Source organism: Bacillus sp. MMSF_3328 (assembly GCF_030733525.1).
GTDB lineage: Bacteria > Bacillota > Bacilli > Bacillales > Cytobacillaceae > Bacillus_AB > Bacillus_AB infantis.
Genome location: NZ_JASHIV010000011.1, coordinates 114,317 through 157,400 on the forward strand (window position 1 = coordinate 114,317; position 43,084 = coordinate 157,400).

42 protein-coding genes and 1 pseudogene (1 of these 43 only partly in view) are annotated in these 43,084 nt (G+C 47.8%); 20 read left to right on the top strand and 23 right to left on the bottom strand.

Annotation, left to right across the window (positions count from 1 at the left end):
- From mglB to RBB45_RS17435, 4 genes are all read right to left on the bottom strand, one after another.
- Positions 1 to 953, bottom strand: partial view of a galactose/glucose ABC transporter substrate-binding protein MglB gene (gene mglB / locus RBB45_RS17420; protein ID WP_009794400.1) — the 5' portion only. Its footprint begins 109 nt before the window's first position; only the first 953 of its 1,062 coding nucleotides appear in the window; it begins with the start codon at positions 951 to 953; its stop codon lies off the left edge, out of view.
- Positions 954 to 1,899: 946 nt separating this feature from the next.
- Positions 1,900 to 3,477 (bottom strand): response regulator, encoded by a 1,578-nt coding sequence (locus tag RBB45_RS17425; protein ID WP_248138194.1) that lies wholly within the window; start codon positions 3,475 to 3,477, stop codon positions 1,900 to 1,902.
- Complete coding sequence (locus RBB45_RS17430) at positions 3,455 to 4,927, bottom strand: sensor histidine kinase (protein ID WP_101548806.1); 1,473 nt, start codon at positions 4,925 to 4,927, stop codon at positions 3,455 to 3,457. The genes RBB45_RS17425 and RBB45_RS17430 overlap by 23 nt, the downstream gene beginning before the upstream one ends.
- Before the next feature lies 1 nt (position 4,928).
- Positions 4,929 to 5,927, bottom strand: a complete 999-nt coding sequence (locus RBB45_RS17435; RefSeq protein WP_009794404.1) for a sugar-binding protein — start codon at positions 5,925 to 5,927, stop codon at positions 4,929 to 4,931.
- 218 nt (positions 5,928 to 6,145) lie between these two features.
- Here RBB45_RS17435 and RBB45_RS17440 point away from each other — a divergent pair, with 218 nt between their 5' ends.
- Positions 6,146 to 7,042, top strand: coding sequence for an AraC family transcriptional regulator (locus RBB45_RS17440; RefSeq protein WP_129613205.1), 897 nt, complete (start codon positions 6,146 to 6,148; stop codon positions 7,040 to 7,042).
- A gap of 12 nt (positions 7,043 to 7,054) precedes the next feature.
- The gene (locus tag RBB45_RS17445; protein ID WP_101548804.1) at positions 7,055 to 7,432 is read left to right on the top strand and encodes a VOC family protein; all 378 of its coding nucleotides are present in this window, start codon (positions 7,055 to 7,057) and stop codon (positions 7,430 to 7,432) included.
- A gap of 30 nt (positions 7,433 to 7,462) precedes the next feature.
- On the opposite strand, the gene RBB45_RS17450 is transcribed toward RBB45_RS17445, so the two are convergent.
- A complete protein-coding gene (locus tag RBB45_RS17450; protein ID WP_306010023.1) occupies positions 7,463 to 8,458 on the bottom strand; it encodes an HAAS signaling domain-containing protein in 996 nt (331 codons plus the stop codon).
- Positions 8,445 to 8,792 carry a PadR family transcriptional regulator gene (locus tag RBB45_RS17455; RefSeq protein ID WP_022544538.1) on the bottom strand — a complete coding sequence of 116 codons (348 nt, stop codon included), beginning with the start codon at positions 8,790 to 8,792 and terminating at the stop codon, positions 8,445 to 8,447. The genes RBB45_RS17450 and RBB45_RS17455 overlap by 14 nt, the downstream gene beginning before the upstream one ends.
- A gap of 461 nt (positions 8,793 to 9,253) precedes the next feature.
- On the opposite strand from RBB45_RS17455, the gene RBB45_RS17460 reads away from it, so the two are divergent.
- Together RBB45_RS17460 and RBB45_RS17465 are read left to right on the top strand one after the other, a co-directional pair.
- The gene (locus RBB45_RS17460) at positions 9,254 to 10,162 is read left to right on the top strand and encodes a Gfo/Idh/MocA family protein (RefSeq protein ID WP_306010025.1); all 909 of its coding nucleotides are present in this window, start codon (positions 9,254 to 9,256) and stop codon (positions 10,160 to 10,162) included.
- Positions 10,163 to 10,348: 186 nt separating this feature from the next.
- Positions 10,349 to 10,801: a DUF305 domain-containing protein gene (locus RBB45_RS17465; RefSeq protein ID WP_009794410.1), complete on the top strand. Its 453-nt coding sequence runs from the start codon at positions 10,349 to 10,351 to the stop codon at positions 10,799 to 10,801.
- Positions 10,802 to 10,890: 89 nt separating this feature from the next.
- On the opposite strand, the gene RBB45_RS17470 is transcribed toward RBB45_RS17465, so the two are convergent.
- From RBB45_RS17470 to RBB45_RS17480, 3 genes are all read right to left on the bottom strand, one after another.
- Positions 10,891 to 12,246, bottom strand: coding sequence for a 6-phospho-alpha-glucosidase (locus RBB45_RS17470; protein WP_009794411.1), 1,356 nt, complete (start codon positions 12,244 to 12,246; stop codon positions 10,891 to 10,893).
- A 2-nt stretch (positions 12,247 to 12,248) separates the two neighbouring features.
- Positions 12,249 to 13,805, bottom strand: a complete 1,557-nt coding sequence (locus RBB45_RS17475) for a PTS transporter subunit EIIC (protein WP_306010026.1) — start codon at positions 13,803 to 13,805, stop codon at positions 12,249 to 12,251.
- A gap of 316 nt (positions 13,806 to 14,121) precedes the next feature.
- A complete protein-coding gene (locus tag RBB45_RS17480) occupies positions 14,122 to 14,922 on the bottom strand; it encodes a MurR/RpiR family transcriptional regulator (protein ID WP_094767969.1) in 801 nt (266 codons plus the stop codon).
- Positions 14,923 to 15,221: 299 nt separating this feature from the next.
- Here RBB45_RS17480 and RBB45_RS17485 point away from each other — a divergent pair, with 299 nt between their 5' ends.
- The 6 genes from RBB45_RS17485 (at position 15,222) to RBB45_RS17510 (ending at position 22,214) form a co-directional block, all read left to right on the top strand.
- Positions 15,222 to 16,547: an MFS transporter gene (locus RBB45_RS17485; protein ID WP_263625351.1), complete on the top strand. Its 1,326-nt coding sequence runs from the start codon at positions 15,222 to 15,224 to the stop codon at positions 16,545 to 16,547.
- Positions 16,548 to 16,605: 58 nt separating this feature from the next.
- Positions 16,606 to 17,595: an ornithine cyclodeaminase family protein gene (locus RBB45_RS17490; protein ID WP_306010027.1), complete on the top strand. Its 990-nt coding sequence runs from the start codon at positions 16,606 to 16,608 to the stop codon at positions 17,593 to 17,595.
- 129 nt (positions 17,596 to 17,724) lie between these two features.
- On the top strand, positions 17,725 to 18,414 hold the full coding sequence (locus RBB45_RS17495) for a response regulator transcription factor (RefSeq protein ID WP_148974947.1): 690 nt from the start codon (positions 17,725 to 17,727) through the stop codon (positions 18,412 to 18,414).
- Positions 18,411 to 19,415: a sensor histidine kinase gene (locus RBB45_RS17500; RefSeq protein ID WP_129613200.1), complete on the top strand. Its 1,005-nt coding sequence runs from the start codon at positions 18,411 to 18,413 to the stop codon at positions 19,413 to 19,415. The genes RBB45_RS17495 and RBB45_RS17500 overlap by 4 nt, the downstream gene beginning before the upstream one ends.
- Positions 19,416 to 19,516: 101 nt before the next feature.
- The gene (locus tag RBB45_RS17505) at positions 19,517 to 20,278 is read left to right on the top strand and encodes an ABC transporter ATP-binding protein (RefSeq protein WP_009794423.1); all 762 of its coding nucleotides are present in this window, start codon (positions 19,517 to 19,519) and stop codon (positions 20,276 to 20,278) included.
- Entirely contained in the window at positions 20,268 to 22,214 is a 1,947-nt protein-coding gene (locus RBB45_RS17510; RefSeq protein WP_306010028.1) for an FtsX-like permease family protein, read from the top strand. Before RBB45_RS17505 ends, RBB45_RS17510 begins: the two co-directional genes overlap by 11 nt.
- Positions 22,215 to 22,274: 60 nt before the next feature.
- Here RBB45_RS17510 and RBB45_RS17515 read toward each other — a convergent pair whose 3' ends face one another.
- Entirely contained in the window at positions 22,275 to 22,883 is a 609-nt protein-coding gene (locus RBB45_RS17515) for a LysE/ArgO family amino acid transporter (RefSeq protein ID WP_101548782.1), read from the bottom strand.
- 387 nt (positions 22,884 to 23,270) lie between these two features.
- Here RBB45_RS17515 and ahpC point away from each other — a divergent pair, with 387 nt between their 5' ends.
- On the top strand, positions 23,271 to 23,834 hold the full coding sequence (gene ahpC / locus RBB45_RS17520; protein ID WP_009794427.1) for an alkyl hydroperoxide reductase subunit C: 564 nt from the start codon (positions 23,271 to 23,273) through the stop codon (positions 23,832 to 23,834).
- Positions 23,835 to 23,848: 14 nt separating this feature from the next.
- Positions 23,849 to 25,378, top strand: a complete 1,530-nt coding sequence (gene ahpF, locus RBB45_RS17525) for an alkyl hydroperoxide reductase subunit F (protein ID WP_101548780.1) — start codon at positions 23,849 to 23,851, stop codon at positions 25,376 to 25,378.
- Between the two features lie 110 nt (positions 25,379 to 25,488).
- Here ahpF and RBB45_RS17530 read toward each other — a convergent pair whose 3' ends face one another.
- The 5 genes from RBB45_RS17530 to RBB45_RS17550 form a co-directional block, all read right to left on the bottom strand.
- On the bottom strand, positions 25,489 to 26,688 hold the full coding sequence (locus RBB45_RS17530) for an MFS transporter (RefSeq protein WP_306010029.1): 1,200 nt from the start codon (positions 26,686 to 26,688) through the stop codon (positions 25,489 to 25,491).
- A 20-nt stretch (positions 26,689 to 26,708) separates the two neighbouring features.
- On the bottom strand, positions 26,709 to 27,314 hold the full coding sequence (locus RBB45_RS17535; RefSeq protein WP_253618821.1) for a TetR/AcrR family transcriptional regulator: 606 nt from the start codon (positions 27,312 to 27,314) through the stop codon (positions 26,709 to 26,711).
- A 141-nt stretch (positions 27,315 to 27,455) separates the two neighbouring features.
- Complete coding sequence (locus tag RBB45_RS17540) at positions 27,456 to 27,770, bottom strand: putative quinol monooxygenase (protein WP_094767955.1); 315 nt, start codon at positions 27,768 to 27,770, stop codon at positions 27,456 to 27,458.
- Between the two features lie 47 nt (positions 27,771 to 27,817).
- A complete protein-coding gene (locus tag RBB45_RS17545) occupies positions 27,818 to 28,930 on the bottom strand; it encodes a metallophosphoesterase (protein WP_306010030.1) in 1,113 nt (370 codons plus the stop codon).
- Positions 28,931 to 29,680: 750 nt separating this feature from the next.
- Positions 29,681 to 29,932 carry a hypothetical protein gene (locus RBB45_RS17550; RefSeq protein ID WP_306010031.1) on the bottom strand — a complete coding sequence of 84 codons (252 nt, stop codon included), beginning with the start codon at positions 29,930 to 29,932 and terminating at the stop codon, positions 29,681 to 29,683.
- A gap of 197 nt (positions 29,933 to 30,129) precedes the next feature.
- Here RBB45_RS17550 and RBB45_RS17555 point away from each other — a divergent pair, with 197 nt between their 5' ends.
- The 4 genes from RBB45_RS17555 to hpaB all read left to right on the top strand — a co-directional run bounded on the left by RBB45_RS17555 (position 30,130) and on the right by hpaB (position 34,083).
- Positions 30,130 to 30,897 (top strand): SDR family NAD(P)-dependent oxidoreductase, encoded by a 768-nt coding sequence (locus RBB45_RS17555; RefSeq protein WP_022544543.1) that lies wholly within the window; start codon positions 30,130 to 30,132, stop codon positions 30,895 to 30,897.
- A gap of 44 nt (positions 30,898 to 30,941) precedes the next feature.
- Entirely contained in the window at positions 30,942 to 31,244 is a 303-nt protein-coding gene (locus RBB45_RS17560) for an ArsR/SmtB family transcription factor (RefSeq protein ID WP_094767952.1), read from the top strand.
- 218 nt (positions 31,245 to 31,462) lie between these two features.
- Positions 31,463 to 32,362 carry a phosphotransferase enzyme family protein gene (locus RBB45_RS17565; protein WP_306010032.1) on the top strand — a complete coding sequence of 300 codons (900 nt, stop codon included), beginning with the start codon at positions 31,463 to 31,465 and terminating at the stop codon, positions 32,360 to 32,362.
- A gap of 275 nt (positions 32,363 to 32,637) precedes the next feature.
- Entirely contained in the window at positions 32,638 to 34,083 is a 1,446-nt protein-coding gene (gene hpaB, locus RBB45_RS17570) for a 4-hydroxyphenylacetate 3-monooxygenase, oxygenase component (protein ID WP_148949929.1), read from the top strand.
- 49 nt (positions 34,084 to 34,132) lie between these two features.
- Here the strand turns inward: hpaB and RBB45_RS17575 are convergent, their stop codons facing one another.
- The 3 genes from RBB45_RS17575 to RBB45_RS17585 all read right to left on the bottom strand — a co-directional run bounded on the left by RBB45_RS17575 (position 34,133) and on the right by RBB45_RS17585 (position 35,703).
- Entirely contained in the window at positions 34,133 to 34,906 is a 774-nt protein-coding gene (locus RBB45_RS17575) for a DUF817 domain-containing protein (protein ID WP_101549646.1), read from the bottom strand.
- A gap of 83 nt (positions 34,907 to 34,989) precedes the next feature.
- On the bottom strand, positions 34,990 to 35,214 hold the full coding sequence (locus tag RBB45_RS17580) for a helix-turn-helix domain-containing protein (RefSeq protein WP_009794440.1): 225 nt from the start codon (positions 35,212 to 35,214) through the stop codon (positions 34,990 to 34,992).
- A 9-nt stretch (positions 35,215 to 35,223) separates the two neighbouring features.
- Complete coding sequence (locus RBB45_RS17585; protein WP_094767949.1) at positions 35,224 to 35,703, bottom strand: DUF2975 domain-containing protein; 480 nt, start codon at positions 35,701 to 35,703, stop codon at positions 35,224 to 35,226.
- Between the two features lie 265 nt (positions 35,704 to 35,968).
- Here RBB45_RS17585 and RBB45_RS17590 point away from each other — a divergent pair, with 265 nt between their 5' ends.
- A complete protein-coding gene (locus tag RBB45_RS17590; protein WP_148949931.1) occupies positions 35,969 to 36,838 on the top strand; it encodes an SDR family oxidoreductase in 870 nt (289 codons plus the stop codon).
- An 81-nt stretch (positions 36,839 to 36,919) separates the two neighbouring features.
- On the opposite strand, the gene RBB45_RS17595 is transcribed toward RBB45_RS17590, so the two are convergent.
- Both RBB45_RS17595 and RBB45_RS17600 read right to left on the bottom strand, forming a co-directional pair.
- Entirely contained in the window at positions 36,920 to 37,120 is a 201-nt protein-coding gene (locus RBB45_RS17595) for a hypothetical protein (protein WP_148949932.1), read from the bottom strand.
- Positions 37,121 to 37,223: 103 nt separating this feature from the next.
- Positions 37,224 to 37,823: a cupin domain-containing protein gene (locus RBB45_RS17600; protein ID WP_148949933.1), complete on the bottom strand. Its 600-nt coding sequence runs from the start codon at positions 37,821 to 37,823 to the stop codon at positions 37,224 to 37,226.
- Positions 37,824 to 38,031: 208 nt separating this feature from the next.
- On the opposite strand from RBB45_RS17600, the gene RBB45_RS17605 reads away from it, so the two are divergent.
- Positions 38,032 to 38,568 (top strand): MEDS domain-containing protein, encoded by a 537-nt coding sequence (locus RBB45_RS17605; protein WP_094767947.1) that lies wholly within the window; start codon positions 38,032 to 38,034, stop codon positions 38,566 to 38,568.
- Between the two features lie 411 nt (positions 38,569 to 38,979).
- On the opposite strand, the gene RBB45_RS17610 is transcribed toward RBB45_RS17605, so the two are convergent.
- Positions 38,980 to 40,605 carry a catalase gene (locus tag RBB45_RS17610; protein ID WP_141195021.1) on the bottom strand — a complete coding sequence of 542 codons (1,626 nt, stop codon included), beginning with the start codon at positions 40,603 to 40,605 and terminating at the stop codon, positions 38,980 to 38,982.
- 330 nt (positions 40,606 to 40,935) lie between these two features.
- Here RBB45_RS17610 and RBB45_RS17615 point away from each other — a divergent pair, with 330 nt between their 5' ends.
- Both RBB45_RS17615 and RBB45_RS17620 read left to right on the top strand, forming a co-directional pair.
- A complete protein-coding gene (locus tag RBB45_RS17615) occupies positions 40,936 to 41,367 on the top strand; it encodes a DUF4395 domain-containing protein (RefSeq protein ID WP_101548763.1) in 432 nt (143 codons plus the stop codon).
- Between the two features lie 137 nt (positions 41,368 to 41,504).
- Positions 41,505 to 41,831 (top strand): hypothetical protein, encoded by a 327-nt coding sequence (locus RBB45_RS17620; protein ID WP_129613175.1) that lies wholly within the window; start codon positions 41,505 to 41,507, stop codon positions 41,829 to 41,831.
- 228 nt (positions 41,832 to 42,059) lie between these two features.
- Here the strand turns inward: RBB45_RS17620 and RBB45_RS17625 are convergent, their stop codons facing one another.
- The gene (locus RBB45_RS17625) at positions 42,060 to 42,518 is read right to left on the bottom strand and encodes a hypothetical protein (RefSeq protein WP_148949934.1); all 459 of its coding nucleotides are present in this window, start codon (positions 42,516 to 42,518) and stop codon (positions 42,060 to 42,062) included.
- A 3-nt stretch (positions 42,519 to 42,521) separates the two neighbouring features.
- Positions 42,522 to 43,007: pseudogene (locus RBB45_RS17630) on the bottom strand (hypothetical protein); the annotation flags it as partial.
- Positions 43,008 to 43,084: the final 77 nt, after the last annotated feature.

Genomic DNA, 43,084 nt, shown 5'->3' on the forward strand with positions numbered 1-43,084 from the left:
TCTTTGCCATTTGCAGCGTTGACCGCAAGCTGGACGGTCGCTTTCCCTTGGTTCTGTGCATCATTCAGGACTGTTCCGACCATTTTGCCGTTTTCGATCATATCCAATGCTTCCGGAATAGCGTCGACGCCTACGACAGGCATGAATTTATCTCCGGAGAAATAGCCTGCTTTTTCAAGAGAAGCAATTGCCCCGAGTGCCATGCCGTCATTGTTGGCGATGACGAATTCAATCTGGTCGCTGTATTTTGCCAGCCAGGCATCCATTTTTTCGGTTGCCTTCGTTGCATCCCACATACCTGTATCCATTGCCAGTTCTTCTGTTTCAATGCCGATGCCCTTGACTGTGTCAATTGCATATTTGGTGCGGGCTTCAGCATCCGGGTGGCCCGGCTCGCCTTTGAGGAGCACATATTGGATTTTGCCGTCTCCATTTTTATCCCATGCCGCTTCATTCGCTTCCCACTGCTTGGCAATCAGTTCACCCTGGATTACACCTGATTCGGAAGAAGTCGTCCCGACATAGTAAGCTTTGTCATAACCATTCATGACCGCTGCATCCGGCTCTTTATTGAAGAAGATAACCGGCAGGTCCTTTGCTTTTGCTTTATCAATAACGGTCTGTGCCGCTTTTGGATCAACCAGGTTGATGGCCAGAGACTTAGCTCCTTTGGCAATCAGTGTATCGACTTGCTCGATCTGCTTTGCCTGGTCGTTTTGGGAGTCATTGAGCATCAGGTTAGCCTGGTCCTTTGCTGAATCCTCCATTGCGCGGCGGACATAGGACATGAAGTTATCATCAAATTTGTAGATTGTTGCCCCGACCGCCGGAAGTCCATCTGCCTTTCCTGAATCCCCTGAACCGCCAGTCGAATCGCTGCTGCAGCCAGCAGCCAGCATGATGCTTGATGCAACCGTAAGTGATAAAAGCAAACCCTTTTTCTTTTTCGCCATTTTCCCAATCCCCTTTTGGTTTTAGTTTGTAAGCCCTTACAAACATAGTAGCAGGAGAGTAGGAGATTTATATTTGGAATAACTAGCATTAATTTGTGATTTTCTAGATTATTTTGTGAAAGCGCGTTCATGAGCGTGGGTTAGGATATTTCTGTTGAAGGTGCTATTTGGAAAAAAGAAAGGCGTATGAATAGGCACAATACAAGGAGCCTTCCAGTTTGTAAGGAAAAGGTGTTATGGTAAGAACTCTCTCTTTACTTGAAGGCTCTTTTCGTAAAGATTAGCTTTTAATTATAACAATTAAAAATTTACATTTTTCGGAAACAGAACCTAATTTGAGTAGCCACCAAGCCTTAAAATAAGCGGAGAATTTCCGGTTAAGCTGCTGAATATGGCATGGATGGGTGTAAATAAGCGGAGGAATTCCGGTTAAGAGGAACGAAGTTGCCCATTTTCCTGTTTTTTGAATCAATAGACGGAATTTCTCCGCCTATTTGAGCTATTATTAAAGTTTTTTTGAAATTAGAGGGAATTCCTCCGCTTATTTTTCAACCTCAATGATTCTCTCATTCAGGTGCGAAAAGAGGCTGCTCTTTTATGACTGGACGGGGAAGAAACTGTTTTCTGAAAGAGTATCTTATCACATCTTATAAGGATGGCAAGATAGCAACAATCTATGCGAAAAGAGTCTACTTGTATGACCTAATTAGGAGGGTAATTGCCCAACTAATTTTAAAAACCTGGTGATTGGAGTGCAAGGCACGTAGACTCCTGCGGGATTGCAGCGGCAGAGCTGAGACCCCGCAGGAGGGACGACGAGGAGGCTCAGCGCCGCCCCGCGGAAAGCGAAGTGCCTGGAACGGAAATCACCAGCCCCATTTAAAAAATAGAACTAGTACTAAACTCACTTTTTCCAGCAGAAAAGGACCCCTCATATGGAGATCCTTCAGCTTTCCTTGCGGTATTCGGTTGGCGATAGGCCGGTGTGCTTTTTGAAGACGCGGCTGAAGTAGTTGGGATCTTTGTAGCCGATGCTGTAGCAGATTTCCTTCAGGCTGAGGGAGCCTTCCTTGAGGAAATGCTTTGCCTTCCTGATCCGGACGTCGGTGACGAAATCGATGAAGGTCATCCCAAAGCGGTCTTTGAACAGCTTGGAAAAGTAGAACGGGCTCAAGTCTACATATTCAGCTGCCGACTCAAGGGTAAGCGCCTCGGCATAGTGGGCTTCGATATATTCCTTTGCTTTATAGAGCATATCTTTGGCATGGCTGTTCCGCCATGCCTGTACATGCCGGACTATGCGGAGGAGATGATTCTTGCCCTGCTCAAACAGGACCGCGCTGTCATGATAATCGCTGAGCTCGGGCACCTGCCTGTAATCAATGCCGAGTTCATAGAGCATTCTTGATACCAGCACAAACAGCTCTTGAAGAGACCTGCGGATGTCTGCCGTTTCCTGCGCTTCCTCAGCATGGCTGCCCATAAAGCCGTCAAAGGCGGACAGGACATGGTTCACATCCGCCTGGCGCACTGCTTCCAGCAGCTCTTTTTCTGCGTTATAGCCAGGCGGCGGGCTTCCTGCAGCTGTTTTCCCCTGCTTTTCCCCGAATAAATAAGACCGGCCGGGCAGCTGCTTGATCTTTTGAAGGGCCAAAGCGCTTTCGTGGTAGGATTTAGTCAGTTCCTGCGCGTCCTCGTACGGATGGCCGATTCCTGCTTTTAATTCCGCTTCTCCGAATTTCTTGGAGAATCTGGCAAGGAGGGCATCCAGTACGGTTTGGGACTTGGATTTGAAATGCAGTTTTTCAGCCGGTTTTTGACAAAGGAATAATACAGGGACCTGATCTTCAACGAGAGGCCCGACCATTGCCTCCTGATGCTCAGGCAGGCTGGCGAGTGTTTCTTTCAGCCAGCTGTACCACTCTTTTTTCCGGTCCTCTGAAGCTTCCCTGCCAGGCTTCGGCTGGTAGCTGAACAGCATGATATAGCCTGAGAGGATCTCCTTGCCCAATAGCCTGCCCCAGCTTTCAAAGGTGATATCCTGCACCTGGTTCATCATCAGGGAAGCGACCCATTCTTTTTGGGCAATGGACACCGCTTTTTCAAGGTTTTCCTTCAGGCTCCGTTCTTCTTCCATTTTCCGGCGCTCTTCCATGATTTCACCGGCCGCGCTTTCAAAGGCTGCGGTAATGTCCGCCTTTGAGCTCGGCTTCAGGATATATTGCTTTACCCCCTGCTGCATCACCTTCTTGGCATATTCGAAGGTATCAAAAGCCGAAACCATGATGAATCTCGTTTCCGGCCTGATTTTCCGGATTTCCCGGACAGCCTCGATTCCGTCCACGCCCGGCATCTTAATGTCCATAAATATAATATCCGGCTCATGCTTTACTGCCATTTCAATCGCAATCCGTCCATTGGCTGCTTCCCCTACCACTTCGGCATGATTGAATGAGCTGCGGATCATTTTGGCTACGGCCTTTCTCTCCAATACCTCATCATCAACGACCAGTACTTTGAGCAAGCTTTTCTCCCCCTTTTGCCATGGCTGGGATCACCAGCCTGAAAGTTGTTCCCTTCCCCGGCCGTGATTCGATCTCCACGACATTCCTTTTCTGATAAAACAACTGCAGCCTCTTCATGACATTCCTGACTCCGATGCCTGTCGAATGCCCGCTTGGCTGCTCCTTGGGCACAGTCTCTTCCAGCCCCTCTGCATAGGCCAGCAGCCTTCTTTTTGCTTTCGGGTCCATCCCGGGGCCGTTATCGCTGACTTCTACATGAATCTCCTCACCTTTGCGAATGATGTCCAGGCGGATAATGCCATTTTCTTCGTACTCTTCCACCCCGTGTATGAAGGCATTTTCAATTAAAGGCTGGAGGGTCAGTCCCGGTATTTCAATGTCCAGGCAGTCTTCCTCAATGTCAGTGACAAAGCGGATGCGGTCTCCAAAGCGCGTCTGCTGGATATAAAAATACTCCTTGACCACCCTGACCTCTTCCCGGAGAGTCGAAGCTTTGTCCAGATCCCCCAGGTTGTAGCGGAGGAGGGCCCCGACGGATTCAATGAGGCGCGAGGTTTCTTCGGCATCTTCCAGATATGCCATTTTAGATATCGTATTCAGTGTATTGAATAGAAAATGCGGATTGATCTGATTCTGGAGACTCCTAAGCTCCAGCTCCTTCAGCAGTTTGTCCAATTCTGACTTCTGCTTGATTTCGATGACCAGTGTCCTGAGGTTTTTCCTCATCTGATTAAAGGTATCTGTCAGCAGCTTGAGTTCATCCTTGGCCGCCACTTTGATTTCTTCGCCTTCGAGATTCCCTTTTGCAATCTGCCTCGCCGCCTCTGAAAGCTTGGAGATTGGCTTGGTGATCCCTCCTGATATCCAGAAGGCCAGCAGCGTGCTTAAAAAGAAGGCTGCGGCAAAGAGGGACAGGGAAAGCATTTTATAATAGTGATTCTGCTGCTCCATCTGTCTGTAGAAGGAGCGGTAGTCGGTCAATTTATTGTTTAGCAGGGCAAGCGTATTTTCCTGGAGAAAACCGCCGATCTTGAGCACCTCATTCAGATGGCCCGAATAGGTGTTGATTTCATCCCGCTGGAAGGCTTCGAGTGAGGCATCTGTTTCCTCCAGAAAGCTGTCGATCATGTTTTTATAGTTAACGAGCGTCATATCGCTGGTATCCATAATCTCATAGAGCCTTTTCTGGTCATCTACAAGCTTCGTCTTTTCCTGCTCATATTGGAGCAGATAGGTATGGTCCTTATCTGTGATATAGGCCTTCAGCTTCTCTGTCACCAAATCGGTACGCTGTGAGATATCATTAAGAAGCAGAAATCTCTCAAAGCTGTTGTCATATTCGGTGACCAGTTTTTCGCTGGCTTTATAGAAAAACAGGCCGACAGAAGTCAGGAGGGCGACGAGGACAATAAAATATAAGAGCAGCTTTGACCTTATCCGGAACAGCATATTAGTGGACCTCCCTGATTTGTTCCTGGCTGCTGATCGGCAGGTCTGCTTTTCTCAGAATCTTTGTATCCGTATGGACAAGAGGCGGAACCTCCCTGCCTTCAAGCAGGTCAATCATCATCCTGACAGACTTATAGCCCATCTCGAACGGCTCCTGAACGACCGTTCCCTGGATGGTGCCATTCTTCATATAGTCAAGGGTTTCAGGAAGCGTGTCGAAGCCCATGACGTAAATATCCCCCTGCCTCTGCATCATTTCCACCACCTGGGCGATCCCGATGGCATCAAGAGCACTGGTTCCGTAGAAAGCGGTTACATTCGGATGCTCTTTTAAGATTTGATACGCCTTTTCTGCCGCCTTTACTCTGCTGATCTCGGATTCTTCCACATCAATGATGCGGATGTTCTTTTCGCTTCCGACTGCAGCCTTAAAGCCGTTTACCCGCTGGATCTGGTGGTTTGCATAGAAATTGCCGGTGATGATGGCGACTTCAGCCTTTCCGTTCAGATCTTTCACAAGCGCCCTTCCGGCCAGATAGCCGGCATAATAATTATCAGTGCCGATATAGGCAACGCGCTCACTGTTGGCTGCATCTGTATCAATGGTGATAACAGGGGTTTTCCCGACCACTTTATTAATGAGGGGCGTGAACTGCTCATCACTCAGACCCTGTGTGATGATGCCATCAACCTTAGAAGCAGCTGCCTTTTCAATGGTTTCCAGATGTTCGTCAATGCTGGCCTGATTCGGACCGGCATATTCAAGGACAACACCTGCTTCCTCCGCAGCCTTCCTGGCCCCTTTTTCAACAAGCCTCCAGTACTCATTATCCAATTCCTCCGGCACAAGCACAAAGTGATAGCGGTAATCCTCAAGCTTGCCGGGTTCCTGGGGAACATGATGGGCAATTACTTTATATCCATAGAAAACTGCCATCGTACAGCTGATGACAAAAAAGAAGCTTAGAGATGTATAGGCAAACACTGACCATTTGCTCATGGCAGACAACCCTCTTTTTTAAATGGTAGATTGATAGGAACAATGACCGAAGCCAAAGCCATGCTTTAGCGAATAGGAATATTATAACGCCTCTTTTCAAAAGGTGGTATAATTTTCAGAATTCAAGACAGGATTTCTATGAATAAAAGATCTTCTGGAGGAAGTCTGCGCTATAATAGAATTATTCAAATTCTGGGAAAAACGTACAGGTGAGAAGAATGAATAAGCATCCTGCATCAAATTATGTGCTCCAAGCCAGGAGCAATGAATTTTACTGGGAAGGAGGCGGCCAGCTGTCGGTCAAAACCTTTCGGAACGGCCGTGCCCGGTATAAAAAAGGTCCCGGAACTTATGCTGTGGAGGAAGGACGCTATCTGCTTTTGAATGAAGGGGATTATGCCCTTTCGATTGAGGAGGCACACCCGGTCGAGTCATTTTGTGTATTTTTCCGGGACGGGTTCGCAGGGGAGGTGCTGCAGTCGCTCACAGCTGATCCTGACAGGCTTCTCAGCGACCCCTTCCGCCCTGCCTCTGATGAGGGATTCTTTGAGAGGACATACCAGCCCGGAGCGGGTTTGAGCGGCCGGCTTGCGGGATTGCAGGAGGCACATCTGCTTTCGGAAGATCCGGCTGCCTATGAAGAGCTGTTTTACCCGCTTATGCAGGAGATTCTCCTTGAACAGTCATATGCAAGAAGGGAAGCCTCAGCTATCGGAGCCGAGAAGCGTTCAACACGAGAGGAACTCTATAAGCGCCTGATGACAGCCAATGAATATATAAGGGCCTGCTATGCAAGCCCGGTTACATTAGATGAGCTTTCAAGAATCGCCTGCCTTTCGCCTAATCATCTGCTCAGGTCTTATACAGGATTCTTCGGCAGGACGCCTCATCAGCATCTGGCAGAGTTCCGCATCAGAAAGGCGAAGGATATGCTGGAAAAAGAGGAGTGGAATATGACGGATATCAGCTTTGCAGTGGGCTTTCAGACCCCCTCCTCTTTCAGCAAAATGTTCAGGAAGCATACAGGGTTATCCCCCCTCCAGCACCGGAAAAAGGTGAGATTGGACAAGAATGAGACTGGTTTTTCGACTATGCTGGAGAAGAAGAAAAGTTAAGGAGTGATAGACATGCAGGAAATCCAGAAAATCAGCCAGATCGGCATCCCGGTCAAAAATATGGAAAGAGCAGTCCCATTTTACCGGGATGTACTGGGGCTTCCCCTCTTATTCAGCATGGAGACAATGGCATTCTTTGAATGCGGCGGGCAGCGCCTGATGCTGAGCCTGCCGGAAAAGGAAGAGTTTGCCCATCCAAGCTCAGTCCTTTATTTCCAGGTGGAGGATATCCGCAAATCCTGCAGGGAGCTTGCTGAAAAAGGAGCAGGCTTCACAGGCGATCCGCACATGGTCGCCAAAATGGGGGATACCGAGACATGGATGGCGTTTTTCCAGGATACTGAAGGAAATACACATGCCTTGATGAGCGACATTCCGGCCCAGCAATAAACCCGCCTTTTATGGCGGGCTTTTCTTTTTTTAGCGGATCCGGGATTTTCTGAAGGCGTGGTACACCTCTATAGCACCAAAGACAATGATAGAGACAATGCCGCCCCAGAGAACCCAGTGTTCAAGGCGGAGCGAAGCACGGAAGAGTTCATCCATATAACCGGTAAAGTCCTTGTTCCAAACCGCGGAATTGCTGAAGATGAGGATAAAAGCTGCTAAGGATATGGCCTGTGAGGCAGCTGTCAGGGTCGCCAGCCCCTTCGTCCACTGTCCCTTCATCCATTTAAACAAAATCAATACGAGCTCCAGAAAGACGGCAGCCATTACAATTGGCCAATAGGAATTCAGGATGTCCTGCTGGAATACCGGTATCCTGAATTCCAATCCGGCGCCGCCTTGTTCATACAGTCCGATGATCCTATCGGCATTGAAATACAGGGCGGCGAAAATAATGGTCATGATTAGGCCAGCGATTGGCTCATGCTTCGGAATCCTTTTTTCCCTGCTGATCTGCGGGACATTTTTCAGGTCGTCCGGGGTCCATTTTTGCAGGCTGTCTGTTACAGGCTCCTGATTGTTTCCTTTGTCAGTCCGTTCGATGACGGCAAACACCAGTGTCAGCCAGAATAGCGTTTGGATGCCGGCGCCGAGCATCCCCCAAATGCCCGTTCCAAAAACGGCGAGAATAATATCAAGCGCAGATTCTCCGGTGTTCCGGGCCATGATTTCGACAGCTGCATTTGCTAGGAATGCGATCACTGCCGCGATGGGCAGAATCAGCTTGATGAGATGCACGTATACATCGAAATACCGCGGGCCGATCAGGTGCATTGGCCGGTCCATGTAATTTGCCGCCAGCCGTGCAGGGCTGCCAAGCTTTGCGAGCACCTCCTTTACATCTTTTTCTCCATAATCATCCGGAAGCATATCCTCGATTGTCGAACGAAGCTCCAGTCCGATATCCTCCCGCTTCCCTTCTGGAAGGCGGCGAGCAACCTCTTGAATGTAAAGCTCAATCAGGTTCATCCTTTCCATCTCCTTTCAGCAGGCCGCGAAGGTCCTGTGTGCTCCGCTCCCACTCTTTTTTCAGCTCTTTGTAAACCTCTGTCCCGTAATCGCTCAGCACATAGTAGCGCCGCGGCCTGCTTTCGCTCGTATCCCAGCTGCTTGTGACAAGCTCCTGCTTTTCCAGTCTTCTCAGGAGCGGGTACAGAGTGCTCTGCTCGATCGCAATGCCGCCCTCCTCCAGCCTCTGCACCAGCGAATAGCCGTATTGAGGCGTATCCAGCTGGCTGAGCACCGCAAGCGTCAATGTCCCCCTCCGCAATTCCGTCATTAAACTGTTCAGCAATGAATCCATCAGCTTCACCTCATTGATCTCATGTATTTCTGGGTTGTTTGCTATATGTCATACAGTATACTACATACTATGCGATATACACTATTGTTGATCACATAATATTTGTTTTTTTAAAACTGAAGCACCTGCCCATACCTTTTTTGGCGGAATTGCTATAATCAGGGAGACAGCGGCAAATCATATAACCAGCATAAAGGTATTGAAATGCTGGAAATGGTCCGCGGCACTAAGCGGTTTTCCAATGGCCTTTTGACCTTATCGGAGAGAGTCCGGCCGATTTTTCCAATACAGTCTTCGCTATTTCCCATACAGGGAATATAAAAGATGCAGAGTATTTAAGATCCAGGATTGAGAGCCGGTACCATCGTCAACTATATGTGGGCGCGGTGAAGGGCACCTATGCCGGCAAGGGCGGGATCACCAATTCATTTGTATAAAAATTTTTGGGACGGAGTGAGCATATGAAAATTGGCATCATCGGCCTTGGAGACATTGCTAAAAAGGCATATCTGCCTGTATTGTCGGAACAGGAAAAGATTGAACTTGTGCTTTGTACAAGAAATGCGGAGACGCTCAATCAGCTTGCAGACAAATACAGAATCAGGGAAACGGCAGACACTGTTGAGGAGCTGATTGCTGCAGGGGCTGAGGCAGCCATTATCAGCACCGCGACCGAGGCACATTTTGAAATTGCCCAAAAACTGCTTTTGCATGACATCCATGTATACATAGACAAACCGGTTTCCATGAACTTGGAAGAAACCAAAAGGATTGTCAGTCTGGCAAAAGAAAAAGGCAAAATTGCCATGACAGGCTTTAACCGCCGCTTCATTCCAAGGGTAAGGGAGCTGAAGGGGCATGGCCGGGCAAACCTTATTCTGATGCAGAAGAACCGCTTTTCCTCCCCTGACGCTGTAAGGAGATTCGTGGTGGAAGACTTCATCCATGTTGTTGACACACTGCGCTTCCTCATGGATGAGCCGGTCAAGGATGTTACTGTCCAGTCAAAAGGATCAGGCGGAAAGCTGGACCACCTCATCGTTCAGCTGATCGGGGAAAGCAGCACGGCGGTCGGCATCATGAACCGCAATGGAGGGGTTACTGAGGAAATCATCGAGTACAGCACCGGCCAGGATAAGTTTGTGGTCAATGCCCTTGTCGAAACGGTCCACTATCATGACAAAAGCATTCAGGTGACCAAATTCGGCGACTGGGAGCCCACCCTCTACAAACGCGGCTTCTACCAACTGATCGGCCATTTCCTCGACTCGGTCCGGCAGAATAAAACTCCGGATCCCTCCATCGAAGACTCGCTCATCACCCATCAGATCTGCGAGGAGATTGTCAGGCAGATTGATCCGGAGGCTTGAGCAGGATGAAGGGACAGGTTTCTTGTCCCCATATTTGAATGACAATGAATAAAAGGAAAGCCGGAGACATCAGTTTCCGGCTTTTTGTGCCGGCCACGATATAAGCCGCCTGGAGAATTTCTGGTTTGTTCCGGGTGCAGCAAGGGAACGAGCAGTATAGAAACTATAGAGAAAGAGGGGTTTGCAATGAAGCATTACGCAAGATTTGGCCTGATGATCGCCGTTTCAACGATCATTATGTTCGGACTTATGTATTTGAATGTTTTTCAGCTCGATCATATTTTTTACAGCGAGACACGGGTGTATATGGCGCTGATCATGGGATCGGCCATGGCCATTGTCATGCTGCTGTTCATGTGGAAAATGTACAAAAATAAGCAGCTGAATTATATGATTTTAGCGGGAAGCGCCCTCGTATTCGCGGTTTCCCTCTGGCTCGTCCGCAGCCAGGCTACCATCGATGACACCGCATGGATGAAAGCGATGATCCCCCACCACTCCATCGCCATCCTGACGAGTGAACGCGCCGGCATTTCCGATCCGAGGGTCAAGAAGCTCTCTGAGGATATCATTGAAGCGCAGCGCAGGGAAATTGAGGAGATGAAGAAGCTGATTGAGGATTTGGAGGAGAAGGAATAAATGGCAGGCAATTTGCCGCCCGGCCATTGAAACTCTCCCCGGTACAAAAAACTGGCTCCTTCCGCCATGGAAGGAGCCTTTTTGTGTGCTTATGCCAGTACGCCTTCTTTATATTTCTTTTCAAGGGTTGGCCAGTATTCTTTATTGGCTTCAATAAGGTCATCCAGCACTTTTTTCGCCACGAAAGCGGATGGGATGGTTTTATTCAGAGTGAAGGCCTGCAATGCTTTTTCATATGAGCCTTCTGTGATGGCTTCTACCAGAATCTTCTCGGAAGCAAGCTGCTGCTCGATCATCGCTTTGTGGAAGTATGGGATCTCTCCCACATATTCAGCGACCGGTCCTTTATTGGTGATCAGTGCAGGCACTTCGATCATGGCGTCTGCCGGAAGATTTGGGATGGTGCCGTTGTTTTCCACCATAACCAGATAGCGATTAGCGAGGTTTTTCGCGATTGAAACGGTTACGTCGACGATAAAGATGCCATGTACGCCAACGTGGAAGGCATCTTCAAGCACACCGGTTTCCTCAAACTTGCGCACTGTTTCGAACAGTGATTTTTCCCGGCCTTCCATGACCTCATTGGCACGTGTATGCTCCTTGTTGGAGTTCTCAACGATATAGTCAGGCAGCAGATAGTACTGCAGATAAGGATTTGGCAGGTAATCAGGGAACATATCCATGATTGGCTTGATATTCTTGAACGTCTTGATCCATGATGAATCAGCATGTCGGTAGTCAATCTTGGAGATGTCCTCAGTCAGCAGTCCGTACTTGCTGACATGCTCGCGAAGCTCCGGCAGACGGTCAACACCGTCAACTTCTACCTTCGTGAACCACCCGAAATGATTGAGCCCAAAATAATCTACATTCAAGTCTTCCCTGCCGACTCCAAGGATCCCTGCCATATTGCGCATGGTTGCAACAGGCATATCGCAAATATTGACGACCTTTGCATTCGGGCGCAGCTTGCGCACTCCCTCAGCAACGATGGAAGCAGGGTTGGAGTAGTTGACAATCCAGCATGAATCTTTTGCGTATTTTTCAACATAATCAATGAGTTCGACCATCGGGAAAATTGTCCTTAAGCCATATGCCAGTCCGCCTGGCCCGCATGTTTCCTGGCCAACAACGTTATGGGATAATGGAATTTTTTCGTCCAGCTCCCTCATTGCATATTTGCCGACCCTCATTTGGGCAAAAACAAAGTCTGCATCTTCAAAGGCTGTTTCCGGATCGGTTGTATCAATCACCTTAATTTGATCTGTATATTCAGCAATAACCGCTTTGGCTGCCACAACAACCTTTGATTGCCTCTCTCCATCAATATCATAGAAGCGAATTTCCGACAATGGCAGATCTTCCAAGCGATCCATCAGGCTTCTGACAATTCCCGGTGTATACGTGCTTCCTCCGCCTGCAATAGCCAATTTATAAGTAGTCATGGTTAAATTCCCCCTAAGTTTTGATCAACAGATTCTCGGACCGTTTTTACATTTAATCCGTACACAACCTGAACGTTATTCCCTGACTTTATGACACCTTTTGAACCTGTTTCCTTCAGCAGGCCTTCATCCACCTTGCCGGGGTCCTTCAGGACAAGTCTTAGACGTGTATAGCAGTTATCAACATTTTCAATATTTTCTGTGCCGCCCAAAGCCGCGATGATCGTTTCACCCATCGCAACTGCATTTCCAGCTGCTGCTTCTCTTTTAGCCTGCACAGGCTGTCCTTCTGCTGCAGTGTCTTCCTCGCGTCCCGGTGTCTTCAGATCCAGCTTTACAATCAGGAAGCGGAAGATGACAAAGTAAGCAGCAAACATGATCAGTCCGACCAGGATAAACATCGGCCAGTTGGATTTTTCTGTGCCAAGAGGCAGGTTGTAAAGCAGGAAGTCAATAACGCCATTGGCACCGATTGCATGGACATCAAATATATGCAAGAGCATGATCCCTACTCCAGCCAGGACGGCATGGATGGCAAACAGGATCGGAGCCGTAAATAAGAATGCAAATTCAATCGGTTCGGTAACACCCAAAAGGAAGGAAGTGAATGCAGCCGGCACAAGGATTGCCTTCGCAACCGCTCTCTTCTTCTTGTCGGCAGCCATGTACATGGCCAGGGCAGCCCCCATCAGGCCGAACATTTTGCTCAAGCCGCGGGCATCCCAGTTAACGGTATCGCTAAGCACCTTTACAGATGAATCAGCCATTTCAGCAAAGTAGATATTCCTTGCACCATGGACAATTTCCCCGGCAATTGACTGTGTGCCGCCAAGCTCTGTATACAGGAATGGAGTGTAGACGAGGTGGTGGAGTCCAGTCGGAATTAGAATCCTTTCCAGGAAGCCGTAGATCAGGAAGCCGAATGCCCCCATGCTCTTGATGCCGTTGGCCAAATTGGTGATTCCATTCTGGACAATCGGCCAGAATTCTGCTGCAAAGGCACCAAGGAGCATCGCAGTCGGGATGGCCAGTATGGCCACAAAGCGGTGTCCGGAATAGATGGACATCACACCCTTGAATTCTGTGCTGGAATATTTATTATGCAGGACACCTACCAGGGCTCCGATGAGGATTCCTGAGAATACCCCCATCTCCAGCACCTGAACGTTCAGCACCATCCCTTGTCCGGCCATTTGCATTTCCTCAGCCGGCACCAGGCGGTCAGATAGCTTCAGCACCTGATTCATAGCGTTGATGAATATAACGAAAGTGACAAGACCGGTTAAGGCCGCATAGCCTTTATCCTTTTTTGCCAGCCCGATTGGAATCCCGACCGCAAAAATCAGCGCCAGGTTCTGCAGGATCGAAACAGCGGAAGAAGAAATGAACTTTCCGATGTTCTGGATCACCGGGTGGTCGAGGAACGGAATATATTGTGCGAGATTTCCGTTTCCAAACACGTTCCCGAACGCAATATATAGGCCAATGATTGGCAGTATTAAAATAGGAGCAAACATGGATTTACCAAAAAGCTGAAGACCATTTACAACCTTTTTCATATGCAACTTCCTTTCCATCGATCAAAAGCTGTCGTTTACAATTCAAAGTATAAGCATGGGCCAAATTTATGAAAAGGCTTTCTCGGGATTCTGTACTATGTGAACAAAAAACGTAACATGTTACATGTTGCGTTCAGGGGATGTTCGGGGTGAAGGCCTGGTCTTGTAAGGGGAAATAGGGAAGTCCGTTTCTTATCAGGCGCGGTCTTTACGATACTTGAAATTGGCATATTATCTCGTATTCCAATGTGGACTTCCCTGTAAAAGAATCTATCAGCATTTGCAGTTCATTCGGTGCCCCCTGCTTCGCTTTTCCTCAATACTCCTTGATGATTCCCTTTTTAATCGCCAGAATGAGGATAATATCAATCATCATGAACATATTGGATTCATAGGAGGTTACCTGAAACTCCTGCTGGGATTCGATCGTCGGGTCAAGGACGGAAAAGACGATATCTGCAAGATTTGCCGTTGTGCTGCGGCTGTTGCCTGTAAAAAGGACGGTCCTGATTCCTTTATCCTTGGCAATCTTCATTTTTTCTATGACCTTGCCAGTCTCGCCTGAACGGGAAAAGACAATCATGACGTCATACTTTTGGATATTGTTGAAAAAGATGGCCCGGCTGTCGCTTGTGGAGGCATTGGATACATAATAGCCAAACAGCTCCAGCTTTTTTGAAAGATAATTGGAAAACAGGGTAGAAAAGCCCGCCCCATAAAAATAAATCTTGCTGCTTTTCTCTATTTCAGCCAGGAATGCCTGGATGCTTTTCTCATCAAGAGCTTCAAAGCTGGAATTAAAATTGCGGACGAATTCCTGCCTTGATTCCTCCAGGGGCGAATGGATCTCAACAACCGACCCGTGGTCGGAATCATGCGCATTCTTGATCTTAAGCCCTAAATTAAAAATAAACTCGCTATAGCCGCTGAAGCCAAGCTTCTTGCAGAGCCTCATGATGGAGGTGGTTGAAACATACAGTTCATCAGCCGCGTTTCGGATGCTCAAAGGCTTGTCCTCAAATTTCCTTTTTATCAGAAAGGAAAGGATGTCCATCTCCGACTGGCTCAAATCACGGTCACTGGCATAATCGAAAAAGATCTTCTCTGATTTCTCCATTTTCACTCTTCCCTCTTGTTGGTTTTCGCACTGTATCTTTGCTTTTATTATCTCACAAAAACAGTTCAGTTATGGCAGTCAGAGTCTGTATTGCTGATATCTGAGTCATCGGCCTTGATAATAACTTTTCAGAAAATTTATAATTAATTATCTTTGGCTCTTGTTTCCGGGAGGCTTAGATTATATCCTAGTCTGTATAGCATTTTGCCATGGCTGGTTTTTGTCCTTTTTTCCCTATACATATTGCAGGGCCGGATTCAGGGGAAGTGCTTGAAGTGAAAATCCATTTAGAAGGAGAGATGCCCGTGGATAAGAAAGTGGCGAATAAGGTATTGATTGCAAGTTTGATAGGCAGTTCGATTGAGTGGTTTGATTATTTCCTGTACGGGACGGTGGCGGCGCTTGTTTTTAATCAGGTGATCTTCCACAGTGAAGATCCGGCGGTCGGCCTGCTGCTGGCGTATGCTTCATTTGCGCTGGCATTCTTCATTCGTCCGCTGGGCGGTGTGATTTTTGCCCATATCGGCGACAGGATCGGCAGGAAGAAAACGCTTGTCCTGACATTGTCGCTGATGGGGGGATCAACCGTTTTAATGGGGCTTTTGCCTACTTATGCTTCCATCGGGGTGGCAGCGCCAATCCTTTTGATTATCCTTCGCCTGATCCAGGGCATCGGGCTTGGCGGCGAGTGGGGCGGAGCGCTCCTGCTTGCAGTGGAGTATGCGCCTAAAGAGAAGCGCGGCCTGTTCGGCAGCGTCCCGCAGATGGGCGTGACGATTGGAATGCTGCTCGGCACACTGGCTTTATCCATCATGTCGCTGCTCCCGGAAGCGGCCTTCATGTCATGGGGCTGGCGCGTCCCTTTCATCCTTAGCGCCCTGCTCGTTATTTTCGGGCTGTGGATCCGCAAAGGGATCGATGAGACACCTTCTTTCAAGAAAGCCCAGGAAAAGGGTGAAATCGCAAAGGTTCCGTTCGTCGAAACAATGCGCACCCATTGGAAGGAAGTGCTGATTGCGGTTGGCGCCAAGGTAGTCGAAACCGCACCCTTTTATATTTTTTCAACCTTCATTGTTTCCTATGCGACCACCCAGCTCGGCTTTTCGAGGACAGTGACGCTCAACGCGGTCACCATTGCCACGATTGTCACAACCATCCTGATTCCGATCATGGGCGGCCTTTCTGATAAGATTGGCCGAAAGAAGCTGTATGTCGGAGGCACAATCTTAATGATGCTCTATGCTTTCCCTTATTTCTGGATGCTTCAGCAGGGATCGTCCCTGATGCTGATCGTTGCGACAGTCCTCGGCCTCGGTATCATTTGGGCCCCTATAACGGCTGTGCTCGGGACTATGTTCTCTGAGATTTTTAAATCGAATGTCCGCTATACCGGCATTTCCCTGGGCTACCAGATCGGGGCTGCCCTTGCCGGGGGAACCGCGCCGCTGATTGCGACCGCCCTGCTCCAGGCATATGACAACTCCTATGTCCCGGTTGCCCTTTATATTATGCTGACTGCTGCCATCTCTCTGGTTGCCGTGGCAAGCATCAAGGACCGGAACAACCAGGACTTGGACACCAGCACAGTGATCTCAGAAACCCCAAAGACAAACGCTACGCTTTAAAAAAAGAAAAAGGAATTGCTGCGGCAGTTCCTTTTTTTCAGAAAGAGAGGAATTATGAATGCTTATTTTATCTGAAAAAGACATACGATCCTTTTATTCTATGAAAAATGCCCTCCAGGATATGAGGGAAGGCCTGATCCGGCAAACAGAAGCTGAAATCCTCAATCCGCACCGGACAGTCCTCGATATCCCCGAGCATGAAGCATCTGCCCTTTATATGCCGTGCGCTATGCCATCGGCTGGAAAATCCGTTGTCAAAGCTGTTACCATTTTCCCGCACAACCCTTCCATCGGCAAGAAAACGACCCAGGGGGTGATTTTATTAAGTGATGCCAGGAATGGCGATCACCTTGCCCTTTTGAACGCCTCCTATCTGACAAGCCTGCGGACCGGGGCGATCAGCGGGGTGGCAACTGCGCATCTGGCGCGGGAGGATGCCCGGACTGTTGCTGTCATCGGCTGCGGGGCAATGGCAGAGGAACAGCTGCAGGCCGTCCTTGAAGTCAGGGAGATTTCCAGTGTTATCCTTTATAACCGCACCAAAGAAAAAGCTGAAAAATTCGCTCCAAAAATCAAGGAGTTTTGTCCGGACTTTGACGGGACAATCACAATCTCCGGCGATGCTGACAGTGCCGCTGCCGAAGCGGATATCATTATCTGCGCCACCCGCTCTTCCACTCCTGTTTTTTCAGGGGAAGCGCTCAAACCCGGCACCCATATCAACGGTGTCGGCTCTTATCAGCCTCATATGCAGGAAGTCGGCGAGGAGACGCTGCTGAAATGCTCTAAAATTGTGGCTGATACGATTGAGGGCGTTAAAGAAGAGGCTGGCGATTTGATCATTCCGGCAAATTCAGGGACCTGGAGCTTTGATCAGCTGCACGGTGAACTCGGGGAGCTCGCAGCAGGGCAGATTTCCGGCAGGGAAAATGACCAGGAAATCACCTTTTTCAAATCGGTTGGCACCGCCTATTTCGACCTGGCCATTGCCAGTGCTGTCTATCAGAAAGCACTCGAACTCGGAGCAGGTACCGAGGTGGAAATATAGCAAAGAGAGGGACAGGCTTACTGTCCCTCTTTCGGCTGAGCCAAGGGGACAGACCCCCTGGCCCACTTGCCCATTTCCCATTATTTCCTTACACTTGAGGTAATTGATTAGAAACGTGTGGTGATGGGTGTGTTTAAGATTTTGCTGATTGAGGATGACCGGTCTCTTTTTCAGGAGATGGAGGAGCGGCTGGGACAGTGGTCGTATGAGGTGCATGGGATTAAGGATTTCAGCCTGGTGATGGAGGAGTTTGCGGAGATTAGGCCCGATTTGGTAGTCATTGATATTCAGCTGCCCCGCTTTGATGGCTTTCATTGGTGCCGGATGATCCGGTCGGGTTCGAATGTGCCGATCATCTTTTTGTCGTCTCGGGACCATCCGACAGATATGGTGATGTCGATGCAGCTGGGTGCAGATGATTTTGTGCAGAAGCCGTTTCATTTTGAGGTGCTCATTGCCAAGATCCAGGCGATCCTGCGCCGCGTTTACAGCTACAGCACGGATGAAGTGAAGCTGAAGACATGGTGCGGTGCTGCAATCGACTTTGAACGGGGCATCGTGGAAAATGAAACCGGGCGAGTGGAGCTGACCAAGAATGAAATGTTCATTCTAAAGCAGCTGGTTGAGCAGAAGAACAAGATTGTGACGCGGGACCAGCTGATCAGCAGCCTGTGGGATGATAAACGTTTCATCAGCGACAATACCCTGACGGTTAACATTAACCGCCTGCGCAAAAGGCTTGAGGAAATCGGGCTGGGCAGCTTTATCGAGACAAAAGTTGGAATGGGCTATATGGCAGTGGAGGAGCAGAGCACATGATACGCCGTTTTCTGCGGGAACGGCTAAGCTGGATTCTGTTCTTCCTGTTTGCCCACGCTTTGCTGCTGTTCATCTCATTCGTCGATTCTGCCATTCCCTTCGATAGCATTCTGTATTTTGCGGGACTGTCTTTCATTTCGTTTCTGATTTTCCTGGCAGTCCGCTATCAGCGGGAGGCTCGCTTTTATAAAAACCTGGAGGAACGGTTAGGGGACCTGGATCCAGGCAGTCTCCCCTCCTCCTCCAGCCCGTTTGAAAAGGTTGTGGAAGAAGCCATGTATGAGCAGTCCGCCCTTTTGAAAAAAGAGGCCCGGGATCTCCACCTTGCCCTGGAGACAGAAAAGGACCAGATGCTTGCCTGGATCCATGAGGTTAAAACACCTCTGACTGCTTTGCACCTGATGATTGAAAGGATGGAAGACGGACCGCTCAAATCGAGCCTTACCTATGAATGGCTCCGCATCCACCTGCTTCTCGACCAGCAGCTTCACCAGAAGCGGATCCCTTTTATTGAGAATGACCTGTACATACAGAAGATTGATCTGGAGGAGGTCATCCACCACGAGCTGCTGACGATGAAAGCCTGGTGCATCCAGAAAGGGATCGGCTTTGATATCAGCCTTGAGGAGACAGAGGTGCTGACAGACGGCAAATGGCTGGCTTTTATCATCAGGCAGATCCTGACGAACAGCATCAAATACAGCGATGCAGGAGACATTAAGATCAAGAGCTGGAAACAGCAGGGGCAGACAAAGCTTGAAATCCGCGATTTTGGACGGGGAATCGACCCGAGGGACCTGCCCCGTATTTTTGATAAAGGCTTTACCTCAACATTCAAGCATGAAGACCATGCTGCTACAGGAATGGGGCTGTATCTCACAAAAAAAGCGGCCGTTCCTCTTCTCATTGAAATAGAGGTGCAATCCGCTCTTAGAGAAGGCACGGCTTTTACCCTTTCCTTTCCAAAGAGAAATGATTTTTCCCAAGTGATCAGCATGTGACAAGATTGTCACATGCTTTTCCTTTTTGTTCGTCTGCTGCAAGGATTTCCATCAGGGTTCTTTTTATAATAAGACTATCAAGATTAGAGGAGGAAGCTTATATGGCGATTCTAGAAGCAATCAAGCTCCATAAAAGCTACGGCACGAAGCTGAACAGGCAGGAGGTGCTGAAGGGCATTGACCTGGCGATTCACGAAGGCGAGTTCGTCGGCATCATGGGGGCCTCCGGCTCGGGAAAAACAACCTTGCTGAATGTATTATCATCGATCGATAAAGCAACCGGCGGAACGATCCGGATTGAAGATAAGGAAATGACAGTCATGAAGGAAAAAAAGCTGGCTGAGTTCAGGAAAAACCACCTCGGCTTTATTTTTCAGGATTATAACCTTCTTGACACACTGACGGTAAAGGAAAATATCCTTCTGCCGCTGTCCATTTCGAAGGTAGCAAAAAAGGAGGCAGACCAGCGCTTCCAAACCATCGCATCTGAACTTGGCATCATGGACCTGAAAGATAAATACCCGAATGAAATCTCCGGCGGACAAAAGCAGCGGACATCGGCAGCGCGGGCTTTTATCCATGAGCCGAGCATTATTTTCGCCGACGAGCCGACGGGGGCGCTCGATTCAAAGGCCGCCGCAGATCTTCTGAACAAGCTTGGCGGATTGAATGAAAGCCGCAGGGCGACAATCGTCATGGTTACCCATGATCCCGCCGCGGCGAGCTACTGCAGCCGCGTGATTTTCATCAAAGATGGGCAGATCTATACGCAGCTGAATAAAGGAGAGCAGACAAGGCAGGCTTTCTTCAAGGATATTATGAAAACGCAGGCTGTGCTGGGCGGTGTGCAGGATGAGCGTTAACCAGCTGATTTGGAAGAACCTGAAGAAGAATGTGAAGAATTATTATCTGTATATCTTCGCGCTTATCTTCAGCGCAGCCTTGTATTTTGCGTTTGTCACCCTGCAGTACGACCCGGCGATGGATGAGATTGAGGGCTCTATCAAGGGCGGGGCCGGGATGAAAGCGGCCTCTGTACTTCTTGTGGCCATTGTGGCTGTCTTTCTTGTTTATGCCAACAGCCTGTTTACGAAAAGGCGCAGCCGGGAGATCGGCTTATTCCAGCTGATCGGCATGACAAAAAGCCGGATTTTCCGTATCCTGACCGCAGAGAATTTCATGCTCTACTACGGCTCACTCCTCATCGGCATGATGGCCGGTTTCCTGGTTTCCAAGCTGATGATGATGATTCTGTTCAAAATCACTGGTGTTGATGAGGTGGCTGAGCTCTATTTTTCCAATAAGGCTCTCGTACAGACCCTTATCGTCTTTACGGCCATCTACCTGCTCATTATGCTGGTAAACTATCTGTTCATTAAAGGACAGAGCATCCTGTCGCTCTTCAGAGTCCAGTCATCCGCTGAAGAAAAGATCCGGAAAATGTCTATTTTCAATATCATAATCGGCATTCTCGGCATCATCCTGATTGCGGCCGGCTATTATGTGTCAGGCATACTGTTCGAAGGAGATTTCACATCGATGCCGGAACTGTTCGGGGCGATGATCTTCATTTTAGGAGCTGTCATTCTCGGGACCTATTTCTTCTATAAAGGCTCAGTCAGCTTCATCATCTATCTGATTCGCAAGAAAAAGGACGGATATTTGAATGTAAAAGAAGTGCTCTCCCTTTCGTCCATCATGTTCCGGATGAAATCGAATGCGCTGCTGCTGACAATCATCACTACGGTTTCCGCCCTGGCGATCGGATTGCTATCACTCAGCTATATCTCCTATTATTCGGCTGAAAAGATGGCACGGGATAATGTGCCAAATGATTTTTCCTTCACGGCCGAAGATAGCGCGGTGCGGTTCAGGCAGGAGCTGGATTCAAAAAACATCGATTACAGGGAAAAACGGATTGAAGTAGTTACAGCCTCTATTGATGTCAAAGACATTCAAGGGAAAAAGCTGGAGGAAATGAATTTCGATACCGATAAGATGGACTTGCCGGTCATCAGTGAAAGCTCGGCCGGGAGAAAAGAGCTTGATGAAAATGAGGCCATTTTTACAGGCTACAGCGACGTTCTTCAAAGGTTCATGCCCTTGAAGGATTCCGGAAAGGTTAAGCTTCATACCAAGGAAAAAGAAATTCCGCTCAATTACATTGGCCTGGAAAAGGATTATTTGATTCCGCTTTACTATACAAGAGGCGGCCTCCAGACTGCCATTGTAGATGACGCTGTTTTTGAGCAGCTGAAGGCGGAGATGGATCCCGGACTGCAGGCTGAAAATAATGTATATATCGGCATTGATATAAAAGATCCGGAACGCCTAAATGACGCCAATGAAGCCTTCCATGCGCTCCAGCTTGGCGAAAGCGGAGAGAACGATTCACAGCTTGATGTCATGATCAGCCAAAAGAGCAATATGGGGCTCATCATGTTCATTGTGGGCTTCCTTGGGCTTTCCTTCCTCGTCACATCCGGCTGTATCCTCTATTTCAAGCAGATGGGCGAAAGCGAGGACGAAAAGCCGAACTTCACGATTCTCCGCAAGCTGGGCTTCACAACAGGAGATCTCATGAAGGGCCTTCAGGCCAAGCAGCTGTTCAGCTTCGGGATCCCGCTTGCGATCGGCCTTGTACACAGCTACTTCGCCGTCCAATCCGGCTGGTTCATGTTCGGAGCCGAAGTATGGACACCCATGATCAGCGTCATGATCCTATACACCATCCTCTACTCCATCTTTGGCATACTATCTGTCCTGTACTCCAAGAAAGTCGTGAAGGATGCGCTATAAGCGAGCCAGGGGGTCTGTCCCCTTGGCTTAAAAGAGAGCCAGGGGGACAGACCCCCTGGCTCAAATCAATTGCCCGACCATATAGATTGCCATGGCCCAGATGATGAGGGCCGAGATTTTGTTCATCAAGCCAAGGACTTTGCCGTTTTTGTCGATTTGGCCGAGCTTCCTGCCTGCAAAAGCCAGGCCCAGGAACCAGATCCATGAGACTCCGATGCATCCGGCGGAGAACAGCACTTTCTCATAGCCTTCATAGGCAAGGGAGCTTGTTCCGATTACACCGATCGTGTCCATAATGGCATGGGGATTCAGCAAGGAGACAGAAGCGGCGAAGGCAATCTGGCGCTTTGCCGTGAAGCTGCCCTGCCCTTCTCCTGCTGCGGGCTCCGGCCTGCTTTTCCACATCTGCCAGCCCATATAAGCAAGAAAGACGGCTCCTGCTGCAAACAGCAGCATCCGCAGCCAGTCAAAGCTTAAAACAACAATAGACACCCCCGCAACCGCGAGCGAAATCAAAATGGTATCGCATATCCCCGCCGTCACCACTGCCGGCAGCGCACCGGTAAACCTTTTATGCAGAGCACCCTGACTAAAGATAAACACATTCTGAACGCCAAGCGGCAGAATCAGGCCGAAGGCGAGTATGATTCCGTGAAGCAATACTTCCACTTCCGATTACCCCCTATCCTTTAATAGAATAGCGGAGGAAAGCGATTCTGTCTTCAGAAAATTGTCCGGTCTGCCCGTTAAGAATCAGCTGCCTCGCTTCCGCGCCAAGGGACCCGACCCCCCGGCCCAAATTATCAACTTTAATAAGGTAAATATGATTAATTGAAAATCGCCTGCTGTCCGGGACAAAAGAAATTAAATTAGTCCCAATCAGGATCCCACTAGGGAGGAAGCTATTTTAAAACAGATTTGCTTGTGCCTATCCCTTGACAAACCACACCCTAATATATAATAATTTATATCTGATTATAATAATTATAGATAAGTAATAGTGACGTCCTGTGGGCATGCTATTATTTTCTAAAAAAATACTTAGGAGGAATTCAAATGTCTTTAATTGGAAAAGAAGTACTGCCATTCTCAGCAAAAGCTTACTTTAACGGTGATTTCATCGATGTAACAGAAGAAAACTTCAAAGGAAAGTGGAGCGTAGTCTGCTTCTACCCTGCAGATTTCACTTTCGTATGCCCAACTGAGCTTGAAGACCTTCAGAACGAATATGCAACTTTGAAAGATCTTGGAGTTGAAGTGTACTCTGTTTCAACAGACACTCACTTTACACATAAAGCTTGGCATGACCACTCAGAAGCAATCAGCAAGATCGAGTACGTTATGATCGGTGACCCATCACAAAAGATTACTCGCAACTTCGATGTTCTTGACGAAGAGGAAGGCCTTGCAGACCGCGGTACTTTCATCATCGATCCAGACGGCATCATCCAGACAGTTGAAATCAATGCAGGCGGCATCGGCCGTGACGCAAGCACAATCGTCAACAAAATCAAAGCAGCCCAATATGTACGCAACAATCCAGGTGAAGTTTGCCCTGCTAAATGGCAGGAAGGCGGAGAAACACTTAAGCCAAGCCTTGACCTTGTAGGAAAAATCTAAGGAGAGAAATTCAAATGGTACTAGATGCAGATATAAAAGCACAGTTAGCTCAATATCTTCAATTAATGGAAGGCGAGGTCCTGCTCAAGGTCAGCGCAGGCTCTGACGACGTCTCCCGCGATATGCTGGCACTGGTAGACGAATTGGCCTCCATGTCATCCAGCATTAAGGTGGAAAAAGCAGAATTGCATAGGACACCAAGCTTTAGTGTGAATCGGATCGGTGAAGATACAGGAGTAACTTTTGCCGGTATCCCTCTAGGACATGAATTCACTTCACTGGTGCTTGCTTTGCTGCAGGTCAGCGGAAGGGCACCTAAAGCCGACCAGAAGGTTATTGACCAGATTAAAAACATCAAAGGCGAATATCGCTTTGAATCATATATCAGCCTGAGCTGCCATAACTGCCCTGATGTGGTACAGGCACTCAATCTGATGAGCGTTCTCAATCCAAACATCACGCATACGATGATTGACGGCGCCGCTTTCAAGGAAGAAGTCGAAAGCAGAGACATCATGGCTGTTCCGACAGTCTTCCTGAACGGCGAATCATTCGGCAGCGGCCGCATGAGCCTTGAAGAAATTCTTGGCAAAATGGGCAGCGGCCCGGATGCATCCGAGCTGTCTGATAAAGACCCTTACGATGTCCTTGTTGTCGGCGGCGGCCCTGCCGGCGCGAGTGCGGCAATCTATGCGGCACGTAAAGGCATCCGCACCGGCATTGTAGCCGAGCGTTTCGGCGGCCAGGTTATGGATACTCTTGGCATCGAGAACTTCATCAGTGTCAAGCATACGGAAGGCCCTAAGCTTGTTGCAAGCCTTGAGGAGCATGTGAAAGAGTACGGCATTGATGTTATGAACCTTCAGCGCGCGAAGAGCCTGGAAAAGAAAGACCTGATCGAACTTGAACTTGAAAATGGCGCTGTGCTGAAGAGCAAGAGCGTCATCCTTTCAACAGGTGCCCGCTGGCGCAATGTCAACGTCCCTGGTGAAGCTGAGTTCAAGAACAAAGGTGTGGCATACTGCCCTCACTGTGACGGCCCGCTCTTTGAAGGTAAGGATGTTGCCGTTATCGGCGGCGGAAACTCCGGAATTGAAGCGGCAATCGACCTGGCCGGCATTGTCAAGCACGTAACTGTCCTTGAATTCATGCCTGAGCTGAAGGCCGATGCTGTCCTCCAGGACCGCCTGTACAGCCTGCCTAACGTAACTGTCCTGAAGAACGTTCAGACAAAGGAAATCACCGGTACTGATAAAGTGAACGGCATTTCCTATATTGACCGTGAGACAGGAGAAGAGCATCATGTTGAGCTTCAGGGTGTCTTCGTTCAAATCGGTCTTGTGCCAAACACAGACTGGCTCGGCGATTCAATCGAGCGTACACGCTTCGGCGAAATCATCGTGGACAAGCACGGCGCGACCAATGTCCCTGGTGTATTTGCGGCCGGCGACTGCACAGACAGCGCCTATAAGCAAATCATCATTTCCATGGGATCCGGCGCGACTGCTTCCCTCGGTGCGTTTGATTACCTGATCCGCAACTAAAATGAAAGCCGCTCTGCTATTGCAGCAGAGCGGCTTTTTTATATATTTTCTACGGTTACCGCAGCAGCAAGAAAAAAACTGACTGGCATTAAACCAATCAGCTCCCTTTATCACCCGGCAGACAACTTCCCCGCCACTTTTTTCTTCCTTTTCCCTGGTTCCGCCCATAAGAATGAAAGGCCAATCGAAAGGACAATCATAACAGCTGCAAAGTAAAAGGGATAGTCAAAATCCACATCAAAAAGCATCCCGCCGATGATCGGGCCCAAAACATTGCCTATGCTTGTAAACATTGAGTTCATGCCTCCGACAAACCCCTGCTCATTCCCTGCTATCTTCGAAAGATAAGTGGTAGCGGCAGGCCTTATCAAATCAAAGCCGACGAAAACCGTCATTGTAACCATCAGAATCGCTGCATAAGAGTTCACCGTCGTCATCAGATATACAAGCACAGCCGAAAAGATCAGGCAATAGCGGATGAGCCGGATTTCCCCGAGCCAAATCGTGAGCTTGCTAAAGAAGACAATCTGGACGATGGCACCAAGAATGGCTCCCCCTGTAATCATAATGGCAATATCTTTCGGCGAAAATCCGAACTTGCGGTCGGCAAATAATGAGAACAGCGACTCAAAGGACGCCAGGCCAAAGGCAGAGATCAGAATGATCACAAACGGGATGAAATAGATTGGTGCGAAGACCCTCTTTAAGCCGGCTTTCTGTGTCCCGGCTTCCTCCGCTTCCTCATTTTCCGGATTCCGCTCCGGCTCTTTCAGCGTCATCAGTGATAATACAGCCGCACCAAGGGCAAACGCCGCCGCAAAAAAGAACGGAAGCCTTGTGTCAACTTCAGCCAAAAATCCGCCGATGGCAGGCCCGATAATGAATCCTGTCGAGATGGCCGCGGACATATAGCCAAGCGCTTTTGGCCTGGATTTAATCGTTGTAATGTCAGCAATAAACGCCGTAACAGCAGGCATGATGAACGCCGCACTCACGCCTCCAAGGATGCGGGAGACAAATAGAGGCATAACAGACTGCCCCAGGCCGAACAAGAGCTCAGAGGCGCTGAAAATGAACAGGCCAATCACAATCATCCTCTTCCTGCCGAACTGGTCTGCCCATCTTCCCGCTATAGGCGACACAATCAGCTGGGCGCCCGCGAAGGCAGCAATCATATAGCCGACAACCGTACCCGATATATTCAATTCATTCATAATGGCAGGTGTAACAGGAATCACTAGGCCGATTCCTAAAAAGGCAATCAGCAGATTCATAAGCAGAATGGCCAAAGCAATATTATTTCTTTTCATACCTTTCCCTCCTGTAAGTATCATGTCCTGCTGCGCTTACTGGATACCCCTCTCCAATAGACACGCCAGGAAAAATCAAGCTTCTCCTGGACCCTTGATGCATCTCCTGTCAACAGCTCGAAAAACAAACCATCCAGCACACCCGTATACGCCACTGCGGCCGGCCTCGCCCCCACCTCGCTGTCAATCCGTCCGTCCTCTTCTCCCTTACTGGCAGCGAGGATAAGCATTTCTTCGAGATGATCGACATATTTCCGGCCGAATTCCTCCGCCTCTTTTGAAAGATGGGCAGGCTGAAAAAAGAGCATCCTTAATAAAAACTTCGTAAAGTCATCGTTTCCATAGCGGTCACGGTATTGTAAAAGAAAACCATAAAGGAAGTCCTCAAGCCGGCTCTCCTTATGGGTTTCTGCATAGTCATCCAAAAACCTCAGTTCTTCCTCCAGCACATCATCCAGCACTTCCAGCAGCAGCTCATCTTTTCCTTTGAAGTGTGTATAGATAGACTGCTTCCTGATACCGACTTCTTCTGCAATATTCGCCATCGAGGCCCCTTCATAGCCGAACTGGGCAAAATGCTTCAGAGCAGTCCTTTTGATTCTTTCACTGGTCAGCTCAACAGCCACAGCCAAATCCCCTTCCTAACGTTCGTTAGTCATATTAAACACCGAAACCGCTGGAAAGTCAACCGAATGATATGAGTTTCTCACCCTCCTGAAAAAAGAAAAGCCGCCAGAGGCTGGCAGCTGAGTTTCCCCTATTCAATATTAAGAGCCGGAGATACCCTTTCCTCCCCTGGCTTCCATGGTGCTGATCCGCTCCATCCCGGCAATGATAGGCTTGGCACGCTTGATTAAGGTCTTGGTTGATTCAAGGGACAAAGAGTTTTGATGGGCAGCCTCATCGCTCCACACCTCGTAAACATAGACAGCATCCGGCTCAGCTTCTGATGTATGGACATGATAGATTTCGCATTCATTCAGTTCCTTCATGGATTCCGCTGCTTCAAGAAGGATACTGACCATATGATCCCGTTCCCCTTCTTTTACTGTAAACCTGCCGAACAGACTGAATTTATTCATGTAGTGTCCTCCTATTATTTAGACTGCTATAAGAATGCCCAGATCCTTTAATTTGCAAGCACAGCAGCAGGCAGAATTTCTTTCCTTATCCAGCCGGTCATCCCGTCCTTTTTGATCAGTGCAAAGCCTGAGCAGCTGTCATCCAGAACAGACACAGCATCCCCTTTACTCACGGCTATAAGGGAGCAGGAAACATCAGATTTCACCTTGCAGCTGCCATTCTCTTCTTGCAAGATGTATTCATTTTTCACATAAAGCAGCTCGTCCTTACCCGGCTGCCTGCATAAGGTAAAATGCTCATCTTCTTCAAAAGGAACGATATCATAATCAGGGTAAAGTATGGCCCCCTTCATATCAAAGGTTTCAGAGAAATCCTTAACGGCCCGGCAAGCAGGGATTCCGTCCACATAGGCATGGGAGAACATATCCTCACCAGCATTCCTCTGGATGATGAAGGCGTTCAATTGCCCTTTATCCTTCACCCTGTTCCCGCCATCGATGCTGATTATTTTTTTCTCCCGATCAATGATTGGATTATCACTCGGAATATCTTTAGAATAATTCACAACAGGCCAATGGCCGACGACTACAAACTTCTCTGCCTGATGGGATTTTTCCAGAAAAGAAGGAATCGAAATAGCCTTATCCCTGTCTGTCTCCCTCCAATTTTCCAAATTCTCCAGCCCTGCGTGGACAAAGATATAATCTTCTGTTTCGATAGCTGTCGGCAGGCTGGACAGCCACTCGATTTCCTCTGAAAAATGCTCTATCAAGACTTCTTTTACCTCACTGATGCTTGTCTGTTCATTCAGCGGGAACCCCGCGTCTGCCAGCCATTCATTGAAAAGGCAATAGCGCCTTGAGAGTAAATATCTGATAAGCAATGGATTTTCTGCAAGCAGCTCCCCAACCAGAGCCTCGCAATTTCCTTCAATCACCTGCACCCGGGGATTGAGCGATGCAAGCTCCATTATGTATTTCACAGTCTCCTTGCTGTTCCTGCCCTTTTCACAAATATCGCCGTTGATAATGAGGTAATCCTCACTGTTAAAATCAACCTTTTCCAAAAGCTCCTTGAAAAGGCCAATTTCTCCGTGGATATCCGAAGTGACGATTATCCTGGCATCCTTTGGTATGTGCAGTTCTTTTATTTTATCCACTAGCGTTCTCCTTCTGTCTCCTTATTTTTACGATAATAACAGGATTCGTTTCTGAAAAAGGAAACCCTTCATATATTAGGCATCATCAGAGTCGTCCAATGGAGGCGGCTCTGGCACCCTCTGGTTGCATTTTTGTGATTTAAAGGATCTTAGTTCCTCTGACTAGCACCCTCTGATTTGGTTTTTATGATTCAGAGGGTCTTAGTTTCTCTGATTAGCACCCTCTGGTTTGGTTTTTGCGATTCAGAGGGTCTTAGTTTCTCTGACTAACACCCTCTGATTGCATTTTTGTGATTCAGAGGGTCTTAGTTCCTCTGACTAGCACCATCTGGTTGCATTTTTGCGATTCAGGGGGTCTTAGTTCCTCTGACTAGCACCCTCTGATTGCATTTTTGTGATTCAGAGGGTCTTAGTTCCTCTGACTAGCACCCTTTGATTGCATTTTTCTGATTCAGAGGGTCTTAGTTCCTCTGACTAGCACCCTCTGGTTGCACTTTTGTGATTCAGAGGGTCTTAGTTTCTCTGACTAGAACCCTCTGATTTCATTTTTCTGATTTAGAGGGTCTTAGTTCCTCTGACTAGCACCCTCTGGTTTGGTTTTTGCGATTCAGAGGGTCTTAGTTCCTCTGACTAACACCCTCTGATTGCAATTTTGTGATTCAGAGGGTCTTAGTTTCTCTGACTAGCACCCTCTGGTTTGATTTCTGTGGTGCAGAGGGTGTTAGTTTCCCAGCCTGGCATCCTTTGGGCCTATTCCTTTCCCCTTTGCTCCAAGGCCTGCTTTTCATTTTCTCTCTTGAAATTACCAGTTGCCTTCGCCATGATTAATTGTGTTTTATTTTCGTTTAAAGCTGAATCCATTCTTTTTAAAAACCTCTCAGCCTCTTTTCCTTTGAGAATCTTCACTTGCTTTCCGAAATACTCCAGAAAAACTGTATTCTCTTTATTGATACGATAACTGAAGGGGGTCTCTTCCAGCCGGTTTCTTTTATCGGTATTCATCTTTCCCCTCTATTCATGAAGCGCTGAAATAGCTCTTACGGATAGATTCTCCATTGCTGGGCTTCATCCCTCTTCTGTCATTTAAGATTCTTCCACAATTAAATACTTGCAAGAAGTTTCCCTCTGTCATATTATATGTTTAAACACTTAAACATTTAAACTTTTAAACATTAATATAAAAGATGGAGGTTTTAATGATGAAAAAATCTGTTTTAATTACAGGCGCAACCAGTGGCTTAGGATATGACTTTGTAAAATTGTTTGCTGCAGACGGTTATGACTTGGTATTGGTGGCCAGGAATAAAGCAAAGCTGGAGGAAATTAAAAAAGAGTTCCAAGATCTTTCGGTTTTAACCATCAGTAAGGATTTGAGTATAGCAGGCGCGGCAAAAGAGGTTTATGAGGAAGTCTCAGCGGCTGGAATATCCATTGATGTGTTAGTGAATAATGCAGGCTTCGGGCTTATGGGGCCATTCCATGAGCTGGATATTCGGAAGCAGGCAGAAATGATCCAATTGAATGTCACCGCCCTTACTGAGCTGACCTATCATTTTCTGCCTGGCCTTAAGAGTCAAAAGGATAAGGCCAGAATCCTGAATGTTGCCAGTACTGCTGCCTTCCAGCCTGGTCCTTTAATGGCTGTTTATTATGCGACGAAAGCTTATGTATTATCATTGTCAGAAGCCCTGGCTGAAGAACTGGCAGATACAAATGTCACCGTCACCACCTTATGTCCGGGTGCCACTAAGACCAATTTTGCCTCTGTTGCAAAGGTGGAAAAAACCAAAATGTTCAGCGGAGCCATGGATTCAAGTGAGGTTGCACAGCAGGGATACCGGGCCCTGATGGCTGGAAAGCGTGTGGTCATTACGGGCACCTCGAATAAGCTTGGGGCCTATGCCGCAAAATTTCTTCCAAGAAGCGCGGCAGCCAAGATCGCTAAATATGTTGCAAAAGACGCTTAAATAAGCTTTAATTATGGGAGAAAAAGGCTAAAGGAGTTTGTTCGATGGGACAGCAGGCAATTGAAGTATTCCGTTCATGCATACCGCTTTTCACGGCATTAAGCGATCCCGCAAGACAGGATATCATTTTACTCTTGGCCGATCATGAAAGCTTAAGCGTAAATGAAATAGCGGATCAGTCTGCCTTATCCAGGCCGGCTATTTCCCATCATTTAAAAATCCTTCGGGACCAGAAGCTTGTTGCAATGGAACAGCGGGGTACGCAGCGTTATTATTCCCTTACACTGGACCAATCAGTTGAGATGCTGAAGGCCCTGATCCATATCGTTGAGTCGGAGTGTTTGTAATCATTGGCATGACAGTTTAAAGCCAGCAAATAAAATATACTAATATATCCTTTATAAGATTCTCCTGCAGCCCAGGGGGATCTTATTTTTTTCATCATACTGCTTGTAATCTTTGTAAGCCCCAGCATTTTACAAGTTAATTCAGAAACGATTTCCTTCCGCCTAAAATCAGCTTATACTACTAATAAATTCATGTTCTCAGGGAGAGGGATTTTAGTATGAAAGAGAGATATGAGCGTCTCAGCGGCGGTTTCCACAATGAAGTATTCTACGATAAAAACGATAATAGAATCATAAGGATTTCTGCTAACGGCAAGTCAGCAGAAGAAGTACGGCAGGAGCTTCAGTGGATGGATTTCTTACACAGAAACGGAATTCCTTTATCAAAACCTGCCCAGGAAATCGAACTGGATGGCGGACTGGTAAAGGCTCACTTCGAATTTGTCAGAGGGAACCCTGTTGACGTGACCAATCCCGCCCATTGGAACGAAAGGAATTTTGAACAGTTCGGCCGGATATTGGGGAGGATGCACGCTTTATCAAAAGAATATAGGATTGAGAATAATAGGCGGCCTGTTTGGACGAAAGAGAATCCGGATGTGTTTGGCATCAAAAATGATCTTGCTGGCTGGCTAGAGAAGGAATATGACCGTCTGATGGAAGACCTGCAGCCATATAAACTTTCACTGGACACTTTTGGGCTCATCCACAATGACTTTCATCAAGGGAATTTTATCGTTCGGGAAAATGGGGAAATCGTGGTAATCGACTTTGACGAATGCGCCTGTAATTGGTTCGCGCAGGATCTGGCCGTGCTGTTTTACCACGCCTACTGGCAGCAGGACTCGTTCATCGGGGAGGCAGAAGCTTTCTCACGCCGGTTTATGCATCATGTTTTTAGCGGATATCAGTCCGAAACAGAGCTCCATCCCGACACAATTGCCCAGATACCGATTTTTTTAAAATTAAGGGAGATTTTCTTATTTCAGTTATTCCGCCGAAAATGGGATAAAGCTCATTTAGAAGATTGGCAGGAATATACACTCGAGGATTTGAAGCGGAAGATTAAGAATCGTGAACCTTATGCGGGAGTAGAGGACTTCTCTGCTTATCTATGAACAGTTGCCCGGAGAGAACCGGAGGCTTTGCTTCAGCAGCCCGAGGGATAGACTGCCGGCGTTTAGTCCTGCAAAATGATAAAGCCAGCTTCGAATTGAGCGGCCGGCTTTTTTTTACGCAGGGGCTCCGAGATCCGCGATTGACCAAAAGAAAACCAGCAGCCCATTCAAAAACAGGGCTTTTCCCCCTGGAACGAACAGCCAAGCCGGACAATACAGTGATAATAGCTTAAAGGCACGTTCTGTTGGCCAAATATGTAAAGGGGATTGGGACAATGGGAATTCGGAATGGGAAGGAATTCATTGAACGATTGGATCTGATGGAAAATGAGGTCTGGCTGGACGGGGAAAGGGTCGCGGGGAAAATTTCGGAGCATCCTGCTTTTAAAGGAATTGTGACGGCAAAGGCCTCTCTCTATGATAAGCAATGCGATCCGCCATTGCAGGAAGAGCTGACATTTCGCATACCTGGCACCGCAGAGCTGGCAGGCCTGTCATACCTGAGGCCTCAAACAAAAGAGGATCTGCTGAAGAGAAGAAAAATGACTGAGCATTGGGCAATGAGCACCCACGGCATGATGGGCAGAAGCCCGGATTATATGAATACGGCGGTCATGAGCCTTGCTGCCTCTGCCTCTGTCCTCGCGGGCAGGGAAAACTGTTTTCCCGGGCATGTGCAGGCACTTTATGAACGTGCTATCCATGAGGATCTCTCGTTCACGCACACGCTCATCACCCCCCAGGTCAACCGTTCTGCCTTCTACTTGGGCTCTGACACCCCGATCTCGGCGAAGGTAGTGGAGAAGAACCATAATGGCCTGGTCATCAAGGGCGCCCGCCTTTTGGCGACCCAGGGAGGATTGACCGATGAACTGCTGGTGCTCAGCTCACCCGGCAGGTTTGATACGGAGGAGGCATTTGCTTTTTCCATCCCCTCCAACACGGATGGGCTGCGATTCATCTGCAGGGGATCCTTTGCAGGCGATGGCTCTGCCTTTGATTACCCCCTCAGCTCCCATTACGATGAAATGGATGCTATCGTCGTGTTTGATGATGTCCTGGTCCCTTGGGAAAGGGTATTTCTCTATGACAATGTCGAGGCTGCGCTGGCGTTCAAAAATAAGAGCAGCTTCCATTCCTTTGCCTATCACCAGGCATTGATCAGGCAGATCGTAAAAACGGAATTCATCCTCGGCATTGCCGAATCTATTGTAAAGTGCCTCAATGTCAGTGAATATCAGCATATACAAGCCAAGATGGCCGAAATCATCATAGGCCTCGAATCGATGAAAGCGCTGCTCGAGAAGTCAGAAAACGATGCAATTCCCGATGAATTTGGATGCATGCGCCCGAGCATTGTCCCTCTCCAGATTGCCAGTAATCTTTTCCCTGAACTATATCCCCGTTTTTGCGAGATCATCCAGGTTATCGGCGCAAGCGGCCTGACTTCACTGCCGACTGAAAAAGATTTTGAATCAGGCATCCGGGCTGACCTTGATCAATATCTTCAAGCGGAAGGCTTGAATGCAAAGGAACGGGTCCAGCTCTTCCGTTTGGCCTGGGATTTGACGATGAGCCCCTTTGGCACAAGGCAGACCCATTACGAAAGATATTTCTCCGGCGATCCGGTCCGGCTTGCAAGCACTTTATATCATACTTATCCAAAGGAAGACTTTGTCCGCAACATCAGTGAATTCCTGCAGCAGCGAAAATCAGATTAGTATTAAACAAAGCCGCATCCCCCTGCAACAAGGATACGGCTTTTTGAAATTAATGGGACTTCCCCTTGACCAGCTTCAGTGTCGCAACAATCAGGAAGCTGACAATCACCAGCAGCAGCCAGGAGCTTACCTTGCCAAGGTGGACAAGGCTCCAGGCATCCTGCTGGTTCGGATATTCCCACGCCCCGAAAAAGGTGGCGATATTTTCTGCTATCCAGATAAAAAATCCGATCAGTACGAATGATAGGGAAATCGGCATACGGTGCTTGATTCCTCCAACCTCATAAATGACCCAGGAACGCCAAAAGACTATGATTACAAGCCCCGAGAGCCACCAGCGGATGTCAATCCAATAATGATGTGTGAAAAAGTTCAGGTAGATGGCAGCAGCCAGCGGGACAACCAGCCAAAACGGCGGCCACTCTACCAGTTCAACCTTCAGCCTCCGCCACGCCTGGCAAAGATAGCTGGCAACGCTTGCATACATGAATCCGCTGTATAACGGTACGCCTCCAACCTTGAAGAAGCCTTCTTCCGGATAAGACCAGGAGCCCATATGGACCTTGAACAGCTCAAGCGCAAGCCCGATCAGGTGAAAAAGTGTGATAACCTTTAATTCATCGCGCGTTTCAAGTCCTGAGCGCAGCATCACCCATTGCATCACAAGGCAGATGAGGAGCAGCCAGTCATACCGCGGCAGGAACGGAAGCGGGATGATCTTCGTCAGGGCCAAGGAAGCAAAGATAACGACAGGGAAAAGGCAGGACAACGCCTGCTCCCAGCCAAAACGGCAGAGCTGCTGTGCTCCTCCAATCACCTGCATCCTTACTTTTCTTTTCTTAACATCATTCTGGATGGCTATGCTCATATGAAACCTCCCCTTATCTGGACAGAATTTGAACTAATTCATCGTTCCGGCTCTTCATCGTCCTTTTGGTATTCCAGGATATCCCCCGGCTGGCAGTCCAGCGCCTTGCAGATGGCTTCCAGAGTCGTCAGCCGGATTGCTTTTGCTTTTCCATTTTTCAATATGGAAAGGTTGGCCATGGTGATGCCGACCCTTTCTGACAGCTCTGTCACGCTCATTTTGCGTTTCGCCAGCATCACGTCGATACGAATGATAATTGCCATGTTTTCACCTCAGACCGTCAGATCATTTTCTGACTTGATATCGATCGCATTCTTCAATAATTTTTGGAGGACAGCGGCAAATACAGCAATCACAACGGAACCGAAAATGATGATCAATCCGATCAGGATGATGCCGGGGGCATCGTCGATCTCTGCCGCAAAATAAAAGAGCGGCATAGCTGCTGTATACAGCAGCATAATCGCAGCGGCACAATTTCTTATCGTCCTCAAAGCCCTCACAGCCATTTCTGAGAATGCGTTGTTATGGTCGATATAATTTAAAAGCTTGAATGCCTGAAACAAAGCAGCGAAAAACGGAATGGCCGATATATACATAACAGCCAAAATGCCATACAGCAGATTCCGCCATTCCAAACCGCTTTGGCTTGCATTGATTGCAAGAGAAGGCAGTCCGAATAAACATAATGCCAGTATCGGAGCCCCGATAAGGAAGATGGCTATTTTCAAAAAGAGTGTTTCCCTTTTCATTTCATACACCTCACAGGTTAAGTTATATTGATTTTAAATTATTTTTTATTGTTTTTCAATAAACTTTTAATGATTTTTATCATTTTTTTGTTGCGATAAGGATTTCCCCCCTTAGAAACAAGCTTGCATAAAGAGAGCCCGGCTCATGAGAGATCAGCATTCAAAATCCTGTTTTAAAACCAACCTCAAGGGTAAGAAAACTATATGGCTTATAAGTGATATACATCACAAAGCAACTATATGGTGAGAAAGGATTGACTAATCAATGGATAAAGACATGCCAAAACAGATTCCCGGACAAATGCAGGAACGCCAGCCAGGCTTTGAAAATGAAATGGAGCCCCGCCCCGACTTCACGCAGAATCTTGCAGGAAAAGGTGAAAGGCTGTCAGGCAAAACCGCGTTGATCACAGGCGGAGACAGCGGGATCGGCCGTGCTGTCGCTGTTGCTTTTGCGAAGGAAGGCGCTGATGTAGCCATTTCCTATCTCGATGAGCATGACGATGCGGAGGAAACAAAAAAGTATGTGGAACAGGAAGGCCGCCGCTGCCTGCTGATTGCCGGCGATATCGGTGAAGAATCTTTTTGCCAGGAAGCCGTGGAAAAAGTGGTTTCTGAATTCGGCAAGCTCGATATCCTCGTCAACAATGCCGGGGAGCAGCATACCCAGCCATCCATTAAAGACATCACGGCAGAGCAGCTTGAGCGCACATTCCGCACCAATATCTTCAGCATGTTCCATCTGACAAAAGCTGCACTTGACCATATGAAGCCTGGCAGCTCTATCGTCAACACCACGTCCATCACAGCCTTCCAGGGCGCGCCGAAGCTGATTGACTATTCTTCAACGAAAGGTGCCATCCTTGCCTTTACACGTTCCCTTTCAGGATCTCTGGTCGAACAGGGAATCCGGGTAAATGCCGTGGCGCCAGGCCCGATCTGGACACCGCTCATCCCCGCTTCTTTTTCTAAAGACGAGGTAGACGGTTTTGGCAGCGAAGGAGAATTCAAGACGCCACTGGGACGCCCGGGACAGCCGAGCGAACTTGCGCCAGGCTATGTATACTTTGCATCTGATGAATCTTCTTATGTAACTGGGCAGGTGCTGCATATTAACGGGGGCACTCCGTACTAAGAGTGCTGCAAAGCGTTTACAACGTAAAAAAATAAGACCCGTACTCTTGTTGATTCAGGAGCCGCGGGTCTTTTTTTGCTTTTATTCATCTTTATTCCACACAATGCTATAAGAAATGTTCAGCTTGTCCCAAATCCAAGCATGAAGAATGTCCTCCAGAATCTTCCTCTCTGCTTCCTCATTCAAGTTTTCGGCAACGCCCAGCTCCTCAAAGGTAAAAGTTTCACATGTGCGTGAATCGATGTATTTTGTATCAAAACAAAAAGTGACGTTTTTGGCCATTGTGTCCCCCCTGTGCAGAATTTATATGTATAATACCATAATTAACCATAATTTTATCAAAAAGAAAGCTGCCCCGCCCGGCAGCCCTCTTTAATCTTATAGCCTAATACCCCCACCCATAAGGATACCCTCCATAATTGGAGCGATAACCGCGGTTTTGTTCTGCAGCCTCAGCAGCCGCTTTAGTTTGATGGACGGTGCCAAATGGATGATTGGGAGGCGCATAGATCGAGTACAGCTTCAGCGGTTTGTTCCCGGTGTTCGTAAGATTATGCCATGTGCCTGCAGGAATGAATATGGCCGAATCATCGTACACATTTCTCCTGAAATCCAGATTATTTTTCTTCTTCCCCATCTGGACGACACCCTGGCCTTTTTCTATACGGAGGAACTGGTCGAGGTTATTATGCCTCTCGAGTCCAATGTCCTCGCCGGGCTTCAGGCTCATCAGCGTCAGCTGCAGGTGCTTGCCTGTCCAGAGAGCTGTACGAAAGTTTTTGTTCTGTTTCGTCGCTTCATTGATATTCACGACAAACGGGTTGGGGCCGTAATCCTTTAGCGGCACCCGAAAGTCCCCATGGGGCAAGGAATAAAAGCTGCTGCTTCCATACCCTGCCTCCAGCGGATAGTGCCCGAACAAAGGCTGACTCCTGACTCCGGCAAGCCGCTCCACTGGATAAGGACACATATGATATCCATACATAATTTCTCAGTCCCTTCACTTCTATTCGGGATATCTTATGCATGGAAATAGGTGAATGACATACTTTTAAAATCAGAGAGATCTTTTCTTCCCCTAGTCCTATAGCACTTAATCTAAATCCTTGGCTTCAGGAGGCATCAATTTATTCAAAACTATGTTACGCTTATTAGAAAGGCTGAATATGTCAAAAATTTAATGGGGTGCAAATTTGAAAAGTACTCGTGTAAACGAAGTGAATGAGCTTCAAAGCCTTGCCAAAGGACATGTACTATATTTTTTCAGGAACCAGGAGCTTTACCTCTCGCATGTAGAAGAGTATATCATCACCGGAATTAAACTGAATGAATATTCCGTTATTATAGAAAATGACCGATTGACTTCAATGATTAAACATAGACTTTCCAAAAAATTAGATGACCATCGCCTGCAGAAAGTCGTTTTCATAAACAACTATGACTTTTATTATGCAAAAGGCGATTTCCGGGTGAATTCAATCTTTGATTATCTTCCAAAGGTACTGGACGATTATTCAGAAGAGAATGCTGTAGTACGAAGCTGGGCTCATGTAGAATGGCGGGACGAAGAAGAAATAAGCAGCAAATTACTGGCATCTGAAGAAGAAGCGGATGCCATCGTGTCCGATAGCAGAATCCTATCGGTTTGCGCCTATGACTCAGAGCTGGCAAGCGATGATTTTAAGGCAGGTCTTCTCGCCTGCCACAACTATCTGCTGTGTGATAAATAGAGTTAAATGGCTTCCGGGTAACCGGGAGCTTTCTTAATTTTCGCTTGCCTTTACGGTTTTCAAAAAAAATGCTCACCCGCCATTTGAAAGCAACGCTGGATCTACTTGAAGAAAATCTCCACTTATATATGGAAAAGGCTGGTACTACGACTGCAATACAGAACCTAACAAACGAATCTCAATCTCCAATCATGGAGAATGCTTTGATGTTGCTTACTCTGTAAAAGAGATGGACTGCTTATATGCAGTCCATCTCTACTTTGGTCAAAACGGGAGACACTCTGAATAGACTCACTCTCTTGAGTGACTCACAGCATCCCCCCCCCATATCCAGATCCTTCTCCAACAAAAAAAGCCGCCCGGCCCACCAGTCATCCTGATGTCCCGGGCAGCCCTTCGGCTTATAGCGTATTAATATGGATCAGCTTCGTGGCCTTTGTCCACGGCTTCTCTCGTTGCCTCGTTGGCAGACAATGAGCCTTGGCCGTATTTGGATTGTCCTGCTTCACGGCCGGGAACATTGTCTTCCATAGACATTTCGTTCAGCTCTTTCGTTCTTTTTTCAATGCCTTCCTTCACGCGGCGGCCGTAATCTTCATCCGCCTGTGTGAAGTGCTCGACCATAGCGTCCTGGATGCGCTTATTGCACGCAGCAAGCGCTTCGGACAGGTTCTTGATCAGCTCATCGCGCTCCCAATCCTCCAGGCTGCGATAGGTATGCCCTGCCTGTCCATAGTTGTTCGGGCGGTCGATCGGCGCGCTCATGGCTGCTGCATTATAAGTCGGCTGATGCGGTGCCGGGCTCGCTTCTCCCACTTCCTCAAAACCGCCGAGCATGGATGGCTCATAGTTGATATGCGGATTGTCCCCGGATTCCTTCGGATCGCGGACATCCATCTGGCCACGCTGCTGATTTGTGCGGACAGGCGCTTTTGGTGCATTGACCGGCACTTTCAGGTAGTTGGCGCCGACGCGGTAGCGCTGGGTATCAGAATATGAGAAAGTGCGTCCCTGGAGCATTTTATCATCGGAGAAGTCCATTCCATCGACCAGGACACCTGTTCCAAAGGCAGCCTGTTCAATCTCGGCATGGAAGTCAACCGGATTGCGGTCAAGGACCATGCGGCCAACCGGCAGCCATGGGAATTTGTCTTCCGGCCAAAGCTTCGTATCATCTAGAGGATCGAAGTCCAGCTCAGGGTGGTAATCATCCTCCATGATCTGCACATACAGCTCCCATTCCGGATAGTCGCCGCGTTCAATCGCTTCATACAGATCCTGTGTAGCATGCCCCACGTTCTTCGCCTGGATCATATTCGCTTCTTCCTGTGTCAGGTTGCGGATGCCCTGCTTTGGCTCCCAATGGTACTTAACAAGCACCGCTTCACCTTTGTCATTGACCCATTTGTACGTATTAACGCCAGAGCCCTGCATATGGCGGTAAGTCGCAGGGATGCCCCATGGCGAGAACAGGAATGTGATCATATGCGTTGCTTCAGGCGTGCGGGAAACGAAATCAAACATCCGCTCAGGGTTAGGCACATTTGAAGCAGGATCAGCTTTGAAAGCATGGATCATATCAGGGAACTTCATCGCGTCGCGGATAAAGAAAATCTTAAGGTTGTTCCCGACCAGATCCCAGTTTCCATCCTCAGTGTACATTTTTACTGCAAAGCCGCGCGGATCACGCGCTGTTTCAGGAGAGTCCTTCGCCCCTGCCACTGTGGAGAAGCGGACCATCAGCGGGGTCTTCTTCCCTGCACCTGAAAATACTTTCGCGCGGGTATATTTTTCGACTGGCTCATCGCCAACTTTTCCGTATGTCTCAAAATAGCCGAATGCCCCTGAACCGCGTGCATGGACGACGCGCTCAGGCACTTCCTCACGGTCAAAGTGGGAGATTTTTTCAATAAAGTGGTAATTCTCAAGTGTAGCGGGACCGCGGTTGCCGATCGTCCGTATATTCTGGTTATCTCTTACAGGATGGCCTTGGCGGGTCGTCAGCTTCTCGCGCTTCACATCATCGCCCTTTTGCATATTCTTATCCTTATTCTGATCCAAACTGCATAACCTCCTCAAATTAATCACCTTTATCTTTTCTAGTTAAGGAAATTTTATACAACAATAAAGGATGATTTTGTAAAATGATTTTCTTGCTATGTAGGTCTTAGGATGATATTGACCGGGGAACTTAAAGGTAAAAACAGCTGTTACAACTAAATTTTTACCCGGCGGACACCCCATTTAAACTGTCTATTATAAAAAAATAATTATAATTAGAGAAATACTTTTCACTTTCAAAACTGCTGCAAAATGAGTATGATAATATAAAACCTCAAATCCCTATACGAAAGGTCGTATTAATAAATGGCAGAAACAGTACGTTCAATTCCCCGTCCCCTCGTCAGGACCAACCAATGGTTCATTGTCATCAGTGTTGTTGCCAGCTGGCTGACCGGGCAGGAGTGGATTTTAGCGATCCCGCTTATTGCCGGTCTGATGGGCCTCCTGTTCGGATTCAACCCCATCATGCGGGCCGCCAGAACATTCCTGAAGAAAGAACCGTCTGCCTATATCCCTGAGGAATGGGACCAGCAGCAGTTCAATCAGGTTATTGCAGTTGTTTGCCTTGCCGGAGGACTGGTGTCCTATTCATTAGGATTCACAGTCCTGGGCCATATCTTCACCATCATGGTTGCTCTCGCTGCATTCGTTGCCATCCTCGGCTTCTGCATCGGGTGCTTCATAAGATTCCAGCTGATCAGATTGCGCGCCAAGCGAAGAATGAGCCAGAATTAATAAAGCGAGGGAACCTCAGACCAGAGGTTCCCTCGTCTATTTTTCTTTTAAAAACAGAAATGATCATTTTCCCTACTATACAAGCCCTCTCCATATCAATCAGTATTCATAGAATATAGAGGAAAGGGGGTTTAATAATGGCACAAAAGACATTTAATAATCGCAGCGCAGCCACTTTGCAAATTGCTCTCCTCGTCCGGCAAGGCGAAAACCCGGCCAACTTTGATGGAGATGTTTATTTTACACTGGCGCCCGGACAAACAAGAACGATTACCTATGGAAATGCACAGAACGTGTTCCTCAACGGAATTGTGCTGAGCGCAAACTTTAATGGCGATATTTATAATAAAACACAGATTGTCACCGAAAGGGGAAGCCAGCTCGATAATCTATTAAATACAAATAGCATTATTGATATTCTCCCCATCTCAACTGACTATGTCATTTTCGGCCGCAATGCTTAGTTAAGCAAACCGTTTAAGGTGAACCGCCCTGTTTTGAGGGCGGTTCACCTTAACTTTTGATAATCTACAATGATCATTAAAGCTTTTTCCTTCGAAGATCCCGGCAGGATCAGCACGCAAAGAAAGTGATGATAAGGGCTCTCTTCAAGATCACCCTGGATATGGTACAATATTACTTTCCAAAAGAAAAAGCCGCCTGAACAGCAGCCTGAATTCTTCCTCCTCTATTCACTTCACCTTCGCCACTCCAAGTGCATAATGGCCAAACAGTATATTTTCAACCAGCTCACCTTCAGCGTCCTCGCATTCTACAATGAGGATGACCTCAGAATGGACTCCTTTCAGCTGCCTTCTTTTCTTTTTTACGATTGCTTCTGTAAAAAGGCGGATACCAACACCAATCAAGAAACCGGCAGCTGCGGTAATCAGCCCCCAGTAGATCGGACCCCACGCTAACTTAAATCCGATGCTAGCCCCGACAACAGAGAAGGCAGTCGCGAGCGCTGCCCCGATGTCAATAAGGGAAGTTCCATCAGAACGGTTCAGGCCATCGAACAGCTTATGCTTCTCCTGGCGATTATCCAAAGGGACGATATAGATTTTTTCACGCTTAATTCCCTTCTTCTCCAGAGTAGAAACCGCCATTTCGAGTGAAATGCTATGTTCAAATGTTGAAAACAGCTGCATTAGTCATTTCACCTTCTGACCTTTTAGAATCCGAAAAGAGGATGATTGGTAATTTTTCCTGAAATATGCCCGCTGTTCTTTGTTAAATAACTTATTGTTCTCTACCGTGTTAACATAAGAGTCATATAATGAAAAGCCGTATAAGGACGGGAAAAATAACAGCCACTCCGGATGTAAGACAGCCGTCGATTTCTCAATATCCCCCATAAATAAGTACGAAAGAGCTTCAAGACCATGGGAGTAGTAAAAAAAGACGACTGCCCAGACAATAGTGAAAAATGCTGACACAATCCGATGTATGTACAGCTGTCCCAGTCCCGGTACAAAAAGTGACCAAACAACTGCCATAACGGGATTGCGCTTATCTAAATAGTTTATCTCCATAGCTCCCATGCTGAAGGAGTTGAACTGATGCTCTTCCCTTTCTGCGAGTACATGGATCTGATTTAAATCGACCGTTGTCCGGTAGCTGTCCCAGATGGCAAAGATTTAACTATACTATAATAATTACAGGATGGAATGTTTAATATATAACGTTTTATCCTCTTTTTTATTCATAATATACT

Coding starts and splice junctions, on each gene's coding strand:
- RBB45_RS17430 (WP_101548806.1), bottom strand. CDS start 4,927: ATGCTGTTCCGGATAAGGTCAAAGCTGCTCTTATATTTTATTGTCCTC.
- RBB45_RS17435 (WP_009794404.1), bottom strand. CDS start 5,927: ATGAGCAAATGGTCAGTGTTTGCCTATACATCTCTAAGCTTCTTTTTT.
- RBB45_RS17440 (WP_129613205.1), top strand. CDS start 6,146: ATGAATAAGCATCCTGCATCAAATTATGTGCTCCAAGCCAGGAGCAAT.
- RBB45_RS17445 (WP_101548804.1), top strand. CDS start 7,055: ATGCAGGAAATCCAGAAAATCAGCCAGATCGGCATCCCGGTCAAAAAT.
- RBB45_RS17450 (WP_306010023.1), bottom strand. CDS start 8,458: ATGAACCTGATTGAGCTTTACATTCAAGAGGTTGCTCGCCGCCTTCCA.
- RBB45_RS17455 (WP_022544538.1), bottom strand. CDS start 8,792: ATGGATTCATTGCTGAACAGTTTAATGACGGAATTGCGGAGGGGGACA.
- RBB45_RS17460 (WP_306010025.1), top strand. CDS start 9,254: ATGAAAATTGGCATCATCGGCCTTGGAGACATTGCTAAAAAGGCATAT.
- RBB45_RS17465 (WP_009794410.1), top strand. CDS start 10,349: ATGAAGCATTACGCAAGATTTGGCCTGATGATCGCCGTTTCAACGATC.
- RBB45_RS17470 (WP_009794411.1), bottom strand. CDS start 12,246: ATGACTACTTATAAATTGGCTATTGCAGGCGGAGGAAGCACGTATACA.
- RBB45_RS17475 (WP_306010026.1), bottom strand. CDS start 13,805: ATGAAAAAGGTTGTAAATGGTCTTCAGCTTTTTGGTAAATCCATGTTT.
- RBB45_RS17480 (WP_094767969.1), bottom strand. CDS start 14,922: ATGGAGAAATCAGAGAAGATCTTTTTCGATTATGCCAGTGACCGTGAT.
- RBB45_RS17485 (WP_263625351.1), top strand. CDS start 15,222: ATGCCCGTGGATAAGAAAGTGGCGAATAAGGTATTGATTGCAAGTTTG.
- RBB45_RS17490 (WP_306010027.1), top strand. CDS start 16,606: ATGCTTATTTTATCTGAAAAAGACATACGATCCTTTTATTCTATGAAA.
- RBB45_RS17500 (WP_129613200.1), top strand. CDS start 18,411: ATGATACGCCGTTTTCTGCGGGAACGGCTAAGCTGGATTCTGTTCTTC.
- RBB45_RS17505 (WP_009794423.1), top strand. CDS start 19,517: ATGGCGATTCTAGAAGCAATCAAGCTCCATAAAAGCTACGGCACGAAG.
- RBB45_RS17510 (WP_306010028.1), top strand. CDS start 20,268: ATGAGCGTTAACCAGCTGATTTGGAAGAACCTGAAGAAGAATGTGAAG.
- ahpC (WP_009794427.1), top strand. CDS start 23,271: ATGTCTTTAATTGGAAAAGAAGTACTGCCATTCTCAGCAAAAGCTTAC.
- ahpF (WP_101548780.1), top strand. CDS start 23,849: ATGGTACTAGATGCAGATATAAAAGCACAGTTAGCTCAATATCTTCAA.
- RBB45_RS17530 (WP_306010029.1), bottom strand. CDS start 26,688: ATGAAAAGAAATAATATTGCTTTGGCCATTCTGCTTATGAATCTGCTG.
- RBB45_RS17540 (WP_094767955.1), bottom strand. CDS start 27,770: ATGAATAAATTCAGTCTGTTCGGCAGGTTTACAGTAAAAGAAGGGGAA.
- RBB45_RS17550 (WP_306010031.1), bottom strand. CDS start 29,932: ATGAATACCGATAAAAGAAACCGGCTGGAAGAGACCCCCTTCAGTTAT.
- RBB45_RS17555 (WP_022544543.1), top strand. CDS start 30,130: ATGAAAAAATCTGTTTTAATTACAGGCGCAACCAGTGGCTTAGGATAT.
- RBB45_RS17560 (WP_094767952.1), top strand. CDS start 30,942: ATGGGACAGCAGGCAATTGAAGTATTCCGTTCATGCATACCGCTTTTC.
- RBB45_RS17565 (WP_306010032.1), top strand. CDS start 31,463: ATGAAAGAGAGATATGAGCGTCTCAGCGGCGGTTTCCACAATGAAGTA.
- hpaB (WP_148949929.1), top strand. CDS start 32,638: ATGGGAATTCGGAATGGGAAGGAATTCATTGAACGATTGGATCTGATG.
- RBB45_RS17575 (WP_101549646.1), bottom strand. CDS start 34,906: ATGCAGGTGATTGGAGGAGCACAGCAGCTCTGCCGTTTTGGCTGGGAG.
- RBB45_RS17580 (WP_009794440.1), bottom strand. CDS start 35,214: ATGGCAATTATCATTCGTATCGACGTGATGCTGGCGAAACGCAAAATG.
- RBB45_RS17585 (WP_094767949.1), bottom strand. CDS start 35,703: ATGAAAAGGGAAACACTCTTTTTGAAAATAGCCATCTTCCTTATCGGG.
- RBB45_RS17590 (WP_148949931.1), top strand. CDS start 35,969: ATGGATAAAGACATGCCAAAACAGATTCCCGGACAAATGCAGGAACGC.
- RBB45_RS17595 (WP_148949932.1), bottom strand. CDS start 37,120: ATGGCCAAAAACGTCACTTTTTGTTTTGATACAAAATACATCGATTCA.
- RBB45_RS17600 (WP_148949933.1), bottom strand. CDS start 37,823: ATGTATGGATATCATATGTGTCCTTATCCAGTGGAGCGGCTTGCCGGA.
- RBB45_RS17610 (WP_141195021.1), bottom strand. CDS start 40,605: ATGCAAAAGGGCGATGATGTGAAGCGCGAGAAGCTGACGACCCGCCAA.
- RBB45_RS17615 (WP_101548763.1), top strand. CDS start 40,936: ATGGCAGAAACAGTACGTTCAATTCCCCGTCCCCTCGTCAGGACCAAC.
- RBB45_RS17620 (WP_129613175.1), top strand. CDS start 41,505: ATGGCACAAAAGACATTTAATAATCGCAGCGCAGCCACTTTGCAAATT.
- RBB45_RS17625 (WP_148949934.1), bottom strand. CDS start 42,518: ATGCAGCTGTTTTCAACATTTGAACATAGCATTTCACTCGAAATGGCG.